Annotated in this window: 57 protein-coding genes and 3 tRNA genes (2 of these 60 cut by a window edge); 14 read left to right on the top strand and 46 right to left on the bottom strand. The window is 63.9% G+C overall.

Features of this window, described 5'->3' with window-relative positions; genetic code table 11:
- From rimO to tsaA, 4 genes are all read left to right on the top strand, one after another.
- Positions 1-833 carry the 3' portion of a 30S ribosomal protein S12 methylthiotransferase RimO gene (gene rimO / locus BM186_RS07035; RefSeq protein WP_064494515.1) on the top strand. The gene continues 490 nt to the left of window position 1, outside the view, so only the last 833 of its 1323 coding nucleotides appear in the window; its start codon lies beyond the left edge, outside the window; it ends in the stop codon at positions 831-833.
- Positions 834-935: 102 nt separating this feature from the next.
- Positions 936-1646 carry an rRNA pseudouridine synthase gene (locus BM186_RS07030; RefSeq protein ID WP_074914112.1) on the top strand — a complete coding sequence of 237 codons (711 nt, stop codon included), beginning with the start codon at positions 936-938 and terminating at the stop codon, positions 1644-1646.
- A 43-nt stretch (positions 1647-1689) separates the two neighbouring features.
- The gene (locus tag BM186_RS07025) at positions 1690-1896 is read left to right on the top strand and encodes a hypothetical protein (protein ID WP_074914111.1); all 207 of its coding nucleotides are present in this window, start codon (positions 1690-1692) and stop codon (positions 1894-1896) included.
- 10 nt (positions 1897-1906) lie between these two features.
- Entirely contained in the window at positions 1907-2611 is a 705-nt protein-coding gene (tsaA, locus tag BM186_RS07020) for a tRNA (N6-threonylcarbamoyladenosine(37)-N6)-methyltransferase TrmO (protein WP_072424593.1), read from the top strand.
- Between the two features lie 43 nt (positions 2612-2654).
- Here tsaA and BM186_RS07015 read toward each other — a convergent pair whose 3' ends face one another.
- On the bottom strand, positions 2655-2957 hold the full coding sequence (locus BM186_RS07015) for a putative quinol monooxygenase (protein WP_017677499.1): 303 nt from the start codon (positions 2955-2957) through the stop codon (positions 2655-2657).
- A 61-nt stretch (positions 2958-3018) separates the two neighbouring features.
- Here BM186_RS07015 and BM186_RS07010 point away from each other — a divergent pair, with 61 nt between their 5' ends.
- Positions 3019-3435 (top strand): VOC family protein, encoded by a 417-nt coding sequence (locus BM186_RS07010; protein ID WP_074914109.1) that lies wholly within the window; start codon positions 3019-3021, stop codon positions 3433-3435.
- A 144-nt stretch (positions 3436-3579) separates the two neighbouring features.
- Here BM186_RS07010 and BM186_RS07005 read toward each other — a convergent pair whose 3' ends face one another.
- The 8 genes from BM186_RS07005 to BM186_RS06970 all read right to left on the bottom strand — a co-directional run bounded on the left by BM186_RS07005 (position 3580) and on the right by BM186_RS06970 (position 12687).
- Entirely contained in the window at positions 3580-5532 is a 1953-nt protein-coding gene (locus BM186_RS07005) for a methyl-accepting chemotaxis protein (protein WP_074914108.1), read from the bottom strand.
- A gap of 288 nt (positions 5533-5820) precedes the next feature.
- A complete protein-coding gene (locus tag BM186_RS07000; protein ID WP_074914106.1) occupies positions 5821-7281 on the bottom strand; it encodes a sodium-dependent transporter in 1461 nt (486 codons plus the stop codon).
- A 91-nt stretch (positions 7282-7372) separates the two neighbouring features.
- Positions 7373-8023: a maleylacetoacetate isomerase gene (gene maiA, locus BM186_RS06995; RefSeq protein WP_074914105.1), complete on the bottom strand. Its 651-nt coding sequence runs from the start codon at positions 8021-8023 to the stop codon at positions 7373-7375.
- Between the two features lie 82 nt (positions 8024-8105).
- Complete coding sequence (locus BM186_RS06990; RefSeq protein WP_072424588.1) at positions 8106-9092, bottom strand: fumarylacetoacetate hydrolase family protein; 987 nt, start codon at positions 9090-9092, stop codon at positions 8106-8108.
- A gap of 90 nt (positions 9093-9182) precedes the next feature.
- Positions 9183-10316 carry a homogentisate 1,2-dioxygenase gene (locus BM186_RS06985; RefSeq protein ID WP_074914103.1) on the bottom strand — a complete coding sequence of 378 codons (1134 nt, stop codon included), beginning with the start codon at positions 10314-10316 and terminating at the stop codon, positions 9183-9185.
- A 4-nt stretch (positions 10317-10320) separates the two neighbouring features.
- Complete coding sequence (gene hppD / locus BM186_RS06980) at positions 10321-11403, bottom strand: 4-hydroxyphenylpyruvate dioxygenase (protein WP_021490103.1); 1083 nt, start codon at positions 11401-11403, stop codon at positions 10321-10323.
- A gap of 220 nt (positions 11404-11623) precedes the next feature.
- Positions 11624-11953 carry an antibiotic biosynthesis monooxygenase family protein gene (locus BM186_RS06975; protein ID WP_074914102.1) on the bottom strand — a complete coding sequence of 110 codons (330 nt, stop codon included), beginning with the start codon at positions 11951-11953 and terminating at the stop codon, positions 11624-11626.
- Positions 11950-12687: a CTP synthase C-terminal region-related (seleno)protein gene (locus BM186_RS06970; protein ID WP_074914100.1), complete on the bottom strand. Its 738-nt coding sequence runs from the start codon at positions 12685-12687 to the stop codon at positions 11950-11952. Before BM186_RS06970 ends, BM186_RS06975 begins: the two co-directional genes overlap by 4 nt.
- A 94-nt stretch (positions 12688-12781) precedes the next feature.
- Here BM186_RS06970 and BM186_RS06965 point away from each other — a divergent pair, with 94 nt between their 5' ends.
- Positions 12782-13645, top strand: a complete 864-nt coding sequence (locus BM186_RS06965) for a LysR family transcriptional regulator (protein ID WP_074914099.1) — start codon at positions 12782-12784, stop codon at positions 13643-13645.
- A 325-nt stretch (positions 13646-13970) separates the two neighbouring features.
- Here the strand turns inward: BM186_RS06965 and BM186_RS06960 are convergent, their stop codons facing one another.
- The 5 genes from BM186_RS06960 to BM186_RS06940 all read right to left on the bottom strand — a co-directional run bounded on the left by BM186_RS06960 (position 13971) and on the right by BM186_RS06940 (position 18317).
- Entirely contained in the window at positions 13971-15752 is a 1782-nt protein-coding gene (locus BM186_RS06960) for an ABC transporter ATP-binding protein (RefSeq protein WP_074914098.1), read from the bottom strand.
- Positions 15745-16377, bottom strand: coding sequence for a DsbA family protein (locus BM186_RS06955; RefSeq protein WP_074914096.1), 633 nt, complete (start codon positions 16375-16377; stop codon positions 15745-15747). The genes BM186_RS06960 and BM186_RS06955 overlap by 8 nt, the downstream gene beginning before the upstream one ends.
- A 3-nt stretch (positions 16378-16380) precedes the next feature.
- Positions 16381-17319 (bottom strand): oxygen-dependent tRNA uridine(34) hydroxylase TrhO, encoded by a 939-nt coding sequence (gene trhO / locus BM186_RS06950; RefSeq protein ID WP_072424580.1) that lies wholly within the window; start codon positions 17317-17319, stop codon positions 16381-16383.
- 195 nt (positions 17320-17514) lie between these two features.
- Positions 17515-17808 (bottom strand): BolA family protein, encoded by a 294-nt coding sequence (locus BM186_RS06945; protein WP_072424579.1) that lies wholly within the window; start codon positions 17806-17808, stop codon positions 17515-17517.
- Positions 17809-17819: 11 nt separating this feature from the next.
- Positions 17820-18317, bottom strand: coding sequence for a DUF2059 domain-containing protein (locus BM186_RS06940; RefSeq protein ID WP_021488655.1), 498 nt, complete (start codon positions 18315-18317; stop codon positions 17820-17822).
- 275 nt (positions 18318-18592) lie between these two features.
- On the opposite strand from BM186_RS06940, the gene BM186_RS06935 reads away from it, so the two are divergent.
- From BM186_RS06935 to BM186_RS06925, 3 genes are all read left to right on the top strand, one after another.
- A complete protein-coding gene (locus BM186_RS06935) occupies positions 18593-19603 on the top strand; it encodes a DUF2804 domain-containing protein (RefSeq protein ID WP_072424578.1) in 1011 nt (336 codons plus the stop codon).
- A gap of 106 nt (positions 19604-19709) precedes the next feature.
- A complete protein-coding gene (locus tag BM186_RS06930; RefSeq protein ID WP_074914095.1) occupies positions 19710-21104 on the top strand; it encodes a class II fumarate hydratase in 1395 nt (464 codons plus the stop codon).
- Complete coding sequence (locus tag BM186_RS06925) at positions 21097-21714, top strand: NAD(P)H-dependent oxidoreductase (protein ID WP_072424576.1); 618 nt, start codon at positions 21097-21099, stop codon at positions 21712-21714. The genes BM186_RS06930 and BM186_RS06925 overlap by 8 nt, the downstream gene beginning before the upstream one ends.
- A gap of 23 nt (positions 21715-21737) precedes the next feature.
- On the opposite strand, the gene BM186_RS06920 is transcribed toward BM186_RS06925, so the two are convergent.
- The 14 genes from BM186_RS06920 to phnC form a co-directional block, all read right to left on the bottom strand.
- Positions 21738-22937: an MFS transporter gene (locus BM186_RS06920; protein WP_074914094.1), complete on the bottom strand. Its 1200-nt coding sequence runs from the start codon at positions 22935-22937 to the stop codon at positions 21738-21740.
- A gap of 82 nt (positions 22938-23019) precedes the next feature.
- The gene (gene phnP, locus BM186_RS06915; RefSeq protein WP_074914093.1) at positions 23020-23784 is read right to left on the bottom strand and encodes a phosphonate metabolism protein PhnP; all 765 of its coding nucleotides are present in this window, start codon (positions 23782-23784) and stop codon (positions 23020-23022) included.
- Positions 23775-24332, bottom strand: a complete 558-nt coding sequence (gene phnN, locus BM186_RS06910) for a phosphonate metabolism protein/1,5-bisphosphokinase (PRPP-forming) PhnN (protein WP_074914092.1) — start codon at positions 24330-24332, stop codon at positions 23775-23777. Before phnN ends, phnP begins: the two co-directional genes overlap by 10 nt.
- Positions 24332-25477, bottom strand: a complete 1146-nt coding sequence (locus BM186_RS06905; protein ID WP_074914091.1) for an alpha-D-ribose 1-methylphosphonate 5-triphosphate diphosphatase — start codon at positions 25475-25477, stop codon at positions 24332-24334. The genes phnN and BM186_RS06905 overlap by 1 nt, the downstream gene beginning before the upstream one ends.
- Positions 25467-26183, bottom strand: a complete 717-nt coding sequence (phnL, locus tag BM186_RS06900) for a phosphonate C-P lyase system protein PhnL (protein WP_074914090.1) — start codon at positions 26181-26183, stop codon at positions 25467-25469. Before phnL ends, BM186_RS06905 begins: the two co-directional genes overlap by 11 nt.
- An 82-nt stretch (positions 26184-26265) precedes the next feature.
- On the bottom strand, positions 26266-27075 hold the full coding sequence (gene phnK, locus BM186_RS06895) for a phosphonate C-P lyase system protein PhnK (RefSeq protein WP_074914089.1): 810 nt from the start codon (positions 27073-27075) through the stop codon (positions 26266-26268).
- Positions 27072-27941 carry an alpha-D-ribose 1-methylphosphonate 5-phosphate C-P-lyase PhnJ gene (locus tag BM186_RS06890; protein ID WP_074914088.1) on the bottom strand — a complete coding sequence of 290 codons (870 nt, stop codon included), beginning with the start codon at positions 27939-27941 and terminating at the stop codon, positions 27072-27074. Before BM186_RS06890 ends, phnK begins: the two co-directional genes overlap by 4 nt.
- Positions 27941-29017 carry a carbon-phosphorus lyase complex subunit gene (locus BM186_RS06885; protein WP_074914086.1) on the bottom strand — a complete coding sequence of 359 codons (1077 nt, stop codon included), beginning with the start codon at positions 29015-29017 and terminating at the stop codon, positions 27941-27943. The genes BM186_RS06890 and BM186_RS06885 overlap by 1 nt, the downstream gene beginning before the upstream one ends.
- Positions 29017-29628, bottom strand: a complete 612-nt coding sequence (gene phnH, locus BM186_RS06880) for a phosphonate C-P lyase system protein PhnH (protein WP_074914085.1) — start codon at positions 29626-29628, stop codon at positions 29017-29019. The genes BM186_RS06885 and phnH overlap by 1 nt, the downstream gene beginning before the upstream one ends.
- On the bottom strand, positions 29628-30077 hold the full coding sequence (phnG, locus tag BM186_RS06875) for a phosphonate C-P lyase system protein PhnG (protein ID WP_074914083.1): 450 nt from the start codon (positions 30075-30077) through the stop codon (positions 29628-29630). The genes phnH and phnG overlap by 1 nt, the downstream gene beginning before the upstream one ends.
- 11 nt (positions 30078-30088) lie before the next feature.
- Entirely contained in the window at positions 30089-30811 is a 723-nt protein-coding gene (gene phnF / locus BM186_RS06870; protein WP_083431571.1) for a phosphonate metabolism transcriptional regulator PhnF, read from the bottom strand.
- Between the two features lie 20 nt (positions 30812-30831).
- Positions 30832-31623 carry a phosphonate ABC transporter, permease protein PhnE gene (phnE, locus tag BM186_RS06865; protein ID WP_074914080.1) on the bottom strand — a complete coding sequence of 264 codons (792 nt, stop codon included), beginning with the start codon at positions 31621-31623 and terminating at the stop codon, positions 30832-30834.
- A gap of 63 nt (positions 31624-31686) precedes the next feature.
- A complete protein-coding gene (gene phnD / locus BM186_RS06860) occupies positions 31687-32688 on the bottom strand; it encodes a phosphonate ABC transporter substrate-binding protein (RefSeq protein WP_074914079.1) in 1002 nt (333 codons plus the stop codon).
- Between the two features lie 54 nt (positions 32689-32742).
- Complete coding sequence (phnC, locus tag BM186_RS06855; RefSeq protein WP_072424563.1) at positions 32743-33567, bottom strand: phosphonate ABC transporter ATP-binding protein; 825 nt, start codon at positions 33565-33567, stop codon at positions 32743-32745.
- Positions 33568-33959: 392 nt separating this feature from the next.
- On the opposite strand from phnC, the gene BM186_RS06850 reads away from it, so the two are divergent.
- Positions 33960-34277, top strand: a complete 318-nt coding sequence (locus BM186_RS06850) for an Arc family DNA-binding protein (protein WP_013714898.1) — start codon at positions 33960-33962, stop codon at positions 34275-34277.
- Between the two features lie 78 nt (positions 34278-34355).
- Here the strand turns inward: BM186_RS06850 and BM186_RS06845 are convergent, their stop codons facing one another.
- The 4 genes from BM186_RS06845 to BM186_RS06830 form a co-directional block, all read right to left on the bottom strand.
- Entirely contained in the window at positions 34356-35492 is a 1137-nt protein-coding gene (locus tag BM186_RS06845; protein ID WP_074914077.1) for a sodium ion-translocating decarboxylase subunit beta, read from the bottom strand.
- 10 nt (positions 35493-35502) lie between these two features.
- Positions 35503-37281, bottom strand: a complete 1779-nt coding sequence (gene oadA / locus BM186_RS06840; RefSeq protein ID WP_074914076.1) for a sodium-extruding oxaloacetate decarboxylase subunit alpha — start codon at positions 37279-37281, stop codon at positions 35503-35505.
- 23 nt (positions 37282-37304) lie between these two features.
- Positions 37305-37562, bottom strand: a complete 258-nt coding sequence (locus tag BM186_RS06835; RefSeq protein ID WP_074914070.1) for an OadG family protein — start codon at positions 37560-37562, stop codon at positions 37305-37307.
- A gap of 201 nt (positions 37563-37763) precedes the next feature.
- Positions 37764-38660 carry an AraC family transcriptional regulator gene (locus BM186_RS06830; RefSeq protein WP_074914720.1) on the bottom strand — a complete coding sequence of 299 codons (897 nt, stop codon included), beginning with the start codon at positions 38658-38660 and terminating at the stop codon, positions 37764-37766.
- Positions 38661-38835: 175 nt separating this feature from the next.
- Here BM186_RS06830 and BM186_RS06825 point away from each other — a divergent pair, with 175 nt between their 5' ends.
- The 3 genes from BM186_RS06825 (at position 38836) to BM186_RS06815 (ending at position 40390) form a co-directional block, all read left to right on the top strand.
- On the top strand, positions 38836-39558 hold the full coding sequence (locus tag BM186_RS06825) for an SDR family oxidoreductase (protein ID WP_079784091.1): 723 nt from the start codon (positions 38836-38838) through the stop codon (positions 39556-39558).
- 74 nt (positions 39559-39632) lie between these two features.
- Entirely contained in the window at positions 39633-39899 is a 267-nt protein-coding gene (locus BM186_RS06820) for an Atu4866 domain-containing protein (RefSeq protein WP_204378373.1), read from the top strand.
- A 29-nt stretch (positions 39900-39928) separates the two neighbouring features.
- Complete coding sequence (locus tag BM186_RS06815; RefSeq protein WP_072424558.1) at positions 39929-40390, top strand: nuclear transport factor 2 family protein; 462 nt, start codon at positions 39929-39931, stop codon at positions 40388-40390.
- Positions 40391-40396: 6 nt separating this feature from the next.
- Here BM186_RS06815 and mgtE read toward each other — a convergent pair whose 3' ends face one another.
- Positions 40397-41839: a magnesium transporter gene (gene mgtE / locus BM186_RS06810; protein ID WP_074914065.1), complete on the bottom strand. Its 1443-nt coding sequence runs from the start codon at positions 41837-41839 to the stop codon at positions 40397-40399.
- 323 nt (positions 41840-42162) lie between these two features.
- On the opposite strand from mgtE, the gene BM186_RS06805 reads away from it, so the two are divergent.
- A complete protein-coding gene (locus BM186_RS06805) occupies positions 42163-42657 on the top strand; it encodes a DUF4124 domain-containing protein (protein ID WP_074914064.1) in 495 nt (164 codons plus the stop codon).
- A 43-nt stretch (positions 42658-42700) separates the two neighbouring features.
- On the opposite strand, the gene BM186_RS06800 is transcribed toward BM186_RS06805, so the two are convergent.
- The 13 genes from BM186_RS06800 to aruF all read right to left on the bottom strand — a co-directional run.
- Positions 42701-42777: transfer RNA gene (locus tag BM186_RS06800), tRNA-Arg, on the bottom strand.
- A gap of 74 nt (positions 42778-42851) precedes the next feature.
- Positions 42852-42928: transfer RNA gene (locus tag BM186_RS06795), tRNA-Arg, on the bottom strand.
- Between the two features lie 70 nt (positions 42929-42998).
- Positions 42999-43089: transfer RNA gene (locus tag BM186_RS06790), tRNA-Ser, on the bottom strand.
- A gap of 61 nt (positions 43090-43150) precedes the next feature.
- Positions 43151-43336 (bottom strand): carbon storage regulator CsrA, encoded by a 186-nt coding sequence (gene csrA / locus BM186_RS06785; protein ID WP_003244478.1) that lies wholly within the window; start codon positions 43334-43336, stop codon positions 43151-43153.
- 191 nt (positions 43337-43527) lie between these two features.
- On the bottom strand, positions 43528-44766 hold the full coding sequence (locus tag BM186_RS06780; RefSeq protein ID WP_072424555.1) for an aspartate kinase: 1239 nt from the start codon (positions 44764-44766) through the stop codon (positions 43528-43530).
- A 102-nt stretch (positions 44767-44868) separates the two neighbouring features.
- Entirely contained in the window at positions 44869-47493 is a 2625-nt protein-coding gene (gene alaS / locus BM186_RS06775; RefSeq protein WP_074914063.1) for an alanine--tRNA ligase, read from the bottom strand.
- Between the two features lie 123 nt (positions 47494-47616).
- Positions 47617-48621 carry a low-specificity L-threonine aldolase gene (gene ltaE / locus BM186_RS06770; protein WP_074914061.1) on the bottom strand — a complete coding sequence of 335 codons (1005 nt, stop codon included), beginning with the start codon at positions 48619-48621 and terminating at the stop codon, positions 47617-47619.
- Positions 48622-48739: 118 nt separating this feature from the next.
- The gene (astE, locus tag BM186_RS06765; RefSeq protein ID WP_074914060.1) at positions 48740-49753 is read right to left on the bottom strand and encodes a succinylglutamate desuccinylase; all 1014 of its coding nucleotides are present in this window, start codon (positions 49751-49753) and stop codon (positions 48740-48742) included.
- A 77-nt stretch (positions 49754-49830) separates the two neighbouring features.
- Complete coding sequence (locus BM186_RS06760) at positions 49831-50109, bottom strand: hypothetical protein (protein WP_003461883.1); 279 nt, start codon at positions 50107-50109, stop codon at positions 49831-49833.
- 26 nt (positions 50110-50135) lie between these two features.
- Complete coding sequence (gene astB, locus BM186_RS06755; protein WP_072424803.1) at positions 50136-51482, bottom strand: N-succinylarginine dihydrolase; 1347 nt, start codon at positions 51480-51482, stop codon at positions 50136-50138.
- A gap of 14 nt (positions 51483-51496) precedes the next feature.
- On the bottom strand, positions 51497-52960 hold the full coding sequence (gene astD / locus BM186_RS06750; RefSeq protein ID WP_074914059.1) for a succinylglutamate-semialdehyde dehydrogenase: 1464 nt from the start codon (positions 52958-52960) through the stop codon (positions 51497-51499).
- A 63-nt stretch (positions 52961-53023) separates the two neighbouring features.
- A complete protein-coding gene (gene astA / locus BM186_RS06745; RefSeq protein WP_072424550.1) occupies positions 53024-54040 on the bottom strand; it encodes an arginine N-succinyltransferase in 1017 nt (338 codons plus the stop codon).
- 81 nt (positions 54041-54121) lie between these two features.
- Positions 54122-54785: the 3' portion of an arginine/ornithine succinyltransferase subunit alpha gene (gene aruF / locus BM186_RS06740; protein WP_074914057.1), read on the bottom strand. It continues 353 nt past the right edge of the window; 664 of the gene's 1017 nt are visible here — the last part of the coding sequence; its start codon lies off the right edge, out of view — the gene reads right to left on this strand; it ends in the stop codon at positions 54122-54124.

The raw sequence follows: 54785 nt of genomic DNA, 5'->3' as shown, positions 1-54785 counted from the left end.
AGCTGGTCAGCCGCCCGGTGGGCGATGTGCTCAGCGAAGCCGAGCGCCTGGTCAAAGCTGGCGTGAAAGAGCTGCTGGTGATCAGCCAGGACACCAGCGCCTACGGCGTCGACCTGAAGTACAAGCTGGACTTCTGGAACGGCCAGCCGGTGAAGACGCGCATGCTCGAGCTGTGCGAAGCGCTGTCGTCGATGGGCGTTTGGGTGCGTCTGCACTACGTCTACCCCTACCCCAACGTCGATGATGTGATCCCGCTGATGGCCGCCGGCAAGCTGTTGCCGTACCTGGACATCCCCTTCCAGCACGCCAGCCCGAAAGTACTCAAGTCGATGAAGCGCCCGGCCTTCGAAGACAAGACCCTGGCGCGCATCAAGAAGTGGCGTGAGATCTGCCCGGAGCTGACCATCCGCTCCACCTTCATCGTCGGTTTCCCCGGCGAGACCGAAGAGGACTTCCAGTACCTGCTGGACTGGCTGACCGAAGCGCAGCTCGACCGCGTCGGTTGCTTCCAGTATTCGCCGGTCGAAGGCGCACCAGCCAACGACCTGGGCCTGGAAGTGGTGCCTGACGACGTCAAGCAGGACCGTTGGGAGCGCTTCATGGCGCACCAGCAGGCTATCAGCTCTGCACGTCTGCAGGCCAAGATCGGCCTGGAGATGGACGTACTGATCGACGAAGTGGACAGCGAAGGGGCCGTGGCCCGCTCCTGGGCCGACGCCCCGGAGATCGACGGCAGCGTGTTCATCGATTCCCCCAACGTCAAGCCGGGCGACAAGGTGCGCGTGCGCATCGTCGATGCCGACGAGTACGACATGTGGGGCGAACTGGTCTGACCGACCTATCTCCTGAAAAGCCCCGCAGCATGCGGGGCTTTTTCTTTCCCGGCAGCACAGCTTCTTGCCGGTACAATGACCTTCTTTTTGTCGAGCCCAGTCATGAGCGAAGCCACCCGTCTGTCCAAACGCGTCATCGAGCTGTTCGGTTGCTCGCGCCGTGAAGCCGATCTTTACATCGCAGGGGGCTGGGTGACGGTGGACGGCAAGGTGGTCGAGGCGCCGCAATTCAAGGTCGAGGATCAGCGCGTCGAGTTGCACCCCGATGCCAGCCTTGATCCCGTGGAGCCCGTCACCCTGCTGGTGCATGGCTCGACTGGCTGCAACGCCGCACAGTTGCAGCACCTGCTGGTACGCGAACGCCACTGGGAACAAGACCCGCACACCCAGCGCGTCCTGCATGGCCACTTCCTGCGCCAGGAGCAGAGCCTGCCGCTGCAGACCGGCGCCAGCGGCCTGATAGTGCTCAGCCAGGACTGGCGCACGCAACGCAAGCTGCGCGAGGATGCGGCCAAGCTGGAACAGGAATATCTGGTCGAAGTAGCCGGCGAAGTGCCCGCCAGCGCATTGGAGCGCCTGAAGAAAGGCTGGCTGCACAAGGACACGCAGTTCCCGCCATGCAAGGCCAGCTGGCAGAGCGAACAGCGCCTGCGCTTCGCGCTGAAGAATCCGGCCCCTGACCTGCTGCGGCAGATCTGTACGGCGTTGGGCCTGAAGGTGCTGGGCATGAAGCGCATCCGCATCGGCGGCGTCCCCATGACCAAGTTGCCGGTCGGGCAATGGCGCTATCTGGGCGAGAAAGAACGATTCTGAGGTCGTGTTAGGCTGTGTCCGTCACGCTCTGGAGACCACCATCATGCGTATCCTACTGCTCACCGCACTGCTCGCCCTGAGCCTGCCCGGCCTCGCCGCGCCGGCACCATTCTTTCTCTGGCAAAGCAAGGTCGACGGCCACCTGACCTGCGCCCAGGTCAGCCCTGGTGAGGGCTGGATTCGCTTCACCGGCCCATTCCGCGATGCCGGCTGCCGCGTGGCATACGACGCCCCCGTCAACAGACGCTAAGCAGGACACCATGCAGCATCTGGTTTCTCCGGTCGGTATCGTTCGCTCCTGCTTCAAGGAAAAATTCGCCATTCCTCGCCAGCCGCACCTGGCGCCCGCCGCGCGCGGCGTGCTGGAACTGCTGCCACCCTTCGATCAGGGCGAGGCCGTGCAGGGCCTGGAACAGGTCAGCCATGTCTGGTTGCTGTTTCTCTTTCATCAGGCGCTGGAAGACAAGCCACGCCTGAAAGTGCGCCCGCCGCGCCTGGGCGGAAACCAGGCGGTAGGCGTGTTCAGCACCCGCGCCACCCATCGCCCCAACGGCATCGGCCAGTCAGTGGTACGCCTGGAACGAGTGGAGCCGGACCGCCTGCACCTGTCCGGCATCGACCTGCTCGACGGCACCCCGGTGCTGGATATCAAACCCTATGTGCCGTACGCCGATTCTGTGGCCGATGCCCGCAACGATATGGCAGATGCACCACCACCCCTGATTACAGTGGACTGGCAGGATGACGCCCTACGCCTGGCGCACCAGCATGCGCAACGTCTGAACGAGCCGCTGGTGGAGCTGATCGAGCAGTGCCTGGCGCAGGATCCGCGCCCGGCCTACCAGCAGCCGCAGCCCGAGCGCCGCTATGGTGCGCGCTTCTGGGATCTGGACGTGCACTGGCACTATCCCGAGCCAGGGCATATCCGGGTGCTGGATATGCAGATGGCACAGAGCACGGCCTGACCGAGCCTTCGGAACGGCCAGTGGTGCAACGGGCAGCCTCACTTCAGCGCGATGGATTGAGCGCCAGCATATCGGCTTCGATAGCCTCCTGACGCTCGATCAGTGGTTCCACCAGCGGCCGGCTGGCGAGGAAATGCGCGGTTCGCGTATGCGCCTCGAAAGCCGCCTCGTCGACGTACACCTCGTACAGCCACACCAGATCGGGATCACTGCGGTCACGCATCACGTCGAAGGTCAGGCAGCCCGGCTCATCGCGCACCGAAGCAGCGGCGTTGACGCGCATGGCATCCATGAACGCCCCGAAACTGCCGGGCTTGAGTTGGGTCTTGAGCAATAGCACGTACACGGCAACCTCCATTATGTTTTATATTTGAAAAATAATTGTATACATATTGGAGTGTAAAAAGATGCTCGAACGCCCATCACGCCTCAATGGCCTGCGTCATTTGGCCCTGCTGGTACCCAACCTGGAAGAATGCGAGCGTTTCTACGTGGACGTGCTGGGCATGCAGTTGCTGCACCGCGCCAACGAGGACCTGGTCTACCTGACCTGCGGCAACGACAACCTGTCGCTCGGCCGCGCCTATGCCGAGAGCCACGGCGTGGCGCTGGTGGATCATTACGGCTTCATCGTCGACAGCATCGAGGAACTGGACGCCTGGTACCAGTACCTCAAGGCACGAGGGGTGACACTGCTGGATCGGCCTTTCGATCATGGCGACGGCGCGCGCAGCTTTCACCTGCTGGACCCAGCGGGCAACAAGGTGCAGCCGCTCTATCATCCTGCGATATCGGGCCAGCGCTTCAGTCCAGCCCGAACCTGAACATGTGGGAGCGAGCGCTGTAGGGCGTACTCGCGAAGCAGTACGCCGTTAGGACGTTTGCCGCACCGAAGACGGCGGACTGTTCGCTGACGCTCCTGAGTACGCCCTACCCCCGCCCGGGGCCGGCGTCCCGGTTCGCCCGAGTCAGGTGCGGAACTGGCGCACCAACTCCTGCAGCTCGACACCCAAACGCGCCAGCTCGGCGCTGGAGGCCGCAGTCTGTTCCGTGGCGGTAGCGCTCTGCTCACCGATATCGCGCACGCGAGTGACGCTCTCGTTGATCGCCTCGGCCACGGCGCTCTGCTCCTCGGCAGCGGCGGCGATCTGCTGGTTCATCTGCTCGATGGTACTCACTGCCTGAGTGATGCGCCCCAGCGCGTCACCAGCCTCGCCCGCCAGCTCGACGGTGCGGCGGGTCAGGTCGCGGCTGCTGTCCATCTGCTGCACGGCGCCCTTGGCCATCCGCTGCAGGCCGGCGATCAGGCTCTCGATCTCTTCGGTGCTGTCCTGGGCGCGCTTGGCCAGCGCGCGTACTTCGTCGGCGACCACGGCGAAACCACGGCCCTGCTCACCTGCACGTGCCGCTTCGATGGCCGCGTTGAGCGCCAGCAGGTTGGTCTGCTCGGCGACGTTGCGAATCACCTCCAGCACACTGCCGATGCGCGCGCTTTCCTGATTCAGGTCGGCGATGGCCTTGGCGGACTGTTCCACTTCGCTGGCCAGACTGTCGATCTGATCCACCGCCTGCTGCACCACGCGATTGCCCTGCTGCGCCTCCAGATCCGCATCGCGCGCCGCCAGCGAGGCCTGCTCGGCATTCTGTGCCACTTCCTGCACGGTCGCAGCCATCTGGTGCATGGCGGTGGCGGTCTGCTCGGTTTCCAGTTTCTGCGTCTGCACCCCGGCGCTGGTCTGCGCGGTAATCGCCGACAATTGCTCGGCAGCCGCCGCGATCTGCCCGACGCCCCCACCAATACGTCCGACCAGGGTGCGCAGGCTGAGCGTCATGTCCTGCATGGCGGCCAGCAACTGGCCCACTTCGTCGCGGCGATCCTGCGGGATGTTCTGACTGAGATCGCCTGCGGCGATGCGTTGGGCGAATGTCACGGTCTGGCGCAGCGGTGCGACGATCAAGCGGGTGATCAGCAACGCCGCGCACAGGCCCAGCACCACTGCGGCAGCCCCCATGATGCCGAGCATCACCAGCGAGCGCTGGCTGTCGTCGAGCATGCTTTGCTCGGCCGCCGCCTGGGCTGCTTCGGCCAGGTCCACCACCGAGCGCGCACGTTCGATCATGGCGTTCTCAGTGGCCAGATTCTGCTCACGCAGTTGCTGGTAATAGAGGAAGGAACGCTGGTAGAAGGTCAGCGCCTGCAGCGCGGTGTCAATGGCGCCTTTCTGGTCGTCGTTGAGCCATACCATCAGGCTGCGAGCCACGGTTTGCAGGTCTTCGCTGACGTATTCCCATTCCTCCAGCGCCTCAGCCGAACCGTCGATGATGTACAGGCTTTCATGGCCACGCAGATCGAGCATGCGTTTGCTCAGGCCGGATGCGGTTTCCGCCAGGGTCAGCGGATCGCTGCCGCGCAGTCGGTCGCCCTGCAGACGCAGTTCACGTACCGCGTCGTACATGTCCAGCTCGATCACCTCGAACTGGTCGCGCGCTTCGGCAGCGGCGTTGCGCATGTCCTGCCGCGCTTCGCGTGCCTTGTCCTGCTGCTCGACATAGTTGTCGAACTGCTTGAGGTACTCGGCCACGGCCTGCTGCATGGTCTGATTACGCGAGCTGGCACCTGAACCGTCCTGCGCGAGCTTTTCCAGCAGCGCCTGCACCTTGAGCAGGCTGGCCCGCACGAGCTCGGCACTCTGCGGGGTCTGCTCGATGGCGAAGCTGCGCTCCAGGCGACGCGCCTGAAGAATCTCCTGGTTGACCTGTGCCAACTGGCCGACCTGGGCATGTCCTTGCAGCACCGCCTGTACAGCGAGAAAGCCGCTGCCGGTCATGGCTGCAGTGAGCAGCAATACCAGACCGAAGCCGATGAATAACTTCTTGCCGACGGCAAGGTTGGCGAATAGGCGTGCGGCAGGTTCAAACATAGGGACAACTCCAGGTTCTTCTTATAAAGCCACGTCTCGTGAACGCGGCCTGGTCGGAAGGCAACGCAACTGCTGTGCCAAATCGAACCCCATATATCGGCAGCAAAGGCGCCCAGCTTGAGTACTGGCAATTCGCCAAGTGGTGTTGTTAAGCATAGCCCCTGAAAAGTAAGCATCTGGCCATGCTCGGCAACTATCCGCTTATTGGCGCCGATTTACTGGCGATTTTTCGCCGACAAAAAAGGCGCAGACCCTCACGGAGCTGCGCCTCGACCTGCCATCAACGACTCAGCGGCCAGTCAGTACCGGCATCACTCGTGGCCGCAGCAATTCGCCGGCCACAGCCAGCAGACCGATGGCGCCGGCAATCCAGTACCACTGCAGCACCGGGTCGAACAGCAGCCAGCCCAGTGCATGCAGGAACACCACCATGATCAGCACCGGGCTGACGTAGCGCACCATGAACAACCAGAGCGCGTAGCCCGCAGGAGGCAGGCCCAGCTCGTCACGCATGATTTCGCCGCGCAGCGCGTAGCCTGCAAGCACCACCATGAAGATACCGCCCAGCGGCATCATCCAGCGCGAGGTAAAGTAGTCCAGCCAGTCGAAGAAGTTCTTGCCCAGCGGCGTCCAGCCCGCCAGCAGGTTGAACGAGAGCATGGCCAGCAGGCTGATCAGCAGCAACACGACACCAGCCAGCGCCGCCGACTTCAGGCGGCTGATGCCGTGCTTTTCGTTAAGGTAAGCGACGCTGGCCTCGATCATGGAAATGGCCGAGGTCAGCGCAGCGATCGACACCATGGCGAAGAACAGCACGCCGAAAGCGGTACCAAATGGCATCTGCTGGAAGGCCAGCGGCAGACTCATGAAAATCAAACCAGGGCCTGCCCCGGGACTCATGCCGTTGGCGAAGATGATCGGAAAGATCGCCAGGCCGGCCAGCAGCGCCACGCAGGTGTCGCAGATCGCCACCAGGAAAGTGGTGCGGGCGATGGATTGGCCGTCGGGGATGTAGGAGCCGTAGGTGAGGATGGCGCCCGAGGCCAGGCTGAGGGTGAAGAAGGCATGGCCCAATGCGGCCAACAGCGCCTCGCCGGTGATTTTCGAGGCATCGAAATGGAACAGGAAATCGAAGCCAGCCTGGAAGCTGCCGCTGGTGAAGGCGTAGCCGACCAGCACGATCAACATCAGGGCCAGCCCCGGCATCATCCAGCGCACCGCTTTTTCGATGCCTTTCTGCACGCCCCTGGCGACGATCCACAGGGTCAGTAGCGCCACCAGCACGCTCCAGCCGCCAAGCTGCCAGGGGTTGGCGTTGTGCGCTTCGAACACCCCACCCAGCGTCTCGACGCTGGTGGCGGCCAGGGAGCCGTCGAGCATCTTCCACGTATAGGCGAAGGCCCAGCCGGCGACGACCACGTAGAAGCACAGGATCATGAAACCGGCGAGCATGGCCATACCACCAACCGCCTTCCACAGCGGGTTGCCGCCGTTCTCGCGGACCACACGGCCGATGGCGTCGATGGGACTGCCGCGACCACGGCGGCCGATGGCGATCTCGGTCATCATCACCGGAATGCCGATGGCCAGGATGCACGCCAGGTACATCAGCACGAAGGCGCCGCCGCCGTATTCACCGGTGATGTAGGGGAATTTCCAGATATTGCCCAGGCCGACGGCCGAGCCGGTTGCAGCGAGGATGAAGCCCCAGCGCGAGAGCCAGAGGTTCTTCGGTTTTTCACGGGTCATGCGTCACCTGTTTGTTTTTATCTGTGACGGAATCGGACCCGCCGCGCTTGTGGCGCAGCGGAATGCAAGGCTTGGGTTGAAGCCGAAGGTGTCACTGGGCGTCGACTTGTGCCTCCGGCGCGGCCAGTTGGAAGGCCTCCAGGGGTTCACAGCGCGCCGCCATGGCGACAATGCGTGGGTACGCGGCAAGGTCACAGTTAAAACGCCGCGCATTATACAGCTGCGGAATCAGGCAGGCTTCCAGATATCCAGGCCGCTCGCCGAGCGACAGGCGCCCGTCGAACGCAGCCAGGCCCTCCTCCACGGCGGCCAGACCCAGCGCGACCCAGTGCCGGTACCAGGCGTTTTTCGCCTCATCGGCGACGCCCAGTTCGCTGGACAGGTACTGCAGCACGCGCAGGTTGTTCAGCGGATGCACGTCGCAGGCGATATGCAGCGACAGCGCCCGCACCTGGGCACGCTCGGCTGGATCGGCTGGCAACAGCGCCGGCACCGGGAAGATCTCTTCGAGGTATTCGATGATCGCCAGCGACTGGGCGATGCGTACGCCGCCGCTCTCCTCGTCCACCAGTAGCGGCAGTAGCCCCTGCGGATTCAACGCGCGGTAGTCGGCGCCGTGCTGCTGCCCGCCATCCTTGACCAGGTGCACTGGCACCTGCTGGTAAGCCAGGCCCTTCAGGTTGAGGGCGATACGCACACGGTAGGCAGCGCTGGAGCGCCAGTAGCCGTAGAGTTTCAACATTGCGGATTCCTTTCGAAACGCGGTAGGAGCGGCTTCAGCCGCGATCAGCTGACAACATCGCGGCTAAAGCCGCTCCTACGAATCAGCGGGCGTCGTAGTGCTCCACCACCTGATCGATGGCGCCGAAGATGCTCTGCCCGGCAACGTCGAACATCTCGATGCGCACCCGATCACCGAACTTGAGGAACGGCGTCTTCGCCTCGCCCTGCTCGACGATTTCCAGCATGCGCTTTTCCGCCAGGCAGGAAGAGCCGGCGCTGCGGTCGTAGTTCGACACGGTGCCCGAACCGATGATGGTGCCGGCGCCCAGCGGGCGGGTCTTGGCGGCATGCGCTACCAGGGTTGGGAAGTTGAAGGTCATGTCAACGCCGGCGTTCGGCTGGCCGAACAGCGCGCCGTTTATATGCGACACCAGCGGCCGATGCACCTTGCCGTCCTTCCAGCTCTCGCCCAGCTCGTCCGGGGTGATAGCGACCGGGGAGAAGCTCGACGACGGCTTGCTCTGGTAGAAACCGAAGCCCTTGGCCAGCTCGCCAGGGATCAGATTGCGCAGCGAGACGTCGTTGACCAGCATCAGCAAGCGGATATGGCCTGCCGCTTCGGCCGGCGTGGCGCCCATCGGCACGTCGTCGGTGATCACTGCCAGCTCGGCCTCCAGGTCGATGCCCCAGGCTTCGTCGGCCAGGCGGATCGGGCTGTGCGGCGGGATAAAGGCATCTGCGCCGCCCTGATACATCAACGGGTCGTGCCAGAACGACTCCGGCATCTCGGCGCCACGGGCCTTGCGCACCAGCTCGACGTGGTTGACGTAGGCACTGCCGTCGGCCCAGTGGTAGGCGCGCGGCAGCGGGCTGTGGCAGGCGGCCTGATCGAAGGCGAAGGCGCCCTCTTCCAGGCCGTCGTTGAGACGCTGATAGATCGCTTCGAGCTTGGGCCGGGTCACGGCCCAGTCGTCCAGCGCAGCCTGCAGGGTGAAAGCGATCTGCGGCACAACGACGGCACGGGTGAGATCGCGGGAAACGACGATCAGCACGCCATCGCGGCCTTGGTTCAGTGATGCGAGTTTCATCGGTAATCCTTCGAAATCTGAGGTAGGAGCGAACCCTGACCGAACAAAAAGCTTCGCGAGCAGAGCTCGCTCCCACAGCTTCGTTTAATCCTACAAACCCGGCGCGCGCCAGGAGTTGACGTATTCGGCCACGTCCACCGCGCCGGCGGCATCGGCCACGTCCAGGGCGCGGCGGGTGTCGATCATCACCGCCACCTCGTCGATGAAGGTGGCCGGATCCTCCTGGCTCTTCTTCAGCGCCTTGGGGTGTGGCCCATGGGGGAAGCCGCACGGGTGCAGGGTGACCATGCCCTGCTCGATGTTGTCGCGGCTGAAGAAGTTGCCACGGTGATAGAACAGCACTTCGTCGTAGTCGTCATTGTTGTGGAAGAACGGCACCTTGAGCGCACCGGGGTCGGATTCCACCGGACGCGGGGTGAAGGTGCAGATCACGAAGCCATTGGCGACGAAGGTGGTGTGCACTGACGGCGGCAGGTGGTAGCGGTGGCTGATCAGTGGGCGAATGTCGCGCCAGTTCAGGCGCACCACGGTGTTGTCGCCATGCCAGCCGACCACATCCAGCGGATTATAGGGGTAGGTCACGGTGCTGATCTGGCCGCGCCGCTTGATGCGGATCTGCCAGGTGCTCTCGTCCTGCTGTGCCTTGAAGGCGTCGTCGATATGCGGGTGCTCCAGCACCGCCAGGTCGAAGATCGCCTGCGGGCCCAACAGGCCCTTGTCCGGCAACTGGTAGGCGCCGTCGGTGTTCTCGATCAGCAGGAAGTAGCTCGATGTGCTGGCCTCGATGCGCCAGGCGGTGCCGCGGGGGATCAGCAGGTAATCGCCGTCGCGGTACTCCAGATGGCCGAAGTCGCAGTAGAAATGCCCACTGCCTTCATGCACGAACAGCAACTCGTCACCATCGGCGTTGCGCACCAGATGGCGCATGGCGCCGTGGGTGCGCCAGACGCGCAGCTTGACGTCGGCGTTGTGCAGGGTCAGCGGCGCCGCCAGCGGGCAATCGCGCTCGCTGGGGATGTCGTTGAAGTTGAACGCATGCGGGCGCAGCGGGCCTTCCCAGTCGATCCAGCCGGTGGGCGGATGCTTGTGGTGCAGGTGCGCGGTGGGGCCGAAGAAGCCCTCACGGCCCATCTCGCGCTCATAGGTGCCCTGCGGCAGGTCGCAATGCGCCTGGCGCGAGCACTCGCCTTCACGCAAGGGAAAGCGGATCCATTGACGGCTCATGGCATCACTCCTCGGAGATCACACCGCGACGCAGTTGGTCTTCCTCGATCGACTCGAACAGGGCCTTGAAGTTGCCCTCGCCAAAACCCTGATTGCCCTTGCGCTGGATGATCTCGAAGAAGATCGGGCCGATCACCGTGTTGGTGAAGATCTGCAGCAGGATGCCGTCATCGCCAGGCGCGCCATCGATCAGGATGTTCAGCTCGCGCAATACGTCGGTCGGCTCACCATGCCCGGCGACGCGGGTATCGACCTTCTCGTAGTAAGTGTCCGGGGTGGTCATGAAGTCCACGCCATTGGCGCGCAGTTGGCGCACGGTGGCGTAGATGTCGTCGGTGGACAGCGCGATGTGCTGGATGCCTTCGCCGTGGTATTCGCGGATGAATTCCTCGATCTGCGACTTGTCGTCGGCCGACTCGTTGATCGGAATGCGGATCTTGCCGCAGGGCGCGGTCATGGCGCGGGAGAACAGGCCAGTGAGCTTGCCTTCGATATCGAAGTAGCGGATCTCGCGGAAATTGGCGATACGCTCGTAGAAGCCGGACCAGACATCCATCTGCCCGCGGCGCACGTTGTGGGTCAGGTGATCGATGCACTGCAGGCCGACGGCGTTGTCATTCGGGCTGCGGCCTTCGATGTACTCGAAGTCGACGTCGTAGATGCTCTTGTCGCCGTAACGGTCAACCAGATACAGCAGCGAGCCGCCAATGCCTTCGACGCAGGGAATGTTCAGCTCGCCGAAGTTGGCGTGGCTGCCCACCAGCTTGGCGCCCTGCTGCTCGACGTAGGCAGCGGCCTGAGCGGCGTTCTTCACCCGGAAGGCCATGGCGCAGGCGCTGGGGCCGTGCTTCTCGCCGAAGGCGCGCACGTGGCCGGTGGGGCTGCCGTTGAGCACGATGTTGATGTCGTTCTGCTGGAACAGCCACACCTCTTTCGAGCGGTGCTTGGCGGTCTCGGTGAACCCCATGGCGGTGAACAACTGGCGCAGTTGCTCGATGCCTTCGGCATTCGGTGCGGTAAATTCGACGAACTCGAAACCATCGGTTCCGATGGGGTTGTGCTGCTCGATCTTGGCCACGGCGGTCATTTCGCCTCCTGATTGTCATTGTTATGGCAGCCGCACGAATGCGTTGCGGACAACCTCATGACAACCGAGCGCAGGGCCGCTCTCAAGATGGTTTGCGATACGTCGACGCAATGGTCGAGTGCGACAGTGGCAAATTTTCCTTACGCCTTCCAGACAAGGCATGCAAAGCCCTGACAACCGTAAAAAAATCCTTACAAAGCGGTCAACCGGCTTGCCGCTATCACTCAGCTCGGCGCGAGAATGTGTAGGCGCGCTCCACCTTGGCCACGCGAGTGGTGAAAGCGGCGTACCAGTCGGCGCGTCCCTGCTCGCGAACGGCGCTGTGCTCGGCATGCTCGCGCCAGGTGCGAATGGCCTCCTCGCTCTGCCAGTAGGACAAGGTGATGCCCAGGCCGTCGCTGCGTGCCGACTCCACGCCGAGAAAGCCGGGCTGCTGCGCAGCCAGCTCAAGCATGCGCTGCGCCGCCTTGGCATAACCGGCATCCACCTCCGTGCGTACCGAGGTGAAGATCACCACATAGTAAGGGGGCTCGGGAGTGGTGGCGATCACGCGACCGCCTCCTGTTGCGCTTCATGCACCGACTGCACTGCGCAGGCGCCGACCAGGCCGGCAACCAGCGGCGGCAGACGCCCCTCCAGCGCCGCACGCTCGGGCTGGAACAGGGTAGCGATGAAGAACGGATGATCTTCCAGTTCGATGGCACGCACCGCGCCCGCCTGGTCATGCCCGGAGGCCTTCAGCGCCTGGGCCATCAGTGGCTCGACGAAGGCATCGGCGAGGCCGTAGCGACACAGATACTGCTCGCTGATCTCGCGCACACCGTAGAGCTCGGCAATGCGCGAGCCGGAGACCAGGTGCACGTGCTCGCTGACGTCCAGCAAGGTACAGCTCAGGGGCGCGATCAGAGGGTTCTGCGCTTGCGGCGACAGCTCGGCGTGTTCGGCATCCATCCAGCCCAGGCGGTTGCGCGCGTACTCCAGCAGCGCGTGCTGGAAGCCGCCACAGGTGCCCAGGAAGGGCACGCCCTGCTCGCGCGCGAAACGAATGGCGCGCAACGCACCTTCGGTGGCGGCATAGGGGCTGCCCGGCACGCACCAGATGCCGTCGTAAGCCATCAGGGTAGCGTCATCGACGAGACTGTCAGTGGCCAGCCAGTCATGTTCAACCGCCACACCCAGTGCCTCGCTGGCCAGGCGCAGCGCCTCGGGAATCGCCCGGTGCGCGGCAATCGCCGCATTGTAGTCACCCACCAGAGCGACCTTGACTCGACACTTGCTGTACATACGCCTATCCCCTCTTGCATGGCGGTCTCCCTGCCACTATAAGATGGCGCTCGCGCAATAATAATTGGCGAATAAACAAGCAGAGATTGCAGCCATGCAATATCAGATCGACCATACCGACCTCTCTCTGGTGCTCGCCCTGGTGCGTGGTCGCTCCCTCGCGCGGGCGGCAGAATTGATGCAGGTCGACGTGTCCACGGTGTTTCGCGCCGTGCGCCGGCTGGAAGCCGCCCTGGGTGTGGCGCTGTTCGAGAAGAGCCGACGCGGTTATGAGCCCAGCGAAACCGCCCGCGCCCTGGCCGAGCAGGCCGAGCGCGCCGAACAGGCGCTGGATGCCGCCCGCGTGGCGCTGGAGCTGGGCAAGCAGGTAGTCAGCGGTACGGTGCGCCTGACCTGCACCGATGCGGTATTAAGCAGCCTGCTGCTGCCGGCAATGGCGCGCTTCATGCCCAGTTACCCGGCGCTGGCGCTGGAGCTGGTGACCTCCAACGACTTTGCCAACCTCAGCCGGCGCGATGCCGACCTGGCCCTGCGCCTGACCAACGAGCCGCCGGAGCACCTGGTCGGCCGGCGCCTGGCCAGCGTGTCCTACCTGGTCTGCGCGCGCGATGATGGCCAGGATCGCAGCGACCTGGCACGGCAGAGCTGGATCGCCCTGGACGAGGCGATGCCGGATCACGCCACGGTACTCTGGCGCCTGCGCGAGTTGCCGGGCGTCACCCCCAACTACCGCTGCAGCAGCATGTACGCCGTGGCGCAGCTGGCCCGCGCCGGGCTGGGTGTCGCCGCCCTGCCCGACTTCGTGCTGCGCGCCCATCCCGAACTCAAGGCACTCGGCCCGCCGCTGGCCGGCTGCGACACCGAACTCTGGCTGTTGACCCGCCCGGACTGCCGAGCCTTGCGCTCGGTGCAGACGCTGTTCGAGGAGTTGAGTGAAGCGCTGATGAGCCATGGCTGAGGTAGAGCGTCGCCGCTGAAGCGCCTCCCACAGAGCAGGGGCAGCATCTCATTGCAGCAGCGAGACCTTGTGGGAGGGGCTTCAGCCGCGACAGGCCTGAATGATGTGTAGCCGGACGCGATCCGGGGGCATTGGGTACGCAAAAGATCATCGCGGCTGAAGCCGCTCCTACCTATCCCGTAGAAGCGGCTTCAGATCCGTAGGGCGGGTGCAACCCGCCATAAATGAGTGGCGGGTTGCACCCGCCCTACAACATTACAGATGCCCAACTGCACCGTAGGAGCGGCTGGGCGGCATTCCGTTTCAGCCGCGAAGAATAGACACCTCACCCCTGCTGCAAATGCCCATACAGCTTGGCGTACAGGCCACCTTCAGCGATCAGTTGCTGATGGTCGCCATCCTCGGCAACGCTGCCGCCGTCGAACACCAGCACCCGATCGGCCTGCTTCACCGCACTCAGGCGGTGGGCGATGATCAGGGTGGTGCGGCCTTCAAGAAACTGCGCCAGCGCTTCGTGCAGGGCGTACTCGGTCGCTGCATCCAGTGCCGAAGTAGCCTCGTCGAGGATCACCACCTTGGGTTCTGCCAGCACCATGCGGGCAATGGCCAGGCGTTGACGCTGCCCGCCAGAGAGCCGCACACCACTGCGCCCGACCACGCTGTCCAGACCCTGCGGCAGTTGCACGATGGTGTCGTGGAGCTGGGCGATACGCAGTGCCTGCCAACAAGCCTCGTCGCTGCGCTCACGCCCCATGGTCAGGTTGGCACGTACCGTGTCGTTGAACAGTGCCGGGTGCTGCAACACCACCGCGACGTTGTCACGCACGCCGTCCAGGCCGATCTCCTCCAGCGCGCTGCCGCCGAAGCGGATGCTGCCGGCCTGTGGCGTATAAAGGCCCAGCAGCAGCTGCACCAGTGTGCTCTTGCCACCGCCGGACGCGCCAACGATGGCGACCTTCTCACCCGGGCCGATAGACAGATCGAGACGATCCAGCACTGGCTCCTCGCCATAGCCGAAGGTCAACCCGCGCACCTCGATACCGACTGTATCGCGCCCCTTGAAAGGATCGACGCGCCCGTCGTACTGCGGCTCGTCCTTGCGTGCCAGCAGCTCGTTGATACGGGCCAGCGCACCACCTGCGGCATAGAACGCGTACTGCAGGCTGAGCAATTGTTCGACCGGGCCGATCATGAACCACAGGTAACTGAACACCGCGAGCATCTGGCCGATGGACAGGTCGGAGAACAGCACGGTGAGCATCGCTGCCGCGCGGAACACGTCGATACCGAACTGGAACAGCAGGCCACTGGCACGGTTCGAGGCATCGCTCTTCCACTGCGAGGCCACGGCATAGTCGCGCACCTCGCGCGCCCGCCCGCCGAGTCGGCCGAGGAAGTAGCCCTGGCGGTTGCCGGCGCGCACTTCCTGAATCGCTTCCAGAGTCTCGGTCAGCGCCTGGGTGAAGCGCGAGGTGCTGTCGTTCTCCAGCTTCTTCAGGTGCTTGACCTTCTTGCCCAGCAACACGGTGGCGTAGATCACCAGCGGGTTGAACAGCAGGATCAGCAAGGCCAGTTGCCAGTGCATCCAGATCAGGATGGCCGAGGTGCCGACCAAGGTCAGCACCGCCACGAGAAAACGGCTGAGGGTCTCGCCAACGAACTTGTCCAAGGTGTCCAGATCGGTGACCAGGTGAGTGGTCACGGTGCCACCGCCCAGGCTTTCGTACTCGCCGAGGGAGATACGCTTGAGACGCTCGATCAGGCGCATGCGGATGCGGTAGACGATGTCCTTCGACAGCCTGGCGAACAGGCGCGCCTGCAGCACGTTGAAGATCAGCGCCGAGCCGCGCAGCAGCAGGGTCAGCAGCAGCATCAGGCCGATATAGCCGGCTGCCGTTTCCCAATCCGCCGGCAGGAAGTTGTCCATCACCTTGAGCGCCGCGTCTCCGTCATGCAGCAGCACTTCGTCCACCAGCAGCGGCAACAACAACGGGATCGGCACGCTGCACAAGGTCGCCAGCACGGCGACCAGATTGGCCAGGATCAGCGCTTTCTTGTGATGCAGGGCCAAGCGACGGATTTCTGCCCAGCTCAACCGATCAGGCATTGGCAGCGCGCTCCAACCAGCGGCTCAGCAGCGGCGCCAGTACCTCGAGCGGTTGATAGCCGTTGGTCAGCAGCGCCAGCTGGCCGTCGCGCTCCGCCAGCAGCGTGGGGAAACCGGCGATGCCCAGGTCCTGCACCCAGGTGAAGTCGGCGGCAGTCGCCTCCTGCATGGCCTGACTGTCGAAGGCTTCGGCGAACTCGATGCGCGGGATGCCCGCCTGCTCGGCCAGTTGCACCAGCACGCTGGCCTGGGTGACGTCGGCACCCTCGGTGTAGAAGGCTTGCTGAATCAGCTTGAGCAGCGTCCAGGCGCTGGCGGCATCGAGCTGGCGCGCCGTGACCAGCGCACGGCAGGCTGGCTCGGTGTCGTACACCAGCCCCTCGGGCAGCCCGCGTTCGAAGTCGAACAGCTGCCCGGTACTGGCGTTGACCGCCTGCCAGTAGCCCAGGTAACGCACCCGCGCTGCCGCATCGATCGCCACCTGATCGCGGCGCAGGCCACCCACCACGATCTGCAGCGGCACGCCGGCGGCAGCCGCCTGCTCGGCCAGTGCTTCGACCACCGGGGCGAAACCCCAGCACCAGGAGCACATAGGGTCCATCACGTAGAGCAGGCGGCTAGCCATGGGTCAGGCCTCGTTCAGTTGGCGGGGGTCGCGGCCAATCGGGTGCGGCTGGTTGCGCGCACGCGCCAGCTCGATCTGCTTCTGCCGCTCGCGGGCGCTTTCACGGGTTTTCTCCGGCAGCGAATCCCAGCAATGCGGACAGCTGACGCCGGGGCTGTAGAACTCGGACTGGCGGTCTTCCACGGAGATCGGTGTGCGGCAGGCGTGACACTGATCGTAGTCGCCCTCGGAGAGGTCATGACGCACGGTTACACGATTGTCGAAGACGAAGCAGTCGCCCTGCCACTTGGTCTGTTCCTGCGGTACTTCCTCGAGGTATTTGAGGATGCCGCCCTTGAGGTGATAGACCTCCTCGAAACCCTCGCCGAGCATGTAGCTGGAGGCCTTCTCGCAGCGGATACCACCAGTGCAGAACATCGCCACCTTCTTGTGTTTGCTCGGGTCGAAGTGGGCCTTGATGTACTCGGGGAACTCGCGGAAAGACTTGGTCTTGGGGTCGATGGCACCCTCGAAGGTGCCGATGGCCACTTCATAGTCGTTGCGGGTATCGATCAGCAGCACTTCGGGGTCGCTGATCAGGGCGTTCCAGTCCTGCGGCTCGACGTAGGTACCGACGCGTTGGTTGGGATCGACACCGGGCACGCCGAGGGTAACGATCTCTTTCTTCAGCTTGACCTTGGTGCGATAGAACGGCTGTTCATCGCAATAGGATTCCTTGTGGTCGATATCGGCCAGACGGGCATCCAGGCGGAACCAGGCGAGCAGCGCGTCGACAGCGGTGCGGGTGCCGGAAACGGTGCCATTGATGCCCTCTTCGGCGAGCAGCAGGGTGCCCTTGATGTCGTTATCGATCAAAGTTTGCAGCAGGGGTTCGCGCAGCGCCTGGTAATCCGGCAGGGAGACGAATTTATACAACGCCGCGACGACGATCTTGTCGGTCATGAACAGTTCTCTCAGTAGTCGCCCACGTAAAGGGCGGACTGGCGGGACATGAAAAACGCCGGCTCAGCAGGCCGGCGCGAAGGGCGATTGTAGCAAAGCGGACAATTGCCGGGGCATGTTGGCGACAGGGCGCGACAGCCTGTCGCGCAGCCGGATGCAATCCGGGAAATGATCGCTGCCGCGGGTTGGGCTACATCAATGACCGCCGCGGCAGGTCGGCGAGGCCGGGGCCACACCCTGCGCCGCCCACTCCTCCGGGGTGTAGGTGTGCAGCGCCAGCGCGTGGATCTGCCCCATCAGCTCGCCGACCGTGGCATAGACCTTCTGATGTCGCTTGACCGAATTCAGCCCAGCGAATGCCGAGCTGACGATCACCGCCTTGTAGTGGGTCTCCAGACCGCGGCTGTGCATATGGCTCTCATCCAGCACATCGAGATACTCGGGCTGCAGCGCAGCCAGGGCGGTGACGATCAGGTCTTGCTTGGACATCTCGGGCTCCATCAGGGCTGTTTCGGCAGGCCGAGCTCGTTGCTCATGTCGGCCAGCAGCTTGTTCACCTCGGGCACGGCGGTTTCCAGCTTGCTCTGGGTGATCTGTGCGGATTGTGCGGTCAGGGTCGGCATCTTCTGCAGCACCTTCTGTCCCAGCGGCGACTCGTAGAAGGCGATCAGGTCCTTGAGCTCCTGCTCGTTGAAGTTGCTGGTGTAGAGCTTGACCATGTCCGGCTTCAGCTTGTCCCAGCCGACGGCCTTGTCCAGTGCTGTGTTGGCCTTGGCCTGATAACTCTCAAGCACTGCCTTCTTGCCATCCGGTGCCTGGGCGAAACGCTGGGCGAACATCTGCTGCACCTGGCCGTACACCGGCACGGTCAGCTTGTCGGCGTGGGCCAGCTTGAGAAAACGCTCGGCATCGGCGGCGTGACTGGCAGCATCGGCCATGGCCAGGGATGCGCTCGCGCTGAGCAGAACGGCGGTGCAGAGTTTGGAAAAACGGAGCATGGAGAGCGTCCAGAGGTTGTGAATGAGTCTGGGTAGACTACGAAGGCGGCATTTTGTGCCCTGCGCGGAAATCCCTCAAGCGATGCACGTTGTGCGCTGGCTCACACCCGTCATGTTGACCGGCGCACCCACTGGTCAGTTGCCAAAATGCCAGTACTTGCTCATGCTCGGGTGGGCTCGGCATTCTTTGCGACCGCCCCATTATTAAACAAGGCGTGCGCACCTCAAGAGTCGGCAATTGATCGCCAGCCCGCGCACACACACGGACGTGCCCGATGACCAGCCTCACCTCACACGCGCCCCTTCCGCTCCAGCCGCTTTGCGACAGCAAAGGTCGACTGCTGGACGAGGCCATTGGTTGGTCCAATCGACCGCAGGTGGACTGCACGCTGCATGGTCACGCCGGGCGGCGCAAGCGCTGGAACCACTGGTGTATCACCACGCCGCAGTGGATGCTCTCGCTGACTCTCGCCGATCTCGATTACCTGGGCTACGGCGCCGCCTACTTTCTCGATCTGGAATCCGGCCAGGCCGTTGCCCATGCCCAGTTCCGCCCCTTCGCTCTGGGCTGCCAACTGCCCGACCTGCCGCTGGAGAGCCACGCCTTCAGCCACTCTCGCCTGCAACTGCGCATCGACGAGCACCCCGGACGCCTGCGCCTCACCGCTGCCGCCCCGGATATCGGCGGCCAGCCCCTGCAGGTGGCCCTGGACATTCAGCGCCCTGCCCATCTGCAATCGGTCAATCTGGTCGCGCCGTTGCAACATGGCGGCTTTCACGCCACCTGTCGGCAACTCGGCCTGCCCACCGCCGGCAGTCTGCAGCTGGGCGGCAAGCATTACCGCTGCGTGCCGGGCCAGAGCTTCGCCGCACTGGACTTCGGTCGCGGCGTCTGGCCGCTGAACACTTACTGGCAGCGGGCGGCATTCGCTGCAGCGGGCGGCATCGCCGGCAACTTCGGTGCTGGCTGGCTCGATCACAGCGGCCTGTCGGAAAATTCCCTGTGGTTCGGCGGTGAAGTGCAACTGCTCGACAGCCCCCTGCATATCGAGCGCAGTTCACAGGCGCCACTGGCCCCCTGGCGCCTGGACAGCGAAGATGATTGCGTGGCGCTACGCTTCACGCCCCGCCAACTGCACAAGGCCTGCCCCAAACTCGGCCCCTTCCACGCCAATACCGTACAGCGCTTCGGTCATTACGACGGAGTGTTGCGCGGCCCTAAAGGCGAGCGCGTGCCGGTGGACGGAGCGCTGGGCTGGCTGGGTGAAACCCACGCCCGCTGGTAGTCGCACGCTCAAAGGCTCCAATCAACCTTATAGATAAGTTGTGGAACCAGTCTTCGGCGGTACGACCTAAACTGCCAGCAACCTTGCACTTGCCCCGGAGAACGCCATGAGCCGCACCGAAACCGACAGCATTGGCCCCATCGAAGTCCCTAACGACGCTTACTGGGGCGCGCAGACCCAGCGCTCGCTGATCAACTTCGCCATCGGCCAGGAACGCATGCCGCTGGCCGTATTGCACGCCCTGGCGCTGATCAAGAAAGCCGCGGCACGGGTCAACAGCCGCAGCGGCGAGCTGCCGGCGGACATCGCCCGCCTGATCGAACAGGCCGCCGACGAAGTGCTCGAGGGCCAGCATGACGCGCAGTTCCCCCTGGTGGTCTGGCAGACCGGCAGTGGCACGCAGAGCAACATGAACGTCAACGAGGTGATCGCCGGGCGCGCCAACGAACTGGCTGGCGGCAACCGTGGCGGCAAGACCCCGGTGCACCCCAACGACCACGTCAATCGCGCGCAGAGCTCCAACGACTGCTTCCCCACGGCCATGCACATCGCCGCCGTGCAGGGCGTGCGCCATTGCCTGCTGCCAACACTGGCCGAGCTACGTGACGGCCTGCAGGAGCAGGCGCAGCGCCACGCCAACCTGGTCAAGACCGGGCGCACGCACATGATGGACGCCACGCCGATCACTTTCGGCCAGGAGCTGTCGGCCTTCGTCGCTCAACTCGGCCACGCTGAAGCGGCCATTCGCGCCGCCCTGCCCGCGGCCTGCGAACTGGCTCAGGGCGGTACCGCCGTCGGCACAGGCCTCAATGCTCCGGCCGGCTTCGCCGAAGCCATCGCTGCCGAGCTGGCCGCGCTAACTGGCCTGCCACTGACCAGCGCGCCGAACAAATTCGCTGCGCTGTCTGGCCATGAACCTCTCGTACACCTGTCCGGTGCCCTGAAAACCCTGGCCGTAGCGCTGATGAAGCTGGCCAACGACCTGCGCCTGCTTGGTTCGGGCCCACGTGCCGGCTTCGCCGAGGTGCGCCTGCCGGCCAACGAGCCGGGCAGCTCGATCATGCCCGGCAAGGTCAACCCGACCCAGTGCGAAGCGCTGTCGATGCTCGCCTGCCAGGTGCTGGGCAACGACGCCACCATCAGCTTCGCTGCCAGCCAGGGCCACCTGCAGCTCAACGTGTTCAAGCCGGTGATCATCCATAACCTGCTGCAATCGATCCGCCTGCTCGCCGACGGCTGCCGCAATTTCCAGCAGCACTGTGTCGCCGATCTGCAACCGGATGCCACGCAAATGGCCGCGCATCTGGAGAATGGTCTGATGCTGGTGACCGCGCTCAATCCCCATATCGGCTACGACAAGGCCGCCGAAATCGCCAAGAAGGCCTACGCCGAAGGCAGCACCCTGCGCCAGGCCGCTCTGCAGCTTGGCTACCTGAACGAAGAGGAATTCGACCAATGGGTACGACCACAGGACATGCTCGGAGCCGGGCGGCATGACTGAAGGCAAGAGCGGCGCCACACCGCTGGAAGGCGATGGCAAACGAATCCTGCTGATTCTCGGCACCCCCAAGAAGGACAGCCTCTGCCATGCCCTGGCCGAGGCGTACAGCCTGGGAGCACGTAGCAAGGGGCACGTGGTGCGCCAGCTCAGACTGGGCGAGATGCAGTTCGACCCGATACTGCGTGAAGGTTACGAGCAGAGCCAGAATCTGGAGCCGGACCTGCTCGAAGCTCAGCGTCTGATCCACTGGGCCGAGCATCTGGTGTTCGTCTATCCGGTCTGGTGGGGCGGCATTCCTGCACTGCTCAAGGGTTTCTTCGACCGGGTGTTCCTGCCCGGCTTCGCCTTCAAGTACCGCAACCGCTCACAACTCTGGGACAAGCTCCTCAGTGGGCGCAGCGCCGACCTGCTGGTGACCATGGACACGCCGCGCTGGTACTTCCGCTGGATCTACGGCGCCCCGGCACATCGGCAGATGGTGCGCACCATTCTCGGTTTCTGCGGGATCAAGACTCGCCGCCTGAGCGAATTCGCCCCGGTTCGCCCGTCCAATGAGGAACAACGCCAGAGTTGGCTGCGCAAGGCCGAGGCATTGGGAACGAAGGCGTGAACCTGAGGGCAGGTGCGTCTGCTCTACAAACGCCCACTGCCCTCTTGCCCCCTACCCGCCCACCACAGCGCCAGCGGCCCCAACGTCAGTAGCAGGCCCATCAGCGCGAACGCAGCCCACCAGCCGAGCAACTGCTGATCGCCCAGGGCATCGAGGGTCACCCCGAACAACAGCGGGCCGAGGAAGGCGCCGGTGAAACCGGTGCAAGAATACAGCGCCATCGCCGCACCACGGTGGCTGGCCGGGGCCACGCTGACCAGCCCGGCAGTCAGCGAGGCCGAGTCGGCGGTCACCGTCACCGCGTAAAGCAGCACCAGCACCAGCATCACCCAGAACGGCAGTGCCGCCCCCAGGCCGACCACGACTGCCAGCAGCGCGGAGGCGAGCATCACGCCGATCAGCCAACGCTGGCGACCGAAACGCAGCGCCAGCTCATTGCCAAGAATGCTCGACGGCATGCCGATCAGCGTTGCCAACATCGCCACCCAGGTACCAGACAACCAGGGATCGACGCCCTGAAAATGCCCGGAGAACACCACGAAGGCCACCAGCCAGGCGCGCAGGGCGAACAGCTCCAGGTTGTGCATCGCGTAGGCCAGGCAGTAGGCCAACACCGCGCGACTTTTCAGCGGTGCCAGGTCCAGCAGATTGCGCGGCGTATGCGCCACCACCGGTTTCGGCGCCAGCCCCCAGTACACCAGCGCCCAGGCCAGCAACGCGCAGGCGCCGCTGAGCAATGCCGGCACCTGCCAGCCACCGAGCTTGGCCAGTTCGCCGGAAAGGGTGAAGGACAGCGCCGTACCCAGGCCGAAACTGGCGGTATAGAAGGCGATTGCCCGTGACTGCGAAGCACCGTCGATGCGCTCCGACAATGCCTTGAGCCCCGGCATGTAGGTGCCCGCCAGGCCGATGCCAGCCAGCACGCGCCAGAGCAGCGCCGACCAGAAGCCATCGGCGAAGACGAAGCCGGCGCTGGCCACGGCCGTCAGCAGCATGGCCCACAGGTAGATCAGCCGGGCATCGTGGCGGTCGGTCAGGCCGGTGAGCACCGGCACGGCCAGCATATAGCCGAGAAAGAAGCCGCCGCCGATCCAGCCCGCCTCGGTATTGCTCAGCCCCCAGAGCACCTGGAATTGCGGCAGCAATGCGGCGAACAGGGCAAAGCCGGCCATACCCAGCGTTTCGGCCGTACACAGCAACAGGGTAATACGACGAGCGTTCATGATGTTCTTAGCGCGAGAAATCGGAAGGCTTTGCACTGTAACGGCAAAGCCGCGCAAATCGAAACATTTGGTTACACCAAGTTCAAAACACCAGGCCATCGCTGGCCAGGCTGACGCCACTCGGCAGCGCCTCGGGGTGCTCCAGCAACCAGGTATCGAAGACATGGCCGATATGGGTCAGCACCGCATGCGTCGGCTGCAACCGCTCGATGACCTCCAGCGCGCGGGTCAGGTCGTTGTGGTTGCGTGGTGCGACGGGTTGCGGGGCGGTGGAGCAATCGAGCACCAGCAGATCCAGCGGCGCACGCCCGAGCTCGGCACAGCTGGCCTCGGGTACGCCGACTGTATCGGTGAGGTAGGCGATACGCCTGCCCTGCCCTTCGAACCCCTTCCCCTCGAACAAATACCCGAAGGTTGGCTTGGAGTGGGTCAGCGGTAGCGCGGTGACCTGCAGTTCGCCCAATTGGCGGCGCTCGAAAGCGGCGAATGGCTGGCTGAAGTCGAGAATGCCCGGATGCTTGTACAGATCGGCCAGCCCTTCGGGATCATCCGGGCCATGCACCGGAATCACCAGGCCCTGCCCCCAGCGCAGGTGCAGCAGGCCCTGGGCGTGGTCGGCGTGGTAGTGGGTCTGCAGAATGCCGCTGAGACTGTGCGGCGCGAAGCGCTCGGTGAGATCGGTCAGGCCGCTGTCGATCAGCCAGCGCTGCGCGCCGCATTCGATCAGCGCGCAACAGGGGCCACGGCGCCGCGCCGGATACACGCGCGCCGCATCGCATGCCGGGCAACTGCAGTTGTACACGGGCACCTGACGGGCATCGCCGGTACCAAGCAGGGTCAGGCGCATTGGCGGGCCTCGTCGAGCAGATGCAGCAGGCGGCTGACGGTTTGTTGCAGGGGGCCGGAGTTGTCGAGGATGACAGTGCGTTCCCTATCCTCCTGCTGCAACTTGCGGCTGCGCGCCAGGCGCAGCTCGATCTGCTCCGGCGTTTCCCGGCCACGGGTCAGCAAGCGCTGGCGCAGCACCGCTTCGTCGACCTGCAGCAATATCGCCAGCAGCTGCGGATAGCGCTGACGAGCCGCCTCGAGATGACCGCGCGAGCCATTGATCAGCACGTCCTGGCCGGCGCTCAGCCAGTCGTCGATCTCGCGCGGGATGCCGTAGGCCAGGCCGTTGGCACGCCAGCTCAGGGCGAAGGCGCCCTCGCCCTGCAGACGCTCGAACTCGTCCGGGGTGACGCCCAGTGCGTCCTCACCTACCGACTCCGCGCTACGGGTGATAACCCGCCGGGCGAAACGGCAGCCGTGCGCCTCCAGCGGCGCACGCGCGGCTTGCAACAGGCTGTCCTTGCCCGAACCCGAGGGCCCCATCAGATAGATCAACCTGCCCTGCATCAGAATACCCTTCGTGCTTGGCGCCACACCTGCTGGATCACCGGCTGCCGGCCATGCGCCCTGGCCTGTACCAGGTCGGCGCGCAGACCGACGCGGATCTCGCCGCGGTCATCCAGTCCGACCGCCCTGGCCGGCGCGCGGCTCACGGTGGCAATGGCCGCAGGCAAATCATAGTCGTTGTCCTGCCCGGCGAGCAGCCAGGCCGCATGCAGCAGGCTGGCCGGGTAGTAGTCGCTGGAGAGGATATCCAGCACGCCGTGGCGCGCCAGTTCGGCGGCGGCGATATTGCCGGAGTGCGAGCCGCCGCGCACCACATTCGGTGCCCCCATCAGCACCTTCAGCCCCAGCTCGTGGCTGGCTCTGGCCGCTTCCAGGGTGGTGGGAAACTCGGCGATGGCCATGCCGAAGCCGGCCGACTCCTGCACGTGGGCCAGGGTCGCGTCGTCATGGCTGGCCACCGAGATGCCGCGGGCGTGGCAGTCTTCGACAATGGCGCGGCGCTGGCGGTCGCTGTACTGGCGCGAGTTGGCGATCTGCTCCTGGAGGAAATCCTCCATCTCCGTCGGGCTCAGGTGGTACTTGCCCATGTAGTACTCGCGGTACTTCTCCACCTTGGCGAACTGGCGCTGGCCGGGCGAGTGGTCCATTACCGACACCAGCGCCACCAGCGGGTGCTCCACCAGGTCACGGTAGATGGTCAGGGCATCGGGGTGGCACAGCTCACAGCGCAGGTGCAGGCGGTGCTCGGCGCGGGTCTGCCCGGCTGCCTCGCTGGCGGCGATGGCCTCGATCATCGCTGGCAACTGCTGCATGCGCCGGCCACGCGGGTTGATGTCGCCGATGGCCAGCGCGTCGAACACCGTGGTGATGCCGGCGGCGACGATCTGCGCATCGTGGGTCAGCACCGCCGAGGTCGACGGCCAATCCACGCCAGGCCTGGGGCTCATGTGTTTTTCCAGGTTGTCGGTGTGCAGCTCCACCAGCCCCGGCAGCAGGTAATCGCCGCCCAGGTCCTGGGCCTGCGGCAGGCGACTGGCGCCCTCGTCCACCGCGGCGATCAGCCCGTCACGCAGCAACAGGGTACCGAGGAACTCGCGCTCGGCAGTGACGATACGGGCGTTGCTGAGAATCTGTTCAGACGACATAGACGTACTCCGGTTGCGCCGCGGCGGCGCTCATGTCGAGGTAACGGTCGGCCACCGCCTCGCGGGCGATGCGGTCGTGGAAGATGCCGATCAGCGCGCTGCCGGCCGCCTTGGCTTCGAGAATCAGCTCCAGCACCACCTGGCGGTTGGCGTCGTCCAGCGAGGCGGTGGGTTCGTCGAGCAGCAGCACCGGCCACTCGACCATGAAGCCGCGGGCGATATTGACGCGCTGCTGCTCGCCACCGGAGAAGGTACCCGGCGCCAGTTGCCAGAGCGCCTCGGGGATATTCAGCCGACTCAGCAGGCTCTTGGCCCGCGCCTCGGCGTCACTGCGCGTCCAGCCGCGGGCCAACGCCGGCTCCATCACCACGTCCAGGGTAGAGACGCGCGGGATGACCCGCAGGAACTGGCTGACGTAACCCAGGCTCTGCCGGCGCACCGCCAGCACCTGGCGCGGCTCGGCGCCGACCAGCTCAACCGGCTCGCCCTGGTGACGGATGCGAATACTGCCGCCGGCCGCCAGATAGTTGCCGTACAGGGTGCGCAGCAGGGTCGACTTGCCGGCGCCGGACTGGCCGTGCAGCACCAGGCACTCGCCGCCGCGCACGGCGAAATTCAGGTCACGCAGCACCTGCAGGACGACGCCGTTCTGCTGGTGCAGGGTGAAGGTCTTGCTGAGGCCGCTGACCTCGATCAGATTTTCCATCGTCAATACTCTCTGCGTTCGTGGGAGGGGCTTTAGCCGCGACAAAGAGGGGTCGAGGTAAAGCCCCTCCCACATGACGAAATCAGGGCTGCAACACCGACGACACCAGCAGCTGCGAATATGGATGCTGCGGATCGTCGAGAATCTGATCCGTCAGCCCCGCCTCCACCACCTTCGAACGGCGCATCACCATCAGGCGGTCGGCCAGCAGGCGCGCCACTGCCAGGTCGTGGGTGACGATCACCACCGCCAGATCCAGTTCGCGCACCAGGCCGCGCAGCAGGTCGAGCAAGCGCGCCTGCACTGATACGTCCAACCCGCCCGTGGGTTCGTCCATGAATACCAGGCGCGGCGCGGAGACCAGGTTGCGCGCGATCTGCAGGCGCTGCTGCATGCCGCCGGAGAAGGTGCGTGGCAGATCGTCGATACGCGCCGGGTCGATCTCCACCTGGCTCAGCCAGTCGAGTCCGGCGGCGCGCAGTTCGCCGTAGTGGCGCACACCCTGGGCCATCAACCGCTCGCCGATGTTGGCGCCGGCCGACACCGCCATGCGCAGGCCGTCACGCGGGTTCTGCTCGACGAAGCCCCACTCGGTGCGCAGCAGCGTGCGCCGCTCGGCCTCGCTGGCGCTGTACAGGTCGAGCCACTGGCCGTCACAGCCGCGATAACTCACAGTGCCGCGGTCCGGCGGACAGCGCCCGGAGAGCAGGCTGAGCAAGGTAGACTTGCCCGAGCCGGACTCGCCGACGATGCCCAGCACCTCGCCGGGATAGAGGTCGAAGCTGACGCCCTGGCAGCCCTTGTCCGGGCCGTACAGGCGGGTCAGGTCACGCGCCGAGAACAGCGGCTCGGCCGCTGCCACGGCAGGTTGAAGACGTTCGGCGGCGCTCATTGCAGGTTCTCCTCGGTGCGCTGGCGGCAGTAGTCGGTGTCGGAGCAGACGTAGCGCTTGCTGCCGGCGTCGTCGACGATCAGCTCGTCGAGGAAGGATTCCGTGCTACCGCAGAAGGCGCAGCATTCGTCCCACTGCTGGACCGCGAAGGGGTGATCCTCGAAGTCCAGGCTGACCACCCGGGTAAAGGGCGGCACCGCGTACAGGCGCTTCTCACGCCCCGCGCCGAACAGCATCAGCGCCGGACTCATGTCCAGCTTGGGGTTGTCGAATTTCGGAATCGGCGACGGGTCCATCACGTAGCGCTCGTCCACCGTCACCGGGTAGGCGTAGGCGGTGGCGATATGGCCGAAGGTGGCGATGTCCTCGTACAGCTTCACGTGCATCACGCCGTAGTCCTCCAGCGCATGCATGGTCCGCGTCTCCTGCTCGCTCGGCTCGATAAAGCGCAGCGGCTCGGGGATAGGCACCTGATAGACCATGATTTGCCCGGCCGACAGCGACGTTTCCGGGATGCGGTGGCGGGTCTGGATCACGCTGGCCTCCACCGTGCGTTCGGTGGTGGCGACGCCGGCGGTGCGGGCGAAGAAGCGGCGTATCGACACCGCGTTGGTGGTGTCGTCAGCGCCCTGGTCGATTACCTTGAGCACATCGTCTGCACCGAGAATGGCGGCAGTCAGCTGCATGCCGCCGGTGCCCCAGCCATAGGGAAGCGGCATTTCTCGACCGCCGAAAGGCACCTGATATCCGGGAATCGCTACCGCCTTGAGCAAGCCACGGCGGATCATGCGTTTGGTCTGCTCATCCAGATAGGCGAAGTTGTAGGCCGACGCCTCGCGGGCGCCGCTTGCGATGGAAAGGTTCATCAGCGGTTCTCCTCTGCCGGCGCCTGTCGGCGCAGCTTGCGGATCAGTTCCAGTTCGGCCTGGAAGTCGACGTAGTGCGGCAACTTCAGGTGCGAAACGAAGCCGGCGGCCTCGACGTTGTCGCAGTGCATCAGCACGAATTCCTCCTCCTGCGCCGGGCCCTGCACCTCTTCGCCGTACTCGCCGGCACGCAGCGCGCGGTCGACCAGGGCCATGCCCATGGCCTTGCGCTCGGCGTAGCCGAAGGCCAGGCCGTAGCCGCGAGTGAACTGCGCCTGCTCGGCGCTTTCCCCGACGAACTGGTTGACCATCTCGCACTCGGTGATTTCGATATCGCCCAGCGGCACGGCGAAACCCAGTTCGGCGGGCGTCATCCATACCTCGACGTCGCCAATGCGGATCTCCCCGGCGAAGGGGTGATTGCGCCCGTAGCCACGCTGGGTGGAATAACCCAGCGCCAGCAGGAAGCCCTCGTCGCCACGGGCCAGCGCCTGCAGGCGCTCGGCGCGGCTGGCGGGAAAAGCCAGCGGCTCGCGGGTGATATCGGGTACCGGCGCGCCGTCGTCCGCCTCGCGGGCCATCAGGCCTTCACTTGCAAGAAAATCCAGCACCCGCGGACAAGGCTTGGGCTCATCGGTAACGACCGCTTCTGGCGCCGGATAGTCGCCCTCTGCCAACAGGGCAAAGTCCAGCAGGCGGTGGGTGTAATCGAAGGTCGGGCCGAGCAGTTGGCCACCGGGCAGGTCCTTGAAGGTGGCGGAGATGCGCCGCTCCAGTTGCATCTGCGTGGTATCCAGCGGCTCACTGGCGCCGAAGCGCGGCAGCGTGGTGCGGTAGGCGCGCAGCAGGAAGATGGCCTCCATCAGGTCGCCTGCGGCCTGCTTGATGGCCAGCGCGGCCAGTTCCTCGTCGTACAGCGAGCCCTCGCTCATGACGCGGGCCACGGCCAGTGGCAGTTGCTGACGCACCTGCTCCACACCCAGTTCGGCGACGGCGGTATCACCGCGGCGACGGTAGGCCAGCAGTTGGTGGGCATTGTCGATGGCGCGTTCGCCACCCTTGACGGCGACATACATCAGGCGGCCTCCTCGTTCTCGATCAGCACATGGGTGCTGCGTGGCAGGCCGATGACTTCGCCGCCAGCGGCGAAGAAGCAGTCCAGGCCACGGGGAAAGGCGCTGCGCGCCTGGCGTTGCTGCCAGAACGAGGCCGGCAGCGGCAGGTTGACGCTGCGCACGTCCTTGATGCCTGGGCCGCGCCAGCGCAGGGCTGGGCCGGCGTGCAGATCGTCCAACTGGATCAGTAGCGTGCAGGACTGATCCGGGTAGCGTTCGCTGCCGTTGTCGAAGTCCGACAGATCGCTCAACTCGCTCTCATCGAGCAGGGCGAACAGGGCGATCTCGCGTTCGGCAACGATCGGGCAACCGCAGTGGAAGGCCAGGTTGGCGCGAATCAGCGGCGTATCGAAGCGCGGCGCCAGCCATAGCGGCGTGTCGCTGTCGAGAAAGGCCAGGCACAGGCCATAAGTGGCCGGCGTCAGATCACCCAAGGTGTGGGCGCGCGCCATCGGCTGGGCCAGACCGGGTTCGGCCAGGGCTGCGAGGGCCGCGCGGAAGCTGACCTGGGCATCCAGCACCGGGTCGTCGAAAGCCGGTTGCAGCCAGTGCGAGCTGTGCGGCGTAGTCATCAATCCTCTCCTCTGACCAGGGTGAAGAACTCCACCTGGGTGGTGGCAGTCTGTGCGGCCCGGGCCAGACGCTGTTCGCGCTGCTGGCGGGCCAGGGGTTCGATCAGGTCACTGAGCCAGCGCGCCTGATCGCTGCCCTGCAGGTGGGCGTCGGCCAGCGCCGCCAGTTCGGCGCGGCGCTTGTCGCGGCCGGCCAGGTAGCTGTAGCCGGTGCGGCCATCGGCCAGGCGCACCACGCAGCGGGTCACGGTCATCTCGCCGAGATTGAAGGCGCTGCCGGTGCCGCCCATGCGCCCGCGCACCAGGGTCATACCCACCTCGGGCGCGCGGATCAGCTGATAGGCGCTGTCCTTGAGCGCCGCCTCATGGCTATCGAGGGCATTGCCGGCGCGGGCCAGCACGCCCATCCAGCGCTGTCGCGCGGCAATGTTCGGGTCGGTTTCGTTCATGCGGGTCTCCATCAGGTCGCTACCTGGTACTGGAAGCGGTCGGCGCGGCTGCTGGACTGCGCCAGCTCCACCGCCCGGCCAGCGGGATCGCGGGACAAAGTGAGTACGCTGAGCAACGGCGCATGGCGCGGCATCAGCAGGTGCGCGGCCTCTTCGCGGCTTGGCAGACGCGCGCCAATCAGGCTGAAGGTGCGCGCCAGGGGCAGGTCGCGCTCGGCCAGGTACTGGCGCAGCGAGCCGCCCTGGTAGTCGGCCAACAGTGGCGCCAGGCTGGCGCAGAAGCGGTGGCGGATCAGGCTCAACGGCTGGCCCTCGAGCAGACGCAGGGTGGTCAGCTCGATCAACTCGCTGCCGTCGGGCAGTTGCAGGTGGCGGCACTCCTCGCTGCTGCCGGTACGGCGCAGCTTCTCGATCAGTTTCGCCTCGACCCGGTGGCCGAGCGCCGACAGCGACTGGCTGAAGGCACTGCCCGCCTCCACCGGATACACCAGCGGCCTGGCCAGCACCTGGGTGCCCTTGCCCTGGCGGCGCAGCAGGCGGCCTTCGAGCACCAGCTCGTCCACCGCGCGGCGCAGGGTGTGGCGGTTGACGGAAAAACGCGCGGCCAGTTGCATCTCGCCCGGCAGGTAGTCGCCCGGGCTCATGCGTTGCAGGTCTTCGCGCAACACGGCGGCCAGCTCGCGGTACAGCGGTTCGCTTTGTCTAGACAAGTTCATCGTTTGAAAAGGGCGCACGCAGGCGCCCTCCTCCTCCTTCAGATAAAGAGCTTGCGCAGGCGCTGTGACAGGATGTCGATGGCGCTCACCACCAGAATGATCACGATCAGCAGGGCGCAGGTCTGGGCGAACTGGAAGCCGCGTATGGCCTCCCAGAGGATCACTCCGATACCGCCGGCGCCGACCATGCCGACCACGGTGGCCGAGCGCACGTTGGACTCGAAGCGGTACAGCGAGTAGGAGATCCACAGCGGCAACACCTGTGGGATGACGCCGAAGATCACCTCCTGCAGGGCACTGGCACCGGTGGCGCGCACGCCTTCGACCGGGCCCGGGTCGATGGCCTCGACCGCCTCGGCGAACAGCTTGGCCAACACCCCGGTGGTGCTGATGAACAGCGCCAGCACGCCAGCGAAGGGGCCGAGGCCGACCGCGACGACGAAGAGCATGGCGAAGACCATTTCGTTGATCGAACGGCAGGCATCCATCACCCGCCGCACCGGCTGGTACACCCACCAGGGCACGATGTTCTCGGAGCAGAGAATGCCCAGCGGAATGGCGCAGACGATGGCCAGCACCGTGCCCCAGAGGGCGATCTGTACGGTAACCACCATTTCCTTGAGGTAGTGCTGCCAGTTGCTGAAATCTGGCGGAAAGAAGTCGGCGGCGAAGGTGGCCATGTTGCCGGCATCGCGCACCAGCGCCAGCGGGTTCATTTCCGCGCCCTGCCAGGACCAGGCAAGTACGGCGAAGAACAGGCCCCAGCCGATCAACTGCAACCAGCTGCGTTTGCTATCGATGGTCGGGGTATGGGTGGTCAAAGTGGTCATCAAGGCATCTCGGGGAAAACGACTGCAGTCAGCCCCTCGGTGGATACCGAGGGGCTGCCAGGATCAACCGGCGCTGGCGCCGCCCTGCTTCTCACGCTCGGCCATACGCTGCTCCAGCTTGGCCAGCTCGGCGTCCAGCTCCTTGAGCTGAGCCTGCTTGTCGGAGTCCTTGAGCTTGTCGTTGTTGGCCACTTCGGTGCGTTTCTTGAACAGCTCGAGCTGACGAATCGGCAGCAGCTGATCGTTGTCGGAAGCCTTGAACTGGCCCCACTGCAGACCTTCGAGCACCTTCTTCTCCTCCGGCTTGGCACCGTAGGTCATGAAGAAGTCGCGCAGCTTGTCGCGGGTTTCCTGCGGCAGGTTCTTGCGCCAGACGATGGGGTCGGACGGGATCAGCGGCGAGGTCCAGATCACCTTGAGCTGCGCGGCCTTGTCCGGCGCGGTCACTTCCAGACGTTCCATGCCCTCGCTGTTGAAGGTGCCGACATCGACCTGCTTGTTGGCCACCGACAAGGCGTTGACCTCATGACTGCCGTTGAGCGAGCGCTTGAAGATCTTGCCGGCGTCGGCGTTGTTCTGGGCGAACACGTAGTAACCGGGCACCAGATAACCGGAAGTGGAGTTCGGGTCGCCGTTGGCGAAGGTCAGGCTCTTGGCGTTCTTGAGCATGTCCTCGACCGAATTGATCGGGCTGTCCTTGTGCGCCACCAGCAGGCTGTAGTAGCCCTGGGCGCCGTTGGCCGCTACGGTCTGGGCGAAGATCTCGCCGCCGGCGCGGTCCACCGCTTCCATCGCCGACTTGTTGCCGTACCAGGCCACGTCGACCTTGTCGAAACGCATGCCCTGGATGATCCCGGCATAGTCCGGGGCGAAGAAGGCGTTGATCTTCACCCCGGTCTGCTTGCTCATGTCAGCCAGGAAGGGGTCCCACATGGCCTTGAGGTTCTGCGAGGACTCGGTGGAGATGATGCCGAAGTTGAGTTCCTCGGCGGCCTGGACCGAGCCCAGCAGGGAACCGGTGACGAGCGCAGAGGCAGCCAGCACCTGGCCGATGCGTTTGAACATGGAGCACACTCCTGTTGCGGGTTGGCGTTGTTGTTTCGAATGAGAAAGGCGACGTCAGGCCTTGGCCAACGTCAGCGGACGCTCTACAGCCCGTGGGCGCTGCCCTTGCGGCAGCAGCAGGCTGATATCGAGATCGCCGCCGTAGAGGTCATTGAGGAAATCGGGGTTGAAGCTGTCGGTGGGTCCGTCGAAATGAATGCGCCCGCCCTTGAGCGCCACCGCGCGCTGGCAATAGCGCACCGCGTAGTCGACCTGATGCAGCGTCACCACCACCGTCTTGCCGTCGCGGCGGTTGATGTCGGCAAGAATCTCCATCACCTTGCGTGCCGACTCCGGGTCGAGCGAGGCGATCGGCTCGTCGGCGAGAATCACCTCGGCCTGCTGGCACAGCGCGCGAGCGATGGCCACGCGTTGCTGCTGCCCCCCGGAGAGGGTCGAAGCACGCTGCGCGGCGAACTCGGCCAGACCGACCCGCTCCAGCGCCTGCATGGCGCGCTGTTTTTCATCGGCATTGAACAGGCTGAGGCTGCCACGCCAGCGCGGCATGCGCCCCAGACCGCCGAGCAACACGTTCTGCATCACACTGAGGCGGCCGACCAGATTGAACTGCTGGAAGATGTAGCCGATATCGGCGCGCTGACGGCGCACGTCACCGTTGAGGCGACCGTCGGCCTGGACCTGGCGACCGAGCACTTCGATACTGCCGGCATCGCCGCGCGCCAAGCCGGCGAGATGGCGCAGCAGGGTCGACTTGCCCGACCCCGAAGCACCAATCAAGGCCACCATTTCACCTGGCTGTACCGACAGCGCCAGGTCGAACAACGCCTGTTTGCGACCGAAGCTCTTGTTCAGACGGTCGACTCGAATCGCTGCGCGCATGGGCTGGCCCTCTACTATCATTGTCGATACGAAGGCAGCTAACTCGCGCCTTCTGGTGTAGACCAAGGTAGGCGCAAGCTGTGTCAGCCCGGTGAACCGGAGATGACGATTGAGTGACCGAAACTTGAAACTTTTATGCTCGAGCGACGCATCAAGATGAGTTCTGCCGAATACCACGCATTTCAGACAATCGGTGCTGGCATAAAGCCGCCACCTGAATCACAATCCGACACGTATTTGGCGTCAAGGAACTGTTCAGATGACCCTCGGGTCATAATGACGCAGAACGCGATACCGGTTGAACGGCTAGTGCGAAACACGGTCAAACCGGTGACAATCTCGACACTGACTACCAGTATCGCTCCCTGAACTAACCGGTAATGTAGCGCCCTATGAAACAGGCTATTTATTCCAGCCGCACGGCTGACAAATTTGTCGTTCGCTTGCCAGATGGCATGCGTGAGCGTATCGCTGACGTAGCACGCAACCATCATCGCAGCATGAATTCGGAAATCATCGCCCGCCTGGAGCAAAGCATGCTGCAGGAAGGTGCGCTGGATGACGATCTCAGCCTGCGTCTCGACAGCCCCGAGCTGAGCCTCCATGAGCGTGAATTGCTGCAGCGTTTTCGTCAGTTGTCGCGCCGCCAGCAGAACGCGCTGGTCGCTCTGATTGCCCACGACGTGGAAATGGCCGCCGAAGAAGCCTGAGGCGAGCCCATAAAAAAACCGGCCTTGAGCCGGTTTTTTTATGGGCAACGAAAAGACGCGGAGCGAACTCCGCGCCAATCAGCCAACGAAACTGAGCAACACCCCCGCCGCCACGGCCGAGCCTATCACCCCGGCCACGTTCGGCCCCATGGCATGCATCAGCAGGAAGTTCTGCGGATTGGCCTCCAGGCCGACCTTGTTCGATACCCGAGCCGCCATCGGCACTGCCGACACGCCAGCCGAGCCGATCAGCGGATTGACCTTGTGCGTGCTGAACACATTCATCAGCTTGGCCATCAGCACACCGGCCGCGGTGCCCGCGCAAAACGCCACCATGCCCAGCATGAGAATGCCCAGGGTCTTGAGCTGCAGGAAGGCCTCGGCCGACAGCTTCGAACCCACGGTCAGGCCGAGGAAGATGGTGACGATATTGATCAGCGCGTTACGCGAGGTATCGGCCAGACGCTCGACCACACCGGCCTCGCGCAGCAGATTGCCGAGGGCGAACATGCCGATCAACGGCGCGGCGTCAGGCAGCAGCATACCGATCAGAATGCACAGCACGATGGGGAAGATGATCTTCTCGGTCTGCCCCACCGGACGCAGTTGCTGCATGACGATGGCGCGCTCTTCCTTGGTGGTCAGCGCGCGCATGATCGGCGGCTGCAGCAGCGGTACCAGCGCCATGTAGGCATAGGCCGCCACGGCAATTGGGCCGAGCAGGTCGGGCGCCAGCTTGGAGGTGACGAAGATCGAGGTCGGCCCGTCCGCCCCGCCGATGATGGCGATGGACGCCGCCTCCTTGAGGGTGAACTCCATGCCGGGAATGCCCAGCGCGGTGATCGCCAGTGCGCCGAGCAAGGTGCCGAAGATGCCGAACTGCGCGGCGGCGCCAAGCAGCAGCGTCTTCGGGTTGGCCAGCATCGGGCCGAAGTCGGTCATGGCGCCGACGCCGAGGAAGATCAGCAGCGGGAAGATACTGGTCGGCAGGCCCACTTCATAGATCAGATGCAGGAAGCCCGCGCCTTCGGCCATGTTGGCCACCGGGATGTTCGACAGCAGGCCACCGAAGCCGATGGGTACCAGCAACAGGGGCTCGAAGCCCTTCTTGATGGCCAGGTAGATCAGCAACAGGCACACCGCGATCATGAACGCCTGACCGGGCTCCAGATGGTACAGACCGGTGCTCTGCCAGAGCTTGAGGAGCTTTTCCATGACGCGCCCCTCAGCCGATGGTCAGCAGGCTTGCGCCCACTGCCACTGCATCGCCGACCTTGACGTTGACCGCACCGACGGTACCGGCCTTGAAGGCGCGGATCTCGGTTTCCATCTTCATCGCTTCGAGGATGATCACCAGTTGCCCCTCCTCCACGGCCTGGCCCGGCTGCACCAACACCTTGAAGATATTGCCGGCCAGCGGCGCGGCTTGCGGCTCGCCGCCGCCGACTGCGGCCGGAGCCGCCGCCGGTGCGGCGCTCGCTGTACCACCGACAGGCTTGATGCCTTCGATATCGCCGCCCTCGTTCACCTGCACGACGAAGGATTTGCCATTGACCTCGACGGTGTAGACCTCGGGCTTGCCGGCCTCGCGAGCCGGAGTTTCCTTGCCGGTCGGTGCCGGCTCGAAGGCCGCCGGGTTGCCGCGATTTTCCAGGAATTTCAGGCCGATCTGCGGGAACAACGCGTAAGTCAGCACGTCGTCGATCTCGTCGGCGGCCAGCTTGATGCCTTTCTCCCGGGCGATGCCCTTGAGCTCGGCGGTCAGCTTGTCCATTTCGGCCTCGAGCAGGTCGGCCGGGCGGCAGGTAATGGCCTCGCTGCCATCGAGTACACGGGCCTGCAGCTCGGCGTTGAACGGCGCGGGCGCGGCGCCGTACTCGCCCTTGAGCACGCCGGCAGTTTCCTTGGTGATGGACTTGTAGCGCTCACCAGTGAGCACATTGATCACCGCCTGAGTGCCGACGATCTGCGAAGTGGGGGTCACCAGCGGGATGAAACCCAGGTCTTCGCGCACGCGCGGAATCTCGGCCAGCACCTGGTCGAACTTGTCCTGGGCGCCCTGCTCTTTGAGCTGGCTTTCCATATTGGTGAGCATGCCGCCTGGCACCTGGGCGACCAGGATGCGTGAATCGACACCCTTGAGGTTGCCCTCGAACTTCGCGTACTTCTTGCGCACCTCGCGGAAGTACGCGGCGATTTCTTCCAGCAGCTCGAGGTTGAGCCCGGTGTCACGCTCGGTGCCCTGGAACATGGCCACCACCGACTCGGTCGGCGAATGACCATAGGTCATCGACAGCGAGGAAATCGCGGTGTCGACGTTGTCGATACCAGCTTCCACCGCCTTGAGAATGGCCACCGACGACAGCCCCGCCGTGGCGTGGCACTGCATGTGAATCGGAATTGCCAGGTTGGCCTTCAGGCGCGACACCAGCTCGAAGGCGGTGTACGGGGTAAGGATACCCGCCATGTCCTTGATGGCCACCGAATCGGCGCCCATGTCTTCGATCTGCTTGGCCAGATCGACCCACATGTCCAAGGTGTGCACCGGGCTGGTGGTATAGGAGATGGTGCCCTGGGCATGCTTGCCCTGCTTCTTCACGGCCTTGAGTGCGGTCTCCAGGTTGCGCGGGTCGTTCATCGCATCGAATACGCGGAATACATCGACGCCGTTGACCGCCGCGCGCTCGACGAACTTCTCCACCACATCGTCGGCGTAGTGGCGGTAGCCGAGCAGGTTCTGCCCACGCAGCAGCATCTGCTGACGGGTGTTGGGCATGGCCTTCTTCAGTTCGCGGATGCGCTCCCAGGGGTCTTCGCCGAGGTAACGAATGCAGGCATCGAAGGTCGCGCCGCCCCAGGACTCCACCGACCAGAAGCCGACCTGATCGAGCTTGGGCGCAATCGGCAGCATGTCTTCGAGACGAACACGCGTCGCCAGGATCGACTGATGCGCATCACGCAGCACCACATCGGTGATTCCGAGTGCTTGTTTTACGGCAGTCATACAGGTGCTCCCTCTGAACCTGATCAACCGCGGCGTGCGCGGTGCTGGGCAATAGCGGATTGGATGGCGGCCAGTGTCTCTGCATCTGGCCCATGGCTGGCCGACTTGACACTAGGCGCTGGAGAAGAAATGGCCGGGGTCGGCGCGGGCGGAGCGAAGGTCGCGATCAGACGTGACATCAGACTGACCACACCCACCAGCAACACCAGAAAGACAAATACGAAGCCCATGCCGAACAGCATGAGTTCGACACCCTCGAGCAGCAGTTCACTGGGGGTCATCTTGGCTCCTTTGGCCAGCAGCTAAGCGGCTGCGTTCATTATTGATTAGGAGCGCCCAGAGTCAGTACCTGGGCAAAGCTGGCGAACCTTAGCGTGAAACAAGCGTTTGAAGCAAACGCCAAAAGGGCCGAACGGGCTATTTATGTAGTGGTCTATCAGCACCCACTACCAAAGAAGCAGACAGGCCTGGCGAGCGCAGCCTCAGGATGCCGAGCGAGCCGCGGTATCAACGGCGGGAGCCAGCCTCAGCAGGGTCTTGAAGTGACGTGTCTCATCACCAGGGGTACGCCCGAACAGACGCTTGAACTCCCGATTGAACTGCGACGGGCTTTCATACCCGACGCGCTGTGCAGCGCTGAGCGCACTCATGTCGTTGCGGATCATCAACAGGCGCGCCTGATGCAGGCGAATGGCCTTGAGGTACTGCAGCGGTGAACGGCTGGTCATTGCTTTGAAATGCACATGGAAGGTCGGCACGCTCATGCTGGCGACTTCGGCCAGCGAAGGCACATCGAGCGATTGCTGATAATCCCGGTGAATCCGCTGCAGGACGCGCGCGATACGACCGAAATGACTGTTCTGCGCCAGGGTCGCGCGCAGGCCATTGCCCTGCTCACCCTGCAGCACGCGAAAGACGATCTCACGCAGAATCGATGGACCGAGCAGGCGCACCTCCTCAGGGTCAGCCAGGGCCTCCAGCAGGCGCAACGTGGCGTCACTCAGGCGCGCATCCATAGGGCTGGAATAAAGCGTTGCCGGGTGAGCTGGCTGGGGCTCTTCCAGTTCCATGACCAGCTCGGCCACCAACAGCGGGTCGACTCGCAGCGCCACCCCCAGCATGGGCTCTTCGGCACTGGCCTCGGTTTCGATGGAGAACGGCAGGGGCAGCGCCAGTACCAGATAGTGCTGCGCATCGTAAACATACAGATTGCCGTCGTGCAGCCCACTCTTGCGCCCCTGGATCACGATCACGATGCTCGGCTCATACAACGCCGGGGTAACCGGCAGCGAGCGATTGGAGCGCATGAAGGTCACCCCATCGAGCTGCGCCGCGGTGTACCCCTCCTCGGGGGCCAGACGCAGCATCAGTTCGACCATACGTCGCTTGATGCTCTCAGGACTCATGCTCATGCGCCGCTTTCGACTCGTTATCGATACCCGGGCATTGTAGGGAGCATTCAATAGAAACAGGCAATATCGAAAGAGTAACGAGACTTAGCAGCCGGCCGGCCCCTGCCTAGCATGGACGCTCCATAACGCAATGGAGACCGACATGAGCAAAGTCATCCTCATCACCGGCGCCAGCAGCGGCATCGGCGAAGCCACCGCCAGGCACCTGGCAAGCCTGGGTCATCACGTAGCCCTCGGTGCACGGCGCATCGAGCGCCTGCAGGCACTGGTAGAAGAACTGCAGGCACAAGGTCAACACGCCTCCTGCCGCGCCCTCGACGTCAGCCAGCTACACGACATGCAGGCGTTCGTCGAGCATGCCGAAGCCCAGCACGGCCCCGTCGACGTTATCATCAACAACGCCGGGGTCATGCCACTGTCGCCGCTCAATGCCCTGAAAGTGGATGAGTGGAATCGCATGATCGACGTCAACATCAGGGGCGTGCTGCACGGTATCGCCGCCGTACTGCCAGGCATGGAAGAACGCGGACGCGGCCAGGTCATCAATATCGCCTCCATCGGCGCCCACGCCGTATCGCCGACAGCAGCGGTCTACTGCGCCACCAAATATGCCGTCTGGGCGATTTCCGACGGCCTGCGCCAGGAAAGCGAGCGCATTCGCGTCACCACCATCTGCCCTGGCGTGGTCGAGTCCGAACTGGCCGACAGCATCTCCGACGCCAGTGCGCGCGAGGCGATGCAAGCTTTCCGTCGCGTCGCCATCACCCCGGACGCCATCGCCCGCGCCGTGGCCTATGCAGTCGAACAGCCCGATGACGTCGACGTCAGCGAACTGATCGTGCGCCCAACCGCCAGCCCCCATTGATGGAGACCACCATGTCAGCGAAGAACACCGTCGCGGTACTGCTGATCAGCGGCGCCTTGCTACCCGGCGTGGCAATGGCGCAATCCGAGCACCCGCATCCTTACGTAGGCATGTGGGTAACGGACGACGGCCATGTCCGCCATGAGCTATTGGCCAACGGCCGTTATGACGAGGCACGCGGCAATCGCGAAAGCGCCTACCAGGGCAACTACCGCGTTACCGGCAACCACATCGACTACGTCGACGACACCGGGTTTACCGCCGACGGCGAATTCATCAACGACGTGCTCTACCACGGCGGCATGGTACTGCGCCGCAAAAGCGACCCAATAGACGAATAACGCTATTCATCAGCCAAGGAAAAATGCCCATGAACATGCACAAGATCATCGCCGTATTGCTACTGAGCGCCTCCCTCTGCCTCCCGGCCTGGGCAAGTGACAACACCGCGGCCAATCAGGCCCTGATTCAGAAAGCCTTCGATGATTGGCGCGCAGGCCAGGGCGGCATCTTCCAGTTGCTGGCCGATGACGCCGTCTGGGTCGTGGCCGGCAGCAGCCCCTACTCCGGGACTTACCGCACGCGAGAGGCGTTCATGGAAGATGCAGTCAAACCCATCACTGACAAACTGGCCACGCCCATCGTACCCACCGTCCGCCAGATCGTGGCGCAAGGGCCTTACGTGGTCGTGCACTGGGATGGCCAGGCGACCGCCAAGGACGGCAGTCGCTACGAGAACAGTTACTCCTGGCACATGCAGCTGGAGAACGGCCAGATCACCCGGGTCACGGCCTTTCTCGATACCTGGCGACTGGTCGAGCTGATGAACTGACGGGACCTACAGCAGGAAGATCGACGCCAGCCCCAGGAAGATGAAGAAACCGCCGCTGTCGGTCATGGCAGTGATCATCACGCTGGCCCCCATGGCCGGGTCGCGCCCCAGGCGTGCCAGGGTCATGGGGATCAGCACCCCCATCAGCGCCGCCAACAACAGGTTCAGCGTCATTGCCGCGGTCATCACCACGCCCAGCGACCAACTGCCGTAGAGCCCATAGGCGACGGCGCCGATCACGCCCCCCCAGAGAATGCCGTTGATCAGGGAAACACCCAGCTCCTTGCGTACCAGACGCTTGGTATTGCCGGTGCTGACCTGATCCAGCGCCATGGCGCGTACGATCATGGTGATGGTCTGGTTGCCCGAGTTGCCGCCGATACCGGCAACGATGGGCATCAGCGCCGCCAGCGCCACCAGCTTCTCGATCGAGCCTTCGAACAGGCCGATCACACGCGAAGCGAGGAATGCGGTGACCAGGTTGATCGCCAGCCAGGCCCAGCGGTTGCGAACCGACTTCCACACCGAGGCGAAGATGTCTTCCTCCTCGCGCAGACCGGCCATGTTCAGCACTTCGCTTTCGCTTTCCTCACGAATCAGGTCGACCATCTCGTCGATGGTCAGACGGCCAATCAGCTTGCCGTTCTTGTCCACCACCGGGGCGGAAATCAGGTCGTAACGCTCGAAGGCCTGAGCGGCGTCGTAGCCGTCCTCGTCCGGGTGAAAACTCACCGGATCGTCGGCCATGACTTCGCCGACCTGCTTGTCCGGGTCGTTGACCAACAGGCGCTTGATCGGTAGTACGCCCTTGAGTACGCCATCGTAATCGACCACGAACAGCTTGTCGGTATGGCCCGGTAGCTCTTTCAGGCGGCGCAGGTAGCGCAATACCACTTCCAGGCTGACGTCCTCGCGGATGGTGACCATCTCGAAGTCCATCAGCGCACCGACCTGATCCTCTTCGTAGGACAGGGCCGAACGCACGCGCTCGCGCTGCTGGGCGTCGAGCGATTCCATCAGCTCATGAACGACGTCGCGCGGCAGTTCCGGCGCCAGGTCGGCGAGTTCGTCGGCGTCCAGGTCCTTGGCCGCAGCGAGAATCTCGTGATCGTCCATGTCGGCGATCAGGGTTTCCCGTACCGCGTCGGAGACCTCCAGCAGGATGTCGCCATCGCGCTCGGCCTTGACCAGCTGCCAGACGGTCAGACGCTCGTCGAGCGGCAAGGCTTCGAGGATGTGGGCGATGTCAGCAGGGTGCAGATCTTCGAGCTTGCGCTGCAGCTCGACGAGATTCTGACGATGCACCAGGTTCTCGACCCGGTCGTGATGCTGGCCTTCCTGACGATGAGTCAGGTCTTCGACCAGTTTGTGCCGATGTAGCAGTTCGATCACCTGGGCCAGGCGATCCTGCAAGCTTTCTTGCGGCTTTTTGGCTTCTACTTCAGTCATAGCGCGCTCCACCCCCAGTTGGCGGGCACGCCAGAGGGGATCAATCAGGTCTTACACGATTGTGCGAGGGGAGTATTGAGTAACTACTGGGTAAGTCCATGGTGGTATTCCACAAGCCCCGGCGGGGCTGACGCGGCGAATGATAACACCGCAAAACAGCTTTGTACGTGACAAAAGCGCGGCAAGAACAACTGCTTGCATCACAAACTTCGATCTCGCATGAAAACCTGGCTATGCGACGTCAGCGCTCCCCGCCAGGACACCCTGGCGAGCGCGAAAAAAAGGTCTAACCTGAAGCAGGCAAACGTCAGGGAGGACGATTCATGCGAGGACAGCACGTCGCAGCGCTACTGGCCGCTGCGCTTCTCTACCCTATTGCAGACAGCTCGGCCGCCAGCGTGTTCCGCTGCGTCGACGCTGACGGCCATATCACCTTCACCCGCCACGGCTGCAACGACGATCAGCAGCAGCATCTGCAGGATGCGCGCAACCACACGCCCAGCAGCGGCAAGCCAATCCCTCTGGCCGACCCAGGCCGACGCACGACAGCTGCCTCGGCAAGCAGTGGCGAGGTGGTCATCGTCGGTCAACAGGACGATGGCTGCGGCAACCTGCTGACCAGTAGCGAGAGGCGCCAGGCAATCATCCGCAAGGAAGTGCGCCGCGGCATGAGCAGAACCGACGTGGAAAGCAGCCTGGGCAAGCCGGACAGAGTCACGAGCAGCAATGGGCAGCAGCGCTATCACTATCGCGAAAAACGCAAAGGCGGCAGCAGCCGGCAGGTCAGCTTCGACGAAGCCGGCTGCGTGAAGAAATGATGCGCAAAGAAAAGGGCCTGCATCGCTGCAGGCCCTTTGGGTATGGCGGACTCAGGAGGATTCGAACCTCCGACCGCTCGGTTCGTAGCCGAGTACTCTATCCAGCTGAGCTATGAGTCCACACTTTGGCGCTTTTAGACCAGATCACCACTGGTTGAAACAAAATAGCTTGCAGCGATGCAAGCCATTGAATATGGCGGACTCAGGAGGATTCGAACCTCCGACCGCTCGGTTCGTAGCCGAGTACTCTATCCAGCTGAGCTATGAGTCCGTTTGGTGTTTTTATACCAGATCACCTCTGGTGATTCGCCAGCCCGGCTTACGCCTGACTCGCTGAATAATGGCGGAGAAGGGGGGATTCGAACCCCCGACACCCTTTTGAGGTGTACTCCCTTAGCAGGGGAGCGCCTTCGGCCACTCGGCCACCTCTCCGCAACACGGGGCGCATGATAAACATGTTTTCCCCGTTTGCAAACAAAAATTTGTAGAAAAATTAGTGGCTTGGTTCGTCACCCTTCTCTTTCTGGATGCGCTGGTAGATTTCTTCACGGTGTACGGCAACCTCTTTCGGCGCATTGACACCAATGCGCACCTGGTTACCTTTCACACCCAACACGGTGACAGTCACATCATCACCGACCATCAGGGTCTCTCCGACCCGGCGAGTCAGAATCAGCATTCCTTTCTCCTCAACGGATTACATTTCTCAGGACAACAGTCTGCAAAAAGAAAATGGTGCCGGCTTCCCGCTAAATCAAGCCTGAAAGCCTCCACCCAAGTATTGACCAGCGCGCGCAGAAAGAAAGTTCCCACATGCCAGTCAAAAAGACGAAAGGCGCGGAACCAGCCGCGCCTTTCAAATCAGTTGAATCACTCGCCCTGTCGGGCCGGGGCATCCAGCTCGAAAGCGGTATGCAGAGCGCGTACCGCCAGCTCCAGATACTTCTCCTCGATCACCACGGAAACCTTGATCTCGGAGGTGGAGATCATCTGGATGTTGATGGTCTCCTTGGCCAGAGCTTCGAACATACGGCTGGCAACACCGGCATGGGAGCGCATACCGACACCGACGATGGACACCTTGGCGATATTGGTGTCGCCGACCACTTCACGGGCGCCCAGCTCGTCTGCAGTCTTCTGCAGCACGCCGAGGGCGTTGTTGTAGTCGTTGCGGTGCACGGTGAAGGTGAAATCGGTGGTGTTATCGTGCGAGACGTTCTGCACGATCATGTCCACTTCGATGTTGGCGGCGCTGATCGGGCCGAGAATCTTGAAGGCGATGCCGGGGATATCCGGTACCCCACGGATGGTCAGCTTGGCTTCGTCGCGGTTGAAAGCGATGCCGGAAATGATCGGCTGTTCCATGGATTCCTCTTCATCAAGGGTAATGAGGGTGCCCGGCCCCTCCTGAAAGCTGTGCAGGACGCGCAGCGGGACGTTGTACTTGCCGGCGAACTCCACCGAACGAATCTGCAGCACCTTGGAGCCGAGGCTGGCCATTTCCAGCATCTCTTCGAAGGTGATCTTTTCCAGACGCTGAGCCTTGGGCACCACGCGCGGGTCGGTGGTGTAGACACCATCGACGTCGGTGTAGATCTGGCACTCGTCGGCTTTCAACGCCGCCGCCAGAGCCACACCAGTGGTGTCGGAACCACCACGACCGAGGGTGGTAATGTTGCCGTGCTCGTCGACACCCTGGAAGCCGGCGACGACGACGACGCGACCGGCCTTGAGATCAGTACGAATCTTCTGGTCATCGATCTGCAGAATGCGCGCCTTGTTGTGCGCGCTGTCGGTGAGGATGCGCACCTGGTTGCCGGTGTAGGACACCGCCGGCACGCCGCGCTTGATCAGCGCCATGGCCAGCAGAGCAATGGTCACCTGCTCACCGGTGGACACCATGACATCCAGCTCACGCGCAACCGGCTCACCATCGGTGATCTGTTTGGCCAGATCGATCAGGCGGTTGGTTTCGCCGCTCATGGCGGAAACCACGACGACGATGTCGTCACCGTTGTCGCGGAACTTCTTCACCTTGTCGGCCACCTGCGCGATACGCTCGATGGTGCCGACGGAGGTGCCCCCAAACTTCTGTACGATCAAAGCCATTTCAAAAAGCCGCCTGATTCCTCGAAGGGCGCCCATTAAACCCGCATCGGGTCATACTGCCAAGGCCCGCCGGACGCACTGCGGGCCCCGCTTTCTCGCTCGTTACGAAGCCTGCTCGACCAGAGTAGCGGCCAGAGCCAGGGCTTCATCCAGCTTGCCGGCATCAACGCCGCCGCCCTGAGCCATGTCCGGGCGACCGCCGCCCTTGCCGCCCACAGCTGCCGCGGCCTGACGCATCAGGTCACCGGCCTTGACCTTGGCGGTCAGATCCTGGGTCACACCAGCGACCAGCACCACCTTCTCGTCGAACACACCACCGAGCAGAATCACAGCGCTGCCCAGCTTGTTCTTCAACTGGTCGACCAGCGCCAGCAGCGCCTTGCCGTCCAGACCATCGAGACGCGCAGCCAGCACCTTGGTGCCCTTCACGTCCACGGCCGAACCGGCCAGGTCGTTACCGGCGGCGCTGGCGGCCTTGGCCTTGAGCTGCTCCAGCTCCTTTTCCAGCTGACGGTTACGCTCGATCAGGGCCGAGAGCTTGTCCAGCACGTTGTCGCGGCTGCCCTTGACCAGAGAAGCGGCTTCCTTGAGCTGCTCCTCGGCGCCATTGAGCCAGGCCAGCGCGGCGGCGCCAGTGACCGCTTCGATACGACGCACGCCAGCGGCCACGCCGCCTTCGCTGGTGATCTTGAACAGACCGATGTCGCCGGTACGCGATACATGGGTACCGCCGCAGAGCTCGACGGAAAAATCGCCGCCCATGCTCAGCACCCGCACCTGATCACCGTACTTCTCGCCGAACAGCGCCATGGCGCCCTTGGCCTTGGCGGTTTCGATGTCGGTTTCCTCGGTCTCGACCTCGGAGTTCTTGCGAATCTCGGCGTTGACGATGTCTTCCAGCTGCTTGATCTGCTCGGGCTTGATCGCCTCGAAGTGGCTGAAGTCGAAGCGCAGGCGCTGACTGTCTACCAGCGAGCCCTTCTGCTGCACGTGATCGCCCAGCACCTGACGCAGCGCGGCGTGCAGCAGGTGGGTAGCAGAGTGGTTCAGCGCGGTGGCCTGACGCACGCCGGCTTCGGCTTCAGCCTTGACGCTGGTGCCGACACTCAGGCCGCCCTTGGCCACCACACCGTGGTGCAGGAAGGCGCCGCCGGCCTTGGTGGTGTCGCGCACGTCGAAGCGTACGCCAGCACTTTCCAGGTAACCGCAGTCACCGACCTGACCACCGGATTCGGCGTAGAACGGAGTCTGATCCAGCACCACCACGCCCTCCTCGCCTTCGGCGAGGCTGTCGACCGCAGCACCGGCCTTGAACAGGGCAATGATCTTGCCGCTGCCACTGGTGCCTTCGTAGCCGAGGAAGCGGGTGTCGGCGTCGACCTTGACCAGGGCGTTGTAATCCATGCCGAAGGCGCTGGCGGAGCGGGCGCGCTCGCGCTGCGCCTCCATCTCACGCTCGAAGCCTTCCTCGTCCACCGACAGCTCGCGCTCGCGGGCGATATCGGCGGTCAGGTCAACCGGGAAGCCGTAGGTGTCGTACAGCTTGAACACCACATCACCCGGGATGACCGAGCCTTTCAAGCCAGCCAGATCCTGCTCGAGGATCTTCAGGCCCTGCTCCAGGGTCTTGGCGAACTGCTCTTCTTCGGTCTTCAGCACGCGCTCGATGTGCGCCTGCTGCTGCTTGAGCTCGGGGAAGGCTTCGCCCATCTCGGCCACCAGGGCGGCGACGATCTGGTAGAAGAAGCTGCCCTTGGCACCCAGCTTGTTACCGTGGCGGCAAGCGCGACGCACAATGCGGCGCAGCACGTAGCCACGGCCTTCGTTGGACGGAGTGACACCGTCGGCGATCAGGAAGCTGCAGGAACGAATATGGTCGGCCACCACCTTCAGCGAAGCCTGGCCTTCGTTGCTGCAGCCAATGGCCTTGGCCGAGGCGGCCAGCAGGTTCTGGAACAGGTCGATCTCGTAGTTCGAGTTCACATGCTGCAGCACGGCGCTGATGCGCTCCAGGCCCATGCCGGTGTCCACGCTCGGCGCCGGCAGCGGGTGCAGCACGCCGTCTGCAGTGCGGTTGAACTGCATGAACACGTTGTTCCAGATCTCGATGTAGCGGTCGCCATCTTCTTCCGGGCTGCCGGGTGGGCCGCCCCAGATGTGCTCGCCGTGGTCGAAGAAGATCTCGGTGCACGGGCCGCACGGGCCGGTATCGCCCATTGCCCAGAAGTTGTCGGAAGCGTATGGCGCGCCCTTGTTGTCGCCGATGCGGATCATGCGCTCGGCCGGTACGCCAATTTCCTTGTTCCAGATCTCGTAGGCTTCGTCATCGGTGGCGTAGACGGTGACCCAGAGCTTTTCCTTGGGCAAGTTCAGCCACTTGTCGGAGGTCAGGAATTCCCAGGCGTAATGAATGGCGTCACGCTTGAAATAGTCGCCGAAGCTGAAGTTGCCCAGCATCTCGAAGAAGGTGTGGTGACGCGCGGTGTAGCCAACGTTTTCCAGGTCGTTGTGCTTGCCGCCGGCACGCACGCACTTCTGGCTGGTGGTGGCGCGGGTATAGGCGCGCTTTTCCAGGCCCAGGAAGCAGTCCTTGAACTGGTTCATGCCCGCGTTGGTGAACAGCAGGGTCGGGTCGTTCGCCGGAATCAGCGAGCTGGAAGCGACACGGGTGTGCCCTTTTTCTTCGAAGAAGCTCAGGAAGGCTTCACGGATTTCTGCGCTTTTCATAGGGATATCCACGGAATCAGGCGGCCACGGCAAAAGCCGGCAAAGGGCCGCATTATATCGGGCCTATCGCTTGCGGCTAGTACCTTGTTGATAGCCAACATCTATTAGGTATTGGCTGCTTGATCATTGAGCGCGAAAAGCGGCGAACGCCTCGATCACCCGCTCGATCTGCTCAGCGCTGACATCCAGATGAGTGACCAGACGCAGGCGCGGCGCGGCACTGACGGCGATGCCGCGTTCGGCCATGAAGGCCTTGATCTGCCCGGCGCGCTCACCAAGTTGCACATAGACCATATTGGTCTGCACCGGCTCGACGCTGTAGCCCAGTTCGGTCAGTGCAGCGCCCAGGCGCTCCGCGTTGGCATGATCCTCAGCCAGGCGCTGAACCTGATGCTGCAGGGCATACAGCCCCGCCGCCGCCAACACCCCGGCCTGACGCATGCCGCCACCGACCATCTTGCGCAGACGCCGCGCCTTGGCAATCAGCGCAGCGCTGCCACAGAGCACCGAACCGACCGGCGCACCGAGGCCCTTGGACAGGCATACCGAGACCGAGTCGAAGTGTCGGGTGATGTCGCGCGCCGGCACCCCGAGCTTGACCGCCGCGTTGTACAGGCGGGCGCCATCGAGGTGCAGGCTCAGGCCACGGCGGCGAGTGAGTTCGCGGGCGGCTGCCAGGTAGTCGAGCGCCAGCACCTTGCCCTGCATGGTGTTTTCCAGAGCCAGCAAGCGGGTACGGGCGAAGTGGAAGTCGTCCTGCTTGATCGCCGCTTCGACCTTGGCCAGATCCAGCGAGCCGTCGGCTTCGCCGTCGATCGGCTGCGGCTGGATGGAGCCAAGCACGGCCGCACCGCCGCCCTCATACTTGTAGGTGTGGGCTTGCTGGCCGACGATGTATTCGTCACCCCGCTCGCAATGAGCCATCAGGCCGAGCAGGTTGCTCATGGTGCCGGTGGGGACGAACAGCGCCGCCGCGAAGCCCAGCTCATTGGCCAGCCAGGCCTCCAGACGGTTTACCGTGGGGTCTTCGCCATACACGTCATCGCCCAGCTCGGCAGCCATCATGGCTTCGCGCATGGCAACGGTGGGTTGGGTGACGGTGTCGCTACGCAGGTCGATCAGGGGCATGACAGGCTTTCCCGGCAATTGGCGAAAGACTCATGCTAAAGAGGTCGCCCAGACGGTGAAAGATACAGTTGCGCGATAAAAGCAACTTGCCGACACCGCAGCCCGGATGCAATCCGGGCTACAGCAAGCCGGCACCGTCGTCGGGAACGATCAGGATGGCGGCGCGCAGACCGTTCTTGACCTTGGGATTGGGGAAGATGATTCGCGCGCCCTTCTCTTCCACTATCCAGCGGCTGTCGGCGATGTCTTCGGCAAGCAGGTAACCGGGCTCCAGTTCGGTGAAATTTTCAATGTCCTCCGGCAGGTGCAACTGGAAGCTGTCGCTGTGCTTGATGACCTCACGTGATACCGAAAACAGCTGCAAGCCATCAAGCGTCGGCTCGCCACTGATCACTTCACGCCCTTCGATCAGTGCATGCAGCGCATTCTCCAGCAGGTCGAGGTTGACCAACTCGTTCTGACCGAAGGCGCGCGCCTTGCCCAACTCCAGGGTGAAAGCCTCGGCACCAAGCTGCGCATAGGTGTAAGCGCTAAAGGTGATCGAAGACTTGTTCTGCAGCAGCACCGCCTCGATGCCGGCAGCGCGCAGGCGCTCCAGCTCACGCCGCGAGTGAGCGCGACCTTCCTGCCAGGGATAAAGGGCGAACTGCTCGACCTTCGAGCCGCGAATGGCGGTGTGCAGGTCGTAATGCAGACGAGTGCGGCCTGTTTGCTTGCCGAAAAAGGTGGCGGCCAGATGCTCCAGATCGCAGGCGCGAATAGCCTCGAAGCCACTGGATTGCTCGTGACGCCCACTGAACAGACGATTGAGGTCCTGCTCGATATAGCGCTCACCGCGGCGCATGGCCTCGGGATTGCCGAACAGAAAGAGAATGCGCGCCGCCGGATGCAGTTCATTGCGCGCGATGCCGCGCAACAGACGATCGAGCAGCTCGATTGGCGCGGTTTCGTTGCCGTGGACGCCGGCCGACAGCAGCAGGTCGAGGCCATTGTCGCGCGCTGCAGGCGGCGTCACCTCCAGCGCACCTTCATCGAGCCAGCGCAGACGCGTACCATCGGGCGTCAGTTGAATCTTCGCCGACGGCTCGTGGCCGGCCAGGGTCAGTTCAAGCAGTTTGCCGAGGGCAAGCATGGGGACTCCTTGGTTCGCAGCATTTTCGCAGGGTGGGCTGAAGCGGAGCGCCGCCCGGCCCACCCTACAAGATTCAATCAGTGGTTGCAGTCCGGGCCATGAACATGATCGTCCTCATCGGCAATCATCGGCTCCATTTCCAGCTGCAGGCTGACCAGGTTGGTGGCCTGCGGACGCAGCAGCAGGTTGACGTACTCGGTGTCGCCCTCCTCCACGTCGACACCGATCAGCAACTGATCGCCAACGGCCTGCACCCAAAGTTCCTTGCCCTGCCAGACCACGGCAAAGCGGCTGCAGGAGGTTTCCAGTTGGGTACCGTCGTTGTCTTCAAGAATCAGTTGCAGCGCGTCGCTCATAAAATCTCCGGGAATCGAGGTCAGGTTCAGGCTATCTGGAAAGGATAGACCGAGCCCAGTTTAAGGATCTGCGTCAGTTCATCCAATGCCGTGCGGCATTCGGTCAGCAATTGCGGGTCGGCCAGATCGGCTTCGCTGAGGCGGTCGCGGTAATGCTTGTCGACCCAGGCCACCAGGGTGTCGTGCAGCGCGTCGCTCATCAGCACGCCCGGATTGACCGCAGCCAACTCCTGCTCATTGAGCGCCACACGCAGGCGCAGGCAAGCAGGACCACCGCCGTTCTGCATGCTTTGCTTGAGGTCGAACACCCGCACCTCACGGATCGGCCCGCCGCTCGCGGTCAGTTGCTCCAGGTAGCGCCAGACGCTGGCGTTGCTCTTGCACTCCTCTGGCACCACCAACAGCATGCTGCCATCGGCACGCGTCAGCAGCTGGCTGTTGAACAGGTAGGAACGCACCGCATCCTGCACACTGACGGCAGAAGCTGGCACGCAGATGGCCTGGAAGTTACCGCCGCGCCGGGCCAGTTTTTCACCCAGTTCGGCCAGTACCTTGTCGGTGCCCAAGAAGGCATCCTGGTGATAGAGCAGCACCTCGCCGTTGCCCACGGCGATCACGTCGTTGTGAAACACGCCCTGATCGATCACCTCCGGATTCTGCTGGGCGAACACCACCCCGGCCTTGCCCAGGCCATGCAAGCGGGCCACCGCGTGAGAGGCCTCCAGGGTCTGCCGCGCCGGGTAGCGCTGCGGGGCCGGATAGCGACTGTCGAAGGCGCTGCGGCCGTAGACGAAGAACTCCACACCGGCGTCGCCATAGCCCTTGCAGAAGCGCGTATGGTTGGCCGCACCTTCGTCACCAAACTGACTGACCGCCGGCAACGCCGGGTGATGAGCGAAGTGTTTCTCGCTGGCGAACATCGCCTGCAGCACGCGGCTGGTGGTGGGGTGCTCGATGCTGCGGTGGAACTTGCAGTTGAGGTTGGCGGCGGTGAAGTGCACGCGCCCATCTGCCGTGTCGGCGCTGGGGCTGACAGTGCAGGAATTGGCCGTCCACATGCTGGAGGCCGAACAGCTCGCCACCAGCAGAGGCATGGCGCCCTTGGCGGCCTTGGCGATCACCTGCGCGTCACTACCGGTAAAGCCCAGGCTGCGCAAGGCGGCAACGTCCGGACGCTCCTGCGGGGCCAGTACGCCCTGCTTGAAGCCCATGTCCATCAGCGCCTTCATCTTCGCCAGCCCTTGCTTGGCGGCTTCCTTGGGGCTCGACACGGCCTGACAGTTGCTTTGCGACGCGACGTTACCGTAGGACAACCCACCGTAGTTGTGAGTCGGCCCGACCAGGCCGTCGACATTCATTTCAAAAGCGGACATCTCATAAGCGGTCATTACAGAGTCACTCCCGGGGTCAGGGTCGCGGGTAAGGCCAGGCTTTCGCTCTCAAGCCCGGCCACCGGGTAGGCGCAGTAATCCGCTGCATAGTAGGCACTGGCGCGATGGTTGCCCGAAGCGCCGATGCCACCGAAAGGCGCAGTGCTGGCGGCGCCAGTGAGCTGTTTGTTCCAGTTGACGATGCCGGCGCGACTGTGCAGCCAGAACTGCTCGAAGCGCGCACGTGAGTCGGACAGCAGGCCGGCGGCCAGACCATAAGCCGTGGCGTTGGCCTCGGCGATGGCAGCCTCGAAACTGTCGTAGCGAATCACCTGCAGCAGCGGACCGAAGAACTCTTCGTCAGGACGGTCGTTCACCGCCGTGACATCGAGAATGCCGGGCGTCAGCAGCGCAGCCCCCTCCTGCCGCTGGGTCATCGCCAGCAATGCCGTGGCGCCGCCGGCCAGCAAGTCCTGCTGGGCCTGCATCAGCTGCGCGGCGGCCTGCAGGGAAATCACCGAGCCCATGAACGGCGCCGGCTGCTCGTCGAAGCGACCGACCTTGATCTGCCCGGCAACCTGCACCAGACGCGCCAGCAGGGCGTCACCCCACTGCCCTTGTGGCACCAGCAGACGACGCGCGCAGGTGCAGCGCTGGCCAGCCGAGATGAACGCGGACTGGACGATGGTGTACACCGCGGCATCGACATCCGCGACCTGATCGACGATCAGCGGGTTGTTGCCGCCCATCTCCAGCGCCAGGATCTTGTCCGGGCGCCCGGCGAATTGGGCGTGAAGCAGGTTGCCGGTGCGGCTGGAGCCAGTGAAGAACAGCCCGTCGATACCAGGATGACCGGCCAGCGCGACGCCGGTTTCACGACCGCCCTGCAGCAGGCTGAGCACGCCCTCGGGCAGCCCGGCCTCGATCCAGCATTTGACCGTCAGCTCGGCCACCTTCGGCGTCGACTCGCTGGGCTTGAACAGCACGCAGTTACCGGCCAGGAGCGCCGGCACGATATGGCCGTTAGGCAAGTGGCCGGGAAAGTTGTAGGGGCCAAACACCGCCACCACGCCGTGCGGTTTGTGGCGCAACACCGCGGTGGCGTCGCCCAGCGGGCCGCTCTTCTCACCGGTGCGCTCGCGATAGCTCTGAATGGAAATGGCGACCTTGCCCACCATGCTGTTCACTTCGGTGGCAGCTTCCCACAATGGTTTGCCGGTCTCCTCACCAATCGCCCGGGCCACTTCGTCGGCACGCGACTTCAGGCAGGCGGCGAAGCGCTCCAGCACGGCGATGCGGCCATCCAGCGAATGCGCTGCCCACAACGAGAAAGCGCCACGCGCAGCGGCAACGGCTGCATCGACCTGCGCAGCGGTGGCGCCCTGACCCTGCCAGAGCACGGCCTGGCTGACCGGGTCGAGCGATTGCAGCGACTCGCCCTGACCGGGCTGCCACTGACCTGCGATGTAATGAGTGTTCATCTTGTTTTACCACTCCCAGCATTTTCCAGCGGCCGGCTTGGGCCGCCGCGCAAAACCAATAACTCAGCGGTGCGCCGCCAACGGCACGGCGCGTACCTGATCACCCGCAGAAAGGCGCAGACGCTTGGCCGTCAGCGGATCGACCACCAGAGTGCCGGCCGCCAGGCGCGCTGGTGCAGCGGTGATACGGCAGTCCTGGCGCTTGCGGTTGTGCACCAGGAACGGCTCGGCGTCATCACCCGGCGTACCGATGGCCAGTACCAGGTTCTGGCTGCCCTGCACGGCGCGAATCTTCGCGGTTTCCGCCTCGATGGCCGGGCCCGCGTCGAAGATGTCCACATAGCCCTGGTAGCTGAAACCCTCGGCCTTGAGCATGGCCAGCGCCGGTTCGGTGTCCGGGTGGACACGGCCGATCACGGCACGTGCGTCCTCGGAAAGGAAACAGGTGTACAGCGGAAACTTGGGCATCAACTCAGCGATGAAGGCCTTGTTGCCGACGCCGGTGAGGTAGTCCGCCTGGGAGAACTCCATCTTGAAGAAATGCCGACCGAGGCTTTCCCAGAACGGCGAGCGTCCACGCTCGTCGGACATGCCGCGCATCTCGGCGATCACCTTGTCGCCGAAAAGCTGGCGAAACTCGGCGATGAACAGAAAGCGCGCCTTCGACAGCAAACGGCCGTTGAGGCCAGTGCGGTAATCGGCATGCAGAAACAGCGAGCACAGTTCGGAGTTGCCGGTCAGGTCGTTGGCCATGAACAGCGTCGGCACCTGGCGATGGATGTTCAACTCCTGAGAAGCGCTGACGGTCAGGCCGACCCGGTAGTTGTACCAGGGCTCGCGCAGGCCGACGGCGCCGGCCACCGCAGAAATGCCCACCACCTTGCCGGCATCGTCTTCGAGGACGAACAGGTAGTCGGCATCGGCACGCTCGGCCTCGCCACGAAATGCCTTCTCCGCCCAGCCGACCCGGTGCGCCAGGCGCTCCTCGTTGGCCGGCAGCGTGGTCAGGCCAGCGCCGGTGCTGCGAGCCAGGTCGATCAGAGCCGGCAAGTCGGCACTGCGCACGGGACGAACGATCATAAAGCCTCCAGATTCCTCAAGAGTGCCGCCGGCACTCTCCTCTGCCCTTGAAGGGCGCCCACTCCAGCCGGAGCGAGCCTGTTAAACCGCTACCAACCTGACGCTGGCGCCTTCGCCGACACCCAGGGCCTCGGCCGCCTGTGCGCTGAGCATCACAGGCTTACCCGGCACCCAGTCGAGATCGGCGACGATGGCGCGGAAATCCTGCAGTTGGCCGTTGCTCACCAGATACTGGCGCCCGCCCGCCTCGGCCTCGCCGATCCTCACCGGCACCAGGCGGCTATGCGCGATGCTGCGGATGCCCGAGGTGCGTGCATGCAGGGTCGGGCCACCGTCGAAGATGTCGATGTAATGGTCGGTCTCGAAGCCTTCGCGCATGAGGATGTCGAAGGTGATCTGCGCGCGTGGATGCACCTGGCCCATGGCCTCCTGCGCCTCATCGGAGAGCAGCGGCACGTAGATGGGGTAATGCGGCATCAGCTCGGCGAGGAAAGTGCGGCTCTTCAGCCCGCACAGGCGCTCGGCCTCGGCGTAGGTCATGTCGAAGAAGTTGCGACCCAGCGCGTCCCAGAACGGAGAATCACCGTTCTCGTCGCTGTGGCCGACGATCTCCACCACCACGGCATCGGCGAAACGCTCCGGGTGCCCCGCCATGAACAGCAGGCGGCCGCGCGAATTGAGCTCGGCGAACACGCTGCTGACCAGCGGGCGTTCGACGTAGAAGCTGGTGAGCAGGCTGTTGCCG

It is taken from the genome of Ectopseudomonas toyotomiensis, from assembly GCF_900115695.1.
Classification (GTDB): domain Bacteria; phylum Pseudomonadota; class Gammaproteobacteria; order Pseudomonadales; family Pseudomonadaceae; genus Aquipseudomonas; species Aquipseudomonas toyotomiensis.
Note: the sequence above shows the minus strand (reverse complement) of the source record. Positions and strands in the feature narration are given on the sequence as shown.

Excerpts from the sequence above, each read along its gene's own strand:
- BM186_RS06990 (WP_072424588.1), bottom strand. The coding sequence starts at position 9,092 with ATGAAACTCGCATCACTGAACCAAGGCCGCGATGGCGTGCTGATCGTC.
- phnH (WP_074914085.1), bottom strand. The coding sequence starts at position 29,628 with ATGACTACGCCGCACAGCTCGCACTGGCTGCAACCGGCTTTCGACGAC.
- phnC (WP_072424563.1), bottom strand. The coding sequence starts at position 33,567 with ATGCGCGCAGCGATTCGAGTCGACCGTCTGAACAAGAGCTTCGGTCGC.
- BM186_RS06970 (WP_074914100.1), bottom strand. The coding sequence starts at position 12,687 with ATGTACAGCAAGTGTCGAGTCAAGGTCGCTCTGGTGGGTGACTACAAT.
- BM186_RS06985 (WP_074914103.1), bottom strand. The coding sequence starts at position 10,316 with ATGAGCCGTCAATGGATCCGCTTTCCCTTGCGTGAAGGCGAGTGCTCG.
- BM186_RS06930 (WP_074914095.1), top strand. The coding sequence starts at position 19,710 with ATGAGCCGCACCGAAACCGACAGCATTGGCCCCATCGAAGTCCCTAAC.
- phnN (WP_074914092.1), bottom strand. The coding sequence starts at position 24,332 with ATGCAGGGCAGGTTGATCTATCTGATGGGGCCCTCGGGTTCGGGCAAG.
- astE (WP_074914060.1), bottom strand. The coding sequence starts at position 49,753 with ATGCTTGCCCTCGGCAAACTGCTTGAACTGACCCTGGCCGGCCACGAG.
- BM186_RS06945 (WP_072424579.1), bottom strand. The coding sequence starts at position 17,808 with ATGTCCAAGCAAGACCTGATCGTCACCGCCCTGGCTGCGCTGCAGCCC.
- BM186_RS06905 (WP_074914091.1), bottom strand. The coding sequence starts at position 25,477 with ATGTCGTCTGAACAGATTCTCAGCAACGCCCGTATCGTCACTGCCGAG.
- BM186_RS06845 (WP_074914077.1), bottom strand. The coding sequence starts at position 35,492 with ATGGAAAAGCTCCTCAAGCTCTGGCAGAGCACCGGTCTGTACCATCTG.
- astB (WP_072424803.1), bottom strand. The coding sequence starts at position 51,482 with ATGTCCGCTTTTGAAATGAATGTCGACGGCCTGGTCGGGCCGACTCAC.
- mgtE (WP_074914065.1), bottom strand. The coding sequence starts at position 41,839 with ATGACTGAAGTAGAAGCCAAAAAGCCGCAAGAAAGCTTGCAGGATCGC.
- phnD (WP_074914079.1), bottom strand. The coding sequence starts at position 32,688 with ATGTTCAAACGCATCGGCCAGGTGCTGGCTGCCTCTGCGCTCGTCACC.
- BM186_RS06920 (WP_074914094.1), bottom strand. The coding sequence starts at position 22,937 with ATGAACGCTCGTCGTATTACCCTGTTGCTGTGTACGGCCGAAACGCTG.
- BM186_RS06890 (WP_074914088.1), bottom strand. The coding sequence starts at position 27,941 with ATGAACCTTTCCATCGCAAGCGGCGCCCGCGAGGCGTCGGCCTACAAC.
- BM186_RS06955 (WP_074914096.1), bottom strand. The coding sequence starts at position 16,377 with ATGGCTAGCCGCCTGCTCTACGTGATGGACCCTATGTGCTCCTGGTGC.
- phnL (WP_074914090.1), bottom strand. The coding sequence starts at position 26,183 with ATGGAAAATCTGATCGAGGTCAGCGGCCTCAGCAAGACCTTCACCCTG.
- tsaA (WP_072424593.1), top strand. The coding sequence starts at position 1,907 with ATGCAGCATCTGGTTTCTCCGGTCGGTATCGTTCGCTCCTGCTTCAAG.
- BM186_RS06925 (WP_072424576.1), top strand. The coding sequence starts at position 21,097 with ATGACTGAAGGCAAGAGCGGCGCCACACCGCTGGAAGGCGATGGCAAA.
- alaS (WP_074914063.1), bottom strand. The coding sequence starts at position 47,493 with ATGAAAAGCGCAGAAATCCGTGAAGCCTTCCTGAGCTTCTTCGAAGAA.
- oadA (WP_074914076.1), bottom strand. The coding sequence starts at position 37,281 with ATGACTGCCGTAAAACAAGCACTCGGAATCACCGATGTGGTGCTGCGT.
- astD (WP_074914059.1), bottom strand. The coding sequence starts at position 52,960 with ATGAACACTCATTACATCGCAGGTCAGTGGCAGCCCGGTCAGGGCGAG.
- BM186_RS06820 (WP_204378373.1), top strand. The coding sequence starts at position 39,633 with ATGGCGCAATCCGAGCACCCGCATCCTTACGTAGGCATGTGGGTAACG.
- astA (WP_072424550.1), bottom strand. The coding sequence starts at position 54,040 with ATGATCGTTCGTCCCGTGCGCAGTGCCGACTTGCCGGCTCTGATCGAC.
- BM186_RS06815 (WP_072424558.1), top strand. The coding sequence starts at position 39,929 with ATGAACATGCACAAGATCATCGCCGTATTGCTACTGAGCGCCTCCCTC.
- BM186_RS07010 (WP_074914109.1), top strand. The coding sequence starts at position 3,019 with ATGCTCGAACGCCCATCACGCCTCAATGGCCTGCGTCATTTGGCCCTG.
- BM186_RS06835 (WP_074914070.1), bottom strand. The coding sequence starts at position 37,562 with ATGACCCCCAGTGAACTGCTGCTCGAGGGTGTCGAACTCATGCTGTTC.
- maiA (WP_074914105.1), bottom strand. The coding sequence starts at position 8,023 with ATGTTGAAACTCTACGGCTACTGGCGCTCCAGCGCTGCCTACCGTGTG.
- ltaE (WP_074914061.1), bottom strand. The coding sequence starts at position 48,621 with ATGCCCCTGATCGACCTGCGTAGCGACACCGTCACCCAACCCACCGTT.
- BM186_RS06825 (WP_079784091.1), top strand. The coding sequence starts at position 38,836 with ATGAGCAAAGTCATCCTCATCACCGGCGCCAGCAGCGGCATCGGCGAA.
- BM186_RS06935 (WP_072424578.1), top strand. The coding sequence starts at position 18,593 with ATGACCAGCCTCACCTCACACGCGCCCCTTCCGCTCCAGCCGCTTTGC.
- phnP (WP_074914093.1), bottom strand. The coding sequence starts at position 23,784 with ATGCGCCTGACCCTGCTTGGTACCGGCGATGCCCGTCAGGTGCCCGTG.
- BM186_RS06960 (WP_074914098.1), bottom strand. The coding sequence starts at position 15,752 with ATGCCTGATCGGTTGAGCTGGGCAGAAATCCGTCGCTTGGCCCTGCAT.
- csrA (WP_003244478.1), bottom strand. The coding sequence starts at position 43,336 with ATGCTGATTCTGACTCGCCGGGTCGGAGAGACCCTGATGGTCGGTGAT.
- BM186_RS07005 (WP_074914108.1), bottom strand. The coding sequence starts at position 5,532 with ATGTTTGAACCTGCCGCACGCCTATTCGCCAACCTTGCCGTCGGCAAG.
- BM186_RS06805 (WP_074914064.1), top strand. The coding sequence starts at position 42,163 with ATGCGAGGACAGCACGTCGCAGCGCTACTGGCCGCTGCGCTTCTCTAC.
- phnE (WP_074914080.1), bottom strand. The coding sequence starts at position 31,623 with ATGACCACTTTGACCACCCATACCCCGACCATCGATAGCAAACGCAGC.
- BM186_RS06850 (WP_013714898.1), top strand. The coding sequence starts at position 33,960 with ATGAAACAGGCTATTTATTCCAGCCGCACGGCTGACAAATTTGTCGTT.
- phnK (WP_074914089.1), bottom strand. The coding sequence starts at position 27,075 with ATGAGCGCCGCCGAACGTCTTCAACCTGCCGTGGCAGCGGCCGAGCCG.
- hppD (WP_021490103.1), bottom strand. The coding sequence starts at position 11,403 with ATGACCGCCGTGGCCAAGATCGAGCAGCACAACCCCATCGGAACCGAT.
- BM186_RS06760 (WP_003461883.1), bottom strand. The coding sequence starts at position 50,109 with ATGAGCGACGCGCTGCAACTGATTCTTGAAGACAACGACGGTACCCAA.
- BM186_RS06965 (WP_074914099.1), top strand. The coding sequence starts at position 12,782 with ATGCAATATCAGATCGACCATACCGACCTCTCTCTGGTGCTCGCCCTG.
- BM186_RS07025 (WP_074914111.1), top strand. The coding sequence starts at position 1,690 with ATGCGTATCCTACTGCTCACCGCACTGCTCGCCCTGAGCCTGCCCGGC.
- BM186_RS06885 (WP_074914086.1), bottom strand. The coding sequence starts at position 29,017 with ATGTATGTCGCCGTCAAGGGTGGCGAACGCGCCATCGACAATGCCCAC.
- BM186_RS06830 (WP_074914720.1), bottom strand. The coding sequence starts at position 38,660 with ATGGTCGAACTGATGCTGCGTCTGGCCCCCGAGGAGGGGTACACCGCG.
- BM186_RS07000 (WP_074914106.1), bottom strand. The coding sequence starts at position 7,281 with ATGACCCGTGAAAAACCGAAGAACCTCTGGCTCTCGCGCTGGGGCTTC.
- trhO (WP_072424580.1), bottom strand. The coding sequence starts at position 17,319 with ATGACCGACAAGATCGTCGTCGCGGCGTTGTATAAATTCGTCTCCCTG.
- BM186_RS07030 (WP_074914112.1), top strand. The coding sequence starts at position 936 with ATGAGCGAAGCCACCCGTCTGTCCAAACGCGTCATCGAGCTGTTCGGT.
- BM186_RS06780 (WP_072424555.1), bottom strand. The coding sequence starts at position 44,766 with ATGGCTTTGATCGTACAGAAGTTTGGGGGCACCTCCGTCGGCACCATC.
- phnG (WP_074914083.1), bottom strand. The coding sequence starts at position 30,077 with ATGAACGAAACCGACCCGAACATTGCCGCGCGACAGCGCTGGATGGGC.
- BM186_RS06940 (WP_021488655.1), bottom strand. The coding sequence starts at position 18,317 with ATGCTCCGTTTTTCCAAACTCTGCACCGCCGTTCTGCTCAGCGCGAGC.